We start from the raw sequence: 56,639 nt of genomic DNA, 5'->3' as shown, positions 1-56,639 counted from the left end.
ATGCTGATCGTGCTGGGCCTGATCGACGTGGTGATGATCTCCAACCTGCTGGTGATGGTGATCGTCGGTGGCTACGAGACCTTCGTCTCGCGCCTGCGCCTGGAAGGCCACCCGGACCAGCCGGAATGGCTGAGCCACGTCAACGCCAGCGTGCTGAAGGTGAAGCTGGCAATGGCGATCATCGGCATCTCCTCGATCCACCTGCTGAAGACTTTCATCGCCACCAGCGCGCTGAAGGGACTGCCGCTGTGCAAGCCGGAACAATGGGCAGCAGCAGTGTCGTCGGCTTCGACCAGCTTCTACAACGCTGGTGTCGATACCTGCACGACCATGACCCAGGAAGGCGTGCTGTGGCAGACCATCATCCACTGCGTGTTCATCCTGTCGGCGATCGGTATTGCCTGGACCGACAAGCTGATGTCCAACAGCCACAGCAAGTCGCACGACCACTGATGCGGCAACCGGCAGCGGTCCTTCGCCGCTGCCCCATCCCGGCCCCTGCCCCTTGTACGCGGCGGTGGCCGGGATGCTAGATTGCACCCTCGCCGTTGCCGGCGGTGGCGTCGGGAAACGTCATCGTTCCGCGCCCGGACCACAGGTCCCGGCCATGCGTATCAATGATTTACGTCACGTCGTCTTCTAGAGGGGAGCAGGATGTCGCACGTCTCAACGATCACCGCCGCGCGCCGGTGGCTGCCGGTTGCTTTGGCACTGGCGCTGGCCGCCTGCTCGGGAAAGGAAGAATCTGCAGCACCGGCCCCGGCCGCCGCACCCGCCACCGCTGCACCGGCCGCACCGGTGGTCGCCGCCAAGGTGCAGTCCATGGGCACCGAACAGCTGCGTGAATCGGCCAGCCAGGCACTGCGCGAGAACCGCATGTACGCGCCGGCCGGCGACAACGCCATCGAGTACTACCTCGCCCTGCGCGACAAGACACCGGACGACGCGTCGGTGAAGAGCGCGCTGACCGACCTGCTGCCCTACACCCTGATCGCCGCCGAGCAGCACCTGGGCCGCGAGGACTACACCGAGGCGCAGCGCCTGGTGGCACTGATCGAGAAGGTGGACGCCTCCGCTCCCGCCCTGCCGCGCCTGAAGGAAGGCCTGGCCAAGGGCGTGGAAAATGCGGCCAAGCGCACCGAGACCGAAGCCGAGAAGGCCAGGAAGGACGCCGAAGACCGGACCAAGCAGCAGGCCGAACAGCAGCGCCTGACCGAGCAGCGCGCCAAGGAAGCCGATGCGGCCAAGCAGATTGCCGCGCAGCAGGATGCCGCACGCCGCGACAACGAGCGCCAGGAGGCGGAGCGCCAGGCCGCGGCCCGTCGCGATGCCGAACAGAAACAGCAGCAGGCCGCCGCCCAACAGGCCAGCGCCGCACGCCAGGCAGCCGCCGCGGCAGCTCCCACCCTCCGCCCGGTCAGCACGCCGGCGCCGCGCTATCCGGCCGAGGCACTGCGTTCGGGAACGTCGGGCGAAGTGCTGGTGGAGATCACCGTCGGCACCGACGGCTCAGTGGTCAGCGCCCGCGTGCTGCGCGCGACGTCGGGACGGACCTTCGACCGCGAAGCCCTGAACGCGGTCAAGCGCTGGCGCTTCGAGCCGGTCAACGCGCCGGTCACCACCCGCCGCACCCTGGTGTTCGCACCGGGCGGCTGACCGCAAAAAAGGGGACGGAGGGGATTAAGTCGTTTCTGCCACCTCCATGACGCCAAGGCCCGGTCCGTCCGGGCCTTGTCCGTTTCAGGCAGCGCCATCAATCAGGCGCTGCAACGCCGGATCGCGCGCAGCCAGCACCTGGAACAGGCCTAGCGCATGCAGGCCGGGCAGCAACGCACGCAGGTCGGCTTCGGCAGTGGCGCGGGTGGCATCATCGCTGGTGGGATCCTGCCAGGCACGGACGCTGGCCAGGAAGGCACCGACGCTGCCCTTGCGCACGGTGAGGCCATTTACCTGCACCTCGTTCTGATGGTCCGGAAGAATGTCCTGTGGCTGCATGGGGAAGCGCTCCGTTGAAGTGGGCTCCAGTGTCGGGGCCCGGACGCGACGTTTCTGCCGTATAACTGCCAATTGATATGGCAGATCAGACAACCACCGCATTGATTGACCCGGCGCTGGCCAATGCCGCCGACGGGCCTGCATTGCTGGGGGCGCAGCTGCGCCTGCCGGGTCCGCGCCGCACGGCACGCCACCAGCACGCCCGCGGGCAGCTGCTGGGTGCACATCAGGGCCTGCTGCGGATCGAGGTGGGCGACCTGCACTTGCTGCTGCCGGCGGGTCATGTCGCCTGGATACCACCTTCGCTGCCCCACGCACTGGCCAGTACCAGTGCGTTCGACGGCTGGAGCCTGTACTTCAGCGCGCAGGCCTGCACCGACCTGCCTGCAGCCCCTCGCATCTTCCAGCCGGGGCCGCTGCTGCAGGCCGCGGTGATTCGGGCGCTGCAGTGGCCGCATGTTCCACTGGATGCCACACAGGCACGACTGGCCGGTGTGATCGCCGATGAGATTGCCGCCAGCAAGCCTCTGCCGCTTGCCCTGCCACAACCGCGTGACCGGCGACTGCAGAAACTTGCCGCCGCACTGGCGCGCGCACCGCACGACAACCGCAGCATCGAGGACTGGGCCGCCAGCAGCGGTCTGTCCAGCCGCAGCCTCGCCCGCCATTGGCTGGCCGAGACCGGCCTGTCGCCAAGCCAGTGGCGGCAACGCCTGCGGGTGCTGCTGGCACTGCCACGCCTGCTGTCCGGCGAGCCGGTGATCAGCGTCGCGCTGTCGATGGGCTACGACACACCCAGTGCCTTCATCGCCGTGTTCAAGCGCGAGATGGGGGTGACGCCTGCGCGGTATGGAAAAGGGGACGGAGGGGATTAAGTCGCTTCTGCCCTCCCCCACATCAACTCGCGGCATCGCCTGATGCCCTTCGCGGTCACGGAGGCGGCAGGCTGATGATTCCTTGAACCCCCTGAACTGCCATGCCTCGACAAGCACGCCTGATGTTGGCCGAACAGCCGTATCACGTAACCCAGCGCGGTGTGAACAAGGGGGCGATCTTCGTTGACGATATCGACCGCCAGCTGTTTCTGCACCTTTTGCACAGCGCCTTCCTGAAGCATCAGGTCGCGCTGCATGCCTATGTATTGATGGGCAATCACGTCCATCTATTGGCCACACCCTCCACTCAGGCCGGCTTGGCCAACGCGATGCGGATGCAGGGCAACAACTATGTCCAGGCGTTCAATCAGCGGCATGAGCGCAGCGGACCACTCTGGCAGGGCCGCTTCCATTCTTCGATGGTGGACAGCGACGCCTATCTGCTCAGCGTCTATCGCTACATCGAACTCAATCCGGTTCGTGCAGGCATGACAGGCGCCCCGGAAGATCACCCATGGTCGAGCGTGCATGGAAACCTGCAGCGCCGCGATGATCCGATGCTGACAGAACACCCCGCCTTTCAGGCACTGGCCTCGACCAAGCGACAGCGGACGACGCTCTATGCGCAGTTCCTGCGGGACGTGAACGCGTCCGCCGACCTGCCGGCAATACGCGCGCACAGTGCCGGGCAGCATCCGTTGGGAAATGCAGCTTACCTGCGGATGGTGGAACAGACACTGGGCCGCCCCGTGGTGCTGCGCAAGCGGGGGCGCCCTCAGAAGAAGGGGGCGGAGGGTTAAAAACGACTTAATCCCCTCCGTCCCCTTTTTGCAGTCAGCCCGAGATCGCCAGACGCTCGTTGTGGTAACGGCGCACGGCGGCGAACCACAGCACTGCGGCCAGGCCGAGGCTGGCACCGAGATAGATGGCCCAGACCGACGGCGTGATGGTCTCGTGGCGGATCACCTTCAACAGCATCTGGTTCTGCGACAGGAACGGCACGGCGTACTGCCACAGCTCGCTCTTCAGCGGATAGGCCACCAGCGCGTAGCCGGGCATCATCGGCAACAGCATCAGCCAGGTCATGTGGCTCTGCGCTTCCTTCATGCTCTTGGCCGCGGCCGACAGGAAGGTCAGCAGCGAGGTGCCGATCATCAGCATCGGCAGCATCACCAGCAGCATCTGCAGCATCGAGGCGACGTTCATGTTGAACTGGCGGCCGATGTTGCCGGGCGCGATCTGTGCGCTCACCTTGAACGCCACCAGGGTCAGCAGCAGCGATACGAACCCGACCACGCAGGCAGCAGCGATCTTGCCGCTGACGATCGCGCTGCGCGAGCCGGGCGTGGCCAGCAGCGGTTCCAGTGACTGCCGCTCGCGCTCGCCGGCGGTGGCATCCATCACCAGATAGGCGCCGCCGATGAACGAGGTCAGCGTGAGCAGCACCGGCAGCAGCATCGACAGGATCATGCCGCGCTTGGCTTCGGCACTGGCCAGGTCCTGGCGTGCCACGTCCAGCGGCCGCGCCACCTGCGCGTCGATGCCACGCGCCATCAATCGCAGCGCGCCGACCTGGCCGTTGTAGGTCGCCAGCGCCGCCTCCAGACGCGCACTGGGCACTTCAGCGGCACGGCGCGTACTGTCCTTGATCACCTCCACCAGCGCCGGCTTGCCATCGGCCCAGTCCTTGCCGAAGTCATCGCTGATGCGCAGCGCCACATCGATCTCCTGGCTGCGGATGGCCTCGGCCAGGTCCTTCGGTGCCGGTGCGGTGTTCAGCCCCTGCGCGGCGAGGAAACGCACCAGATTGGGGGCGTTGTCCGCACCGATGGTCGGAATCTGCAGCGGTTGTTCGATCTGGGTGCGTACCCGGCTCTCGGCCAGCTTGCCCATGCCCAGCAGCAGCACCGGGTACAGCAGCGGCCCGAACAGCAGGGTCAGCAGCAGCGTGCGGCGATCACGGGAAAGGTCGCGCAGTTCCTTGCGCATCACCGTCATCAGGGTCGACATCATGCTCATGCGTGCAGGCCCTCTTCGCTGCCGATCAGTTTCACGAACGCGTCTTCCAGGTTGGATTCGCCGGCTTGCGCACGCAGTTCATCGGCGCTGCCGGCAGCCATCACCGTGCCCTTGGCGATGATCACGATGTGGTCGCACAGCGCGGCCACCTCCTGCATGATGTGGCTGGACAGGATCACGCAGCGGCCCTCTTCGCGCAGGCCCAGCAGGAAGCGGCGCAGTGCGCGCGTGGTCATCACGTCCAGGCCGTTGGTCGGCTCATCCAGAATGACGTTGCGCGGGTCGTGCACCAGCGCGCGGGCGATCGCGGTCTTGGTGCGCTGGCCCTGCGAGAAGCCATCGGTCTGGCGGTCGAGGATGTCACCCATGTCCAGGGCATGCGACAGCACTTCGATGCGTTCGCGGATGCGCTCGGCCGACAGGCCATGCAGCTCGCCGAAGTAGGCGATGTTCTCGCGCGCGGTCAGGCGCTTGTAGACGCCACGCGCATCGGGCAGCACGCCAAGGTGGCGGCGTACTTCCACCGGATTGCGTGCGGCATCGACACCATCGACGCTGATGCTGCCCTGGTCCGGGGTCATCAGCGTGTACAGCATGCGCATGGTAGTGGTCTTGCCGGCACCATTGGGGCCCAGCAGGCCGGTGATGCGGCCGTCCTCGGCGCGGAAGCCGACGTTGGAGACCGCCTGGATGCGGCCGGTGCGGGTGTCGAAAGCCTTGTGCAGGTTGTCGGCGACGATCATGGTTCCCATCCGTTGAACGAGGTGAACGCCGGCACGTAGCTCAGCGTGTCCAGGCAGCCGGCATCCAGCGCCTTGGCATCGGTCTTGTCGATGAACTGGCCGAGCAGGCGCGGCATGCAGCCGGCACTCAGCGTGCCGTGGCCCTGGCCGCGGGCGACCAGCGCGCGGCCATTCGGCAGGCCCTTGAGGACCTGTTCGGCATAGCGTGGTGGCGTCACCGGGTCGAGTTCACCGGACAGCAGCAGCGCCGGTACGTCGCTGCGCAGCGGCACGGCATTGGCCGCTGGCGCCGGCTGGTGCGGCCATACCGGGCAGGCCGCGAAGAAGGCACTGGCCACGTCGTTGCCGAACAGTCGCTCCGGGTCCTCGGCCGGCGCCTTGTAACGCGGCGCATCCTCGCTGCAGATCACCGACCACTGCATGCCTCGGTTGATCTGGAAATCCATGCTGCGGTTCGCACCGCGTGCCAGCGACGCCAGCGGTGCATAGCGGCCATGCGCGGCTTCATCGAGCACCAGCGGCAGCAGCGAGGAATACTGCGGCACATAGGAGAAGGCGAACGCCAGGCCGATCACGCTGTCCGGACTCAGCACATCCTGCCGGGTCTGGTTGGTGCCGGGGTCGCGATACTCCACCGAGACCGGCGCACGGCGCAGGGTCTCGACCACGCTGCGCAGCTGCGCGCGGGTGTCGGTCGGGAAGCGTTTGCTGCAGGCGGCATCCTTGCGGCACTGCGCCGACTGCAGGGCGATCGCATCCTCGAACGTCGTGGCGAAGTCGCCGCCCACCACCAGTTCATTGGGCACTACGCCATCGATGACGATGCTGCGGGTGTGCTGCGGATAGGCACCGGCATAGCGCTGGGCCACGCGGGTACCGTAGGAGCCGCCGACCAGGTTGATCCGGTCCACGCCCAAGGCCTGGCGTACCGCATCCAGGTCGGCGATGGCTTCGGTGGTCGTGTAGAAGCGGGCATCGGCACGCCCCTGCAGCGAGGCCGCGCAGCGCTGCGCGTAGTCGCGCAGCGACGCCTCGGTGGGAGCGGCGTCCTCGTCCATCTGCAGGTCCTTGCCGTCCGCGCCGAGGCAGCTGAGCGGGTTGGAGCCGCCGGTACCCCGCTGGTCGACAAGGAAGATGTCGCGCTGCTTGCGCACCTGGCGCAGCGCGGTATCGACGATGACCGCCACTTCGCTGGCCGCCTGGCCGGGACCACCGGCCAGGAAGAACACCGGGTCGGGCTGGCTGGAGCCGCTGCTGCCCGATTCCAGCCAGGCGATGCGCAGGCCAATGCGTCGGCCATCGGGCTGGGCCCGGTCCTCCGGCACCTGCAGGGTGGCGCACTGCGCTTCCACGTTGGCGCTGGCGCCTTCGGTGGACAACGTGCAGGGCTGGAAGTCGATCGTGCCGAAACGGCGGCTGGGTGCATCGCTGGCGCTTTCGGCGCCGGGTGACGGTGACTGGCTGCAACCGGCAAGCATCAGGCTGGCCAACGCCGCGGCCAACGCGAGGTGGTGTCTTTGCATCGTGCTCGTTTCCCCTGGAGGACGTTCCTGGCAACCACGACGGGCTGCCGCGGAAGATGTGACTCAACTTACACGGGCACGGCGTCGTCGGCGATGGGCAGACGCGAAATCTCCGCCGGCGTGGCGCAGGCCAGGCGGTCGCGGCCTGCGGCCTTGGCCCGGTACAGCGCCGCATCCGCCGCTGCCAACAGCGTGGACAGGTCGCCGTGGCCGTCGTCCATGGCCAGGCCAATGCTGGCGGTGACCGTCACCGGCCCGGTACCCAGCCGCGCCGGCTTCTGCTGCAGAGCGGTACGGATCGCGGCGGCCCACGCCATCGCTTCACCCTGCGTGCTGCCGGCCAGCACCAGCACGAACTCCTCGCCACCGTAGCGGCCCAGCAGCGTGTCGTGGCCCTGCAAACCGTGCTGCAGCAGCGCAGCGAAGTGACGCAGTACCTGGTCACCGGCCAGGTGGCCCCAGCGGTCATTGATCTGCTTGAAGTGATCGACGTCGACCAGCAACAGGGCCAGCGGCCGGCCCTGCCGACGCAGCCGCTGCAACTGCGCCTGGCCATCGGCCAGCACCGCGCTGCGGTTGAGCAGCCCGGTCAGGCCATCGGTGCGTGCCGCACGCCGCAGATCGACCAGCATGCGCTCGACCAGCAGCAGTACCATCGCGAAACATCGCGCCAGCTCCAGCATCACCCCGGCAATGTAGGTGACGAACATCGGCGTGCCGGTGCGCATGATGTCCTCACCGGCATCGGGCGCCACCGGCAGGAACAGGCGCACCGCGTACAGTGCCGCCTCGGCCAGGAACACCGCCGCCGCCAGACGGCAGCTGGTGCGCTGCTGCACGGGGGCATGCCGCAGCAGCAGCCAGGCGATCCAGCCATCGACCAGCAGCGTGAACACACTGAACACCTGCAGGCGCACGCCCAGGTCCGGCCAGAGCACCAGGAAGGCGAAGATGCAGGCCATGAACGCGGCTGCCATCAACAACGGCCGCCACAGCGGCAGCGGCTGTTCCAGATGCAGCGCCACGCCGCGCAGCATCAGCACCGCGCAACCGGCCATCGCCGCATTCCCGGCCAGTATGGCCGGCGCCAACGGCAGGTAGGGTCGCAGCGCCAGCAGGGTCACGCCCAGGGTCAGCAGCCACAGGCTGGCGGTCCACAGGCGCAGCACCGGTTGCCCGCGCAGCACCACCAGCAGCAATGAGAACCCCACCGCAATGCCGATGCAGAGCAGGAAGCCAAGCACGGTGATGGTGGGGAAATCCAGGGACATGCGGCGCTCATCGGCCGGGGCGGCGCGCGCATCTTAGCGCCTTGCAGTGCGATCCCCGTGGCACTGCCTGGCCCGATGGCGATGCCGGGTCTGAAAACGGCGAGCATGACGGCCGGTGCGTGCGCAGAATCCGGGGAAAACCAAGGAGACGCCCATGCATGCGTGGTACCTCGGTGGCCTCGACCACCGCCCCTTCCAGCACCTGTTCGAGAAGAGTGACACCGCGCTGGCTGCGCTGGGCATCCAGCGTCGCTGGGCCGGCGAAACAGGAGGACACCCCTGCCGGATCGGCCTGAGCGATCCGCCCAGCGGCAGCGAGCTGCTGCTGTTGTCCCATGTGCACCTGCCGCTGCACTCGCCCTATCACGCCTCGGGCCCGATCTTCGTGCAGCGTGGCGTAACGCGCTGCGTGCTGCCGCCGGGTGAGGTACCCGCCTATGTACAGCGCCGTACGATCTCGTTGCGCGCCTATGACCAGGCTGCATTGATGCTGGCCGCAGAGATCAGCGCGGGCAGTGATGTTGCCGCCCGGCTGGACGCGCTGTTTGCCGACCCTGCCGTGGCCTTCGTGCAACTGCACAACGCGGCCCACGGCTGCTTCTCGTGCCAGGCAGATCGGGTGGGTATGCCGGCGACGTAGCAGGATCTCCACGACGTGATCGATGCCACGCCGAAGACGTGATGGTCAACGCATCCGTTCAGTCCCGCGTGAAGCCTGCGGGAAGGGCTTCACACCCCCAGTCACGGATCGGCGCTTCCGTGGTTCCTCAGTCTGCATCGCGACTCGATACTCGCCGTGGTGCCGCCGAAAGTCCGCCGTGCAGCGCAGCTCCTGCGGTCACCGTTCTCTTTCGACGACCACAAGGAAGCGCCATGTCATTCCGATCCACACCGCTGTTGCTGGCCACCTCGTTCGCCGCTGCGGGCCTGTGCCTGGCCGGCAACGCATTCGCCCACGGCACCATGACCACGCCGGTCAGCCGCGTCTATGCCTGTTTCCAGGGCAATCCGGAGAACCCGACCAACCCGGCCTGCGCCGCCGCGAAAGCGGTGGGCGGTTCGCAGGCGTTCTACGACTGGAACGGCATCAACCAGGCCAACGCCAACGGCAACCACCAGGCCGTGGTGCCCGATGGCAAGCTGTGCAGCGGCAACAACCCGACCTTCCGCGGGCTGGATGTTAACCGCAGCGACTGGCAGACCACACCGATCCAGCCAGACGCCAGCGGCAAGTTCACCTTCGTGTTCAAGGCGACCGCGCCGCACGCCACGCGTGACTGGCGCTTCTTCGTCACCCGCGACGGCTGGCAACCGGGCAGCCCGCTGCGCTGGGCCGATCTGCAGGAGTTCTGCACGCTGGGCAACACGCCGCTGTCGGCCGATGGCACCTACAAGCTGCAGTGCACGCTGCCACAGCGCAGCGGCCAGCATGTGATCTACAACACCTGGCAGCGCTCGGATTCGACCGAAGCGTTCTACACCTGCATGGACGTGCGCTTTGAAGGAGGCGGTGGCAGCACCCCGCCGGTACCGCAATGGCAGGATGCCGGCCCGGTCACCGCACGCGGCGAGCTGCCGGTCGGCACCACCCTGGCGTTGCGCGTGTTCAACGCCAACGGCAATGATGTCGAACGCGTGGAAGCGATCCTGGCCAGCGGCCAGACCGCGGCCGCGCAATGGCCGTTGGCGCTGGCCCGCAAGGTCAATACCAGCGCCCAGCACGCACGCGTGGGCATGCTCAGCAATGGCGTGATCACACCGACGGCCTCGGCCACCGCCAACCGCGTGTACCTGAAGGATGGCAACCGCTTCCAGCTCGACACCAAGGTGCCGGACCCGGGCACGCCGTCACCGGGCGGTGATTTCGACCACGTATACCCCGCCGGCATCGGCAGCTACGTGCCGGGCCAGACCGTGGTGAAGGGCGGCGACGGCAAGCTGTATGCCTGCCGCCCGTTCCCGGAAGGTGCATGGTGCAACGTCAACGCCGAAGCCTATCGGCCGGGTGCCGGCGCGGCTTGGCGTGATGCGTGGATCGCGTACTGAGGCAGTGATGCGGGAGGCGGTGCACAGTGCACCGCCTTTCGCCCGGAAGGCGGCACAGTGAGCACCGTGTTGCAGATCGAACACAGCCGCCATCGATTTCAAACTTGTCCGATGTTGCCGACGGCCCTGCATGTGAAGACTGCGCGAGGTTTCCCACACTTCGCAAAGGAGTTCCTGCATGCACCTGTCCCACCGGGCAGTCCTCGCTCTGTCCATCGTTGCCGGCCTGGCCCTGTCCGGCAGCGCCCTCGCCCACGGCACCATGTCCAAGCCGCTCAGCCGCGTGAAGCAGTGCCACGAAGGCAATCCGGAAAACCCGACCAACCCGGCCTGTGCCGCGGCCAAGGCCATCGGCGGCGCGCAGCCGTTCTATGACTGGAGCGCGATCGCCCACGGCAACGCCAATGGCAACCACCGCGACCTGGTGCGCGATGGCGAGCTGTGCAGCGCCAGCATCCCCAAGTACCGCGGCCTCGATCTGAATCGCAGCGACTGGCCGACCACGCCGGTGCGCGCCGATTCGCGTGGCCGCTACACCTTCGAATTCCTGGCGCCGGCGCCGCACGCCACCCGCGAGTGGAAGTTCTACGTCACCCGTGACGGTTGGCAGCCGGGCAGCCCGCTGCGCTGGGCCGACCTGCAGGAATTCTGCACCCTTGGCAACGTGCCGCTGTCCGAAGGCGGTGTCTACAAGCTGGACTGCCCGCTGCCCAAGCGCAGTGGCCAGCACATCATCTACAACACCTGGCAGCGCTCGGATTCGCAGGAAGCCTTCTACACCTGCATGGACGTGCGCTTCGAAGGTGGCGGTGGCGTGGTTCCGCCGCCGCAGTGGCAGGATGCCGGCGCGGTGACCGCCAATGGCGCACTGGACGTGGACAGCACCGTGACCCTGCGTGTGTTCAATGCCAACGGCAACGACCTGGAGCGCGTGGAAACCAAACTGGGCGCTGGCCAGACCAGCCCGACGCAGTGGCCGCTGGCCCTGGCCCGCAAGGTCAACGCCAGCGCACAGCACGCGCGCGTGGGTGTGATGAAGAACGGCGTGATCACGCCGGTCGCCTCGGCCACCGACAACCGCGTGTACCTGAAGCCGGGCAACCGCTTCCAGCTGGAAACCCAGGTGCCGGGGCCGGGCCCGATCGATCCGGTCGATCCGCCGGGCGGCGACTTCGACTTCGTGTACCCGGCCGGCCTCGGCAGCTACAAGCCGGGCGAGACCGTGGTGAAGGGCACCGACGGCAAGCTGTATGCCTGCCGCCCGTTCCCGGAAGGCGCCTGGTGCAACATCAATGCCGATGCCTATCGTCCGGGCACCGGCTATGCGTGGCGCGACGCCTGGATCGCGTACTGAGGCAGGACACCGGGGGCGGCGTGATGCCGCCTCCGGTTCGTGCGGTTGCCGGCCAGCGGCCGGCACTACCAGGGTCCATGGGGTTGCCGGCCAGCGGCCGGCACTACCCTGACTTACTTGCTGCTGACGTACTTCTCGCGGCGGATCTGCGGGTTGCCCAGCCCCGCGCCCTTCAGCAGTTCGGCACAGGCATCGACCATGTCCGGGTTGCCGCACAGGTAGGCGATGTCGGTGGCCGGGTCCGGGGTGAAGCCGGCCAGCGCCTGCTGTACGTAGCCGTGCTGCACGTCCGGGTGCGGATCAGCCGGCAGTTCGCGCGACAGGCATGGAACATAGCGGAAGTTCGGGTGTTTTTCGGCGAAGCTGTAGAAATCTTCGCTGTACAGCAGCTCGCCCGGGCTGCGCGCGCCCTGCAGCAGCACGATCTGCACGCCGCGCTCGGCCATGGCCGTTTCCAGCAGCGGCAGCATCGAGCGGTACGGGGTAACGCCGGTACCGGTGGCGATCAGCAGGTAGCGGGCGTTGTGATCACCGGGATTCAGGCAGAACCGGCCATAGGGGCCGGACGCACTGATCTGGCCGCCCTGCTCCAGCGCCTCGAACAGGGCCGTGGCGGCGCCGCCGGGGACGAAACTGACCGCGATATCCACCGCCTCGCCCGGGCCCAGCGCGTGGTCGTGGATGGTCGCCAGCGAGTAGCTGCGCTTGGTTTCGGTGCCGTCGGCGTAGCTGAAATGGACCTGGATGAACTGGCCGGGCTGGAAATCCAGCGGCTGTCCATCGTCACGCACGAACTGGTAGTGGCCGACGGTCGGGGCCAGCATGCGGCAGCCGACCAGCTTGAGGGGGAATTGAACAGGCACGACTTTTCGGGACAGTGTGTAGCCGGGGCAAGCCCTCGGGGTCTTCTATAATAGCCCCTCCCCGCCCCTCTCCAGCGCCAGCCCATGGGCGCGAAGGCTTCGAGCTTGGCATCCCAGAACGATACGGCGCCCGCCCTGCGCGTGCGCGACCTGCGCAAGACCTATGACAACGGCACCCAGGCCCTGAAGGGGGTTTCCCTGGAAGTGGCCCCGGGCGACTTCTTCGCCCTGCTCGGCCCCAACGGCGCCGGCAAGTCCACCCTGATCGGCATCATCAGCTCCCTGGTCAACCTCAGCGAGGGCCAGGTGGAAGTGTTCGGCAGCGACCTGGTGCGCAACCGCAGCGCCACCATGCGCCTGATCGGGCTGGTGCCGCAGGAAATCAACTTCAACCTGTTCGAAAAGCCCTTCGACATCCTGGTGAACTACGCCGGTTTCTATGGCGTGCCGCGCGAGGAAGCCGAGCAGCGTGCCGAAGAGGAACTCAAGCGCGCCCACCTGTGGGAAAAGGCACAGGTGATGAGCCGTACGCTGTCCGGTGGCATGAAGCGCCGGCTGATGATCGCCCGCGCGATGATGACCCGCCCGCGCCTGCTGATCCTGGACGAGCCGACCGCCGGCGTGGACATCGAGATCCGCCGCGACATGTGGCGCGTGCTGAAGGAGATCAACGCCGCCGGCACCACGATCATCCTCACCACGCACTACCTGGAAGAAGCCGAGTACCTGTGCCGCCACCTGGCGATCATCAACCATGGCCAGATCGTCGAGCAGGGGCCGATGCGCACCCTGCTGGCCAAGCTGGACGTGGAAGGCTTCCTGCTGGACATCGACGGTGACCTGCCGGCGCAGCTGCCGGTGATCGAGGGCGCGACGCTGACCGCGCCGGACCCGCACACGCTGGACATCGACATGCCGCGCGCAATGGACCTCAACCGCGTGTTCGCCACGCTCAACGAGTCCGGTATCCGCGTGCGTTCGATGCGTACCAAGAGCAACCGCCTGGAGGAGCTGTTCGTGCGCCTCACCGGCAACCTGGAGAAGCCTGCATGAGCACCACCGAGCTGACCGACGGCCAGCGCAACCGCGTCGCACTGATGACCATCGTGCGCCGCGAAGTCGCCCGCATCATGCGCATCTGGGGCCAGACCCTGGTGCCGCCGGCGATCACCATGACCCTGTACTTCCTGATCTTCGGCAACCTGATCGGGTCGCGCGTGGGGGACATGGGCGGCTACACCTACATGCAGTTCATCGTGCCGGGCCTGGTGATGATGAGCGTGATCCAGAACAGCTACGGCAACATCAGCTCCTCGTTCTTCGGCGCCAAGTTCGGCCGCCACGTGGAAGAGCTGCTGGTCAGCCCGATGCCGAACTGGGTGATCCTGTGGGGCTACGTGGCCGGTGCGGTGCTGCGCGGCCTGATGGTGGGCGTGATCGTGCTGATCATCGCGATGTTCTTCACCCCGGTGCGCATCCCGCACCCGCTGGTGATGCTGACCACGGTGATCCTGGGTGCGACGATCTTCTCGCTGGCCGGTTTCATCAACGCGGTGTATGCGAAGAAGTTCGATGACGTGGCGATCGTGCCGACCTTCATCCTGACCCCGCTGACCTACCTGGGTGGCGTGTTCTATTCGGTGAAGCTGCTGCCGGGCTGGGCCGAGGCCGCCACGCACGCGAACCCGATCTTCTACATGGTCAATGCATTCCGCTATGGCCTGCTGGGCAGCAGCGATGTGCCGCTGCCGGTGGCCTACGGGCTGATGATCGGATTCGTGGTGGTGCTGACGGCGCTGGCGCTGTGGTTGCTGCGCCGTGGCGTGGGCATGCGCAGCTGAGGGGTGCCTGCAGGGCCTGCGGCCCTGCACCCGCCGAATCAACGTCAACGTCAACTTCAACGGCAAAAGCTGACGATCCGTGGGATGGCGGAGTGGGTCCGCCTTCGACAGTTTCCGGCGATCTGTCGGAACGGCATGGACCGCTGTTGGTAGGTGTCGACCTTGGTCGACACGGTAGATCCACGCCATGCGTGGATGGAGCGTTCACGGTAAGGCCGATGCTTGGCTCTTTTCGTTTCGGATTACGGCTAGGCTGTAGCGATGAAGATCACTTCCATTGCGTTGGACAAGGCCGTGTCGGATGGTCCGATCGATGCGTTCAGCCATGTCCTGCTGAGCGATTCGCCCATGCTGGATGAGGTGCTGGATTGCCTGGCCTCGCTGCACGTGGCTGATCCCCTTCATCGTTATCTGTGCACGCTCGACGAAGTCGGCCAGTGCCGCTACACCAGCATGCACGCGTCCGACGACGAGCGCATCGCGCTGTACGAGGACGAAGACCCGGCGACGCCTGAAGATGCGTTGGCGGCACGCGAGCGGTTGCTGGCGCACGTCGTCACGCAGCTTGAGCATTCCACGCATCGGCTGCAGTGGACCGCGTTGGCGGGTACGTTGATGTGCAGCGACGAGGACATCGAGGCGCTGGTCGCTGCCAATGCGACACCTGATCTCATCATCGATGACGCGGTCTGCGTGCAGCAGGTGCCCGTGACCCGTGATGACCTGCTGATCGCCGCCCTGCCCAACGGCTACTTCAGCGCGGACTGGGACATCTTCCAGAACCACGCCCTGATCCGGCATCTGCAGGAGCGCTACGACTACCGCCTGTTCGGACTCGGCGCATCGTGGCTCGGTTTCCAGCGCGACCGCGCACCGTCGCCTGCAGAGGCGAGCGCGTTGGTCGCGGACCTGCAGCGCATCTACGCGGCCGGAACGCATGACACGTGGGCACAACTGGCTGCAACGCTGGCCACCCGCACCACACTACTATTGGGCTACACCGAAGACTTCAGCGAACAACTACCCTGAGCACCGCTCTACACGAGCGAGCGCAGCGAGCGACCCGCTTCCGCCTTCGCTTCTGATCTGCTTTCCGTGGTGGCCGCGCCCGGAAACTGTCAGGGGTCGTGTGCGCTGGATTCGCGGGGGTATCCGCGCCATGGATGGCGCGGCTAAGCCCCCATGGACGGGTTCACGGCGTCCCCCGCGAACCCAGCGCACACGGCCCAGCTCATGAAACCAACTGCACGAACCACCACGAGGGGCTCCGCCGTTGGCCGCAATCTCCGGCACAATCGCACTCCTGATTCCCCAGAAAACGGTGAACGTGCAATGCGCATCCTGATCCTCGGCGCCGGCGGTACCGGCGGTTACTTCGGCGGTCGCCTGGCCCAGGCCGGCGTGGACGTGACCTTCCTGGTGCGCCCCGCACGCGCCGCCCAGCTGGACCGCGATGGCCTGGTCATCCGCAGCCCGCTCGGCGACGCCAGCTTCCCGGTGCAGCACGTCACCGCCGATGCGCTCCCGGCATTGGCCGCGCAGAAGCCGTTCGACCTGGTCATCCTCAGCTGCAAGGCCTACGACCTGGACAGCTCGATCGATGCCATCGCTCCGGCCGTGGGCGCGAACACCACCGTGCTGCCGATCCTCAACGGCCTGCATCACTACAACGCGCTGGACCTGCGCTTCGGCCGCGACGCTGTGCTCGGTGGCCTATGCTTCATCAGCGCCACCAAGGCCCCCGACGGCGCCGTGCTGCACCTGGGCAAGCCGGCCAAGCTCACCTTCGGCGAACGCGATGGCGGTGCGATCTCCACGCGCGTGCGTGCCTTCGCCGCCGCCTGTGCGCAGGCCAACCTCGATCACCTGGCCAGCGAGCATATCGGCCAGGAACAGTGGATCAAGTACACCTTCCTGACCGCACTGGCCGCCGCTACCTGCCTGCTGCGTGCGGATATCGGCACCATCGTCGCCACCGATGATGGCGAAGCCATCGTGCGTGGCCTGTACGACGAATGCCTGGCCGTGGCCGAAGCCGCCGGTGAGCCGATTCCCGATGCCGCGCAGGACACCGCCCGCGGCACCCTGACCCAGGCCGGTTCGGCGTTGAAGGCCTCGATGCTGCGTGATCTGGAAGCCGGCCAGCAGGTGGAAGCCGCGCAGATCGTCGGCGACATGCTGGCGCGCGCGCGCAAGGCCGACCAGGAAGCCCTGCTGCTGCAGGTCGCCTACAGCAGCCTGCAGGCCTACCAGGCGCTGCGCGGCGCGTGAGCGCCGCGTTTCAGACCAACGCGCTGCCGGCGCGGGTGCTGATCCTCGGCATGGGCTGGAGCGGGTGCGTGCTGGCTACGCATCTGCGGGCGTTGGGCGTACACGTGGCCGGCACGGTGCGCGACCCGGCGTCGGCACCGCACGATGGCCTGCCGCGCCATCAGCTGCGAGCTGACATACCACCGTCGCCCGCCCTGCTCGATGAGATCGCGCAGGCCGAGGCCGTGCTGTGCAGCGTGCCGCCCGACGCCGAGGGTGACCCGGCACTGCGTCTGCTGCTGCCGGCACTACAGGAAAGTCCGGCACTTCGCTGGGTGGGCTATCTGTCATCCACGTCGGTCTATGCCGATCGGGCCGGCGGCTGGATCAACGAAACCAGCGTGGCCGATGCTACTGAAACGACCGGCATGCAACGCAGACGCGCCGAGGACCAGTGGCGTGCGCTGGCGGAGCAGCGCGGTATCGCCTCGGCGGTATTCCGCCTGCCCGGCCTGTACGGGCCGGGACGCAATGCGCTGCTGCAGTTGTCACAGGGCCGCGCACGCCACGTAGTGCGTCCTGGGCTGGTGTTCAACCGACTGCACGTGGATGACCTGGCAACGGTCGTTATCGCATCGATGCAGCGGCCGTGCGTGGATGGGCTGTATCTGCCAGCCGATGACGAGCCGGCACCATCGCAGGAGGTACTGGCCTTCGCCGCGCAGCTGGGCGGCTTTGCGATGCCACCTGCCATGCCCTGGGACGATCCGGCGCTGAGCCCGACACTGCGGCGCTTCTACGAGAGCAGCAAGCGCATCGACAGCACCGGTACGCGCGAGGCGCTGGGCTGGGAGCCGCGCTTCCCCAGCTACCGTGAGGGCCTGCGCGACCTGCTCCGGTAGTGGCGGGGGCGGGGCGGGCCCCCCCCGGGGGGGGGGGGGGGGGGGGGGGGGGGCGGCCCCCGCGCGCCCAGCCCGAAAGCACACCCGCGCGGGGGGGCCCCGGCCGCGGCCGGCCCCCGGCGCTTGGTTGGGGGCCCCCCCCGCGCCCCCCCCCCGCGCCCGCCACTACCTGATCAACCCGCGTCGGGCAGGCGGAAGAACGCACGCGTCGCGGCAGTTGCATTCGCGGCGGTCACCGCCACGTCTTCACCACGGTCACGCGCCAGTTCTTCCACGATGTGCGAGAGGAACATCGGTTCGTTGCGGCGGTCCTTCGGCATCGGCTTCAGCGTGCGCGGCAGCAGGTACGGTGCGTCGGTCTCGATCATCAGGCGGTTGGCCGGAATGTTCTTCACCAGCTCGCGCAGGTGCGCGCCACGGCGTTCGTCGCACAGCCAGCCGGTGATGCCGATGTACCAGTCCTGGTCCAGGTAGTCGAACAGCTCGTCGCGCTCACCGGTGAAGCAATGCACCACTGCCGGGCCGATGCGGCCCTCGAAGTTCTTCATCTGTGCCATGAAATCGGCATGCGCGTCGCGCTGGTGCAGGAACAGCGGCTTGCCATTGTCTGCGGCCAGCTGCAGCTGGCGCTCGAACGCGCGGTGCTGGGCCGGGCGCGGCGAGAAGTCACGGAAGTAGTCCAGCCCGCACTCGCCCACCGCCACCACTTCCGGGTGGGCATGCAGCGCGCGCATCTCGGCGTCGCATTCCTCGGTGTATTCCACCGCATGGTGCGGGTGCACGCCGGCGGTCGCATACAGGAAGCCCGGGTGCTGCTGCGCCAGCTGCACGGCCAGCGGCGAGTGCTCGCGGCTGGCGCCGGTAATGACCATCTGCACCACGCCGGCCTGGCGCGCGCGGTCCAGCACGGCATCGCGGTCGCGGTCGAAGGAGTCGTGGGTCAGGTTGGCGCCGATATCGATCAGGTGCATGGTCATCGCGGGGGAAAAGTGCCCGCGCATTGTACCTGCGGCTGCCGTGGCCCTTTATCCTTTGCACATGAACGCCCCGCTCTTCCCGATTTCCCCGCTGTTGCCGCAGATCCAGCAGCACCTGGCCACGCAGCCGAGGCTGGTGCTGGAGGCCCCGCCCGGCGCCGGCAAGACCACCCAGGTGCCGCTGACGCTGCTCGATGCACCGTGGCTGCAGGGGCGGAAGATCATCCTGCTGGAACCGCGCCGGGTCGCCGCACGCAGCGCCGCGCTGTTCATGGCGCGGCAGCTGGGCGAAGAGGTGGGCGGCACCGTCGGCTACCGCATCCGCTTCGAGAACAAGGTTTCGGCACGCACCCGCATTGAAGTCGTCACCGAAGGCATCCTGACCCGCATGCTGCAGGACGACCCGATGCTGGAAGCCGTCGGTGCGATCCTGTTCGACGAATTCCACGAGCGCCATCTCAGCGGTGATCTCGGCCTGGCACTAGCGCTGGACGTGCAGACACAGCTGCGCGATGACCTGCGCCTGGTGGTGATGTCGGCAACGCTGGATGGCGAACGGCTGGCACGCTTCCTCGATGCGCCGCGGCTGAGCAGCGAAGGCCGCAGCTACCCGGTGACGGTCAGCCATTTCCCGGCGCGCCGCGATGAGGCGCTGGAACTGCAGGTTCGCCGCGCGGTGCAGCAGGCCTTGGCTGAACATCCCGGTGACCTGCTGGTGTTCCTGCCCGGCCAACGCGAGATCGCGCGGGTGCAGGCCGGGCTGCAGGAATCGCTGGATGCCGGCGTGGAAGTGCTGGCTCTGCACGGTGAGCTGCCAGTGGAACAGCAGGCGCGGGTATTGCAGGCGTCCAGTGATGGCCGCCGCCGCGTGGTGCTGGCCACCAACGTCGCCGAGTCCTCGGTGACGCTACCCGGCGTGCGCGTGGTGATCGACAGCGGCCAGGCACGCGAGCCGCGCTACGACCCCAACAGCGGCTTCACCCGGCTGGACGTGGTGGCCATCGCGCAGGCATCGGCCGACCAGCGCGCGGGCCGCGCCGGCCGTGTCGCCGAGGGCGTGGCATGGCGGCTGTGGCCGCAGTCGCAGCGGCTGGAGCCGCAGCGCCGCGCCGAAATCGATCAGGTCGAGCTGGCCGGACTGGCGCTGGAACTGGCCGCCTGGGGCAGCAGCGACCTGCGCTTCCTCGATCCGCCACCGGCCGGCCCGATGGGTGCCGCCCGCGAACTGCTGCAGCGGCTCGGCGCGCTGTCCAGCAGCGGTGCGATCACCGCACTTGGCCGCCGTGTGCTGGCGCTGGGCACGCATCCGCGGATGGCGGCGATGCTGCTGGCCGCGCCCGATGCCCGCGCACAGGCGCTGGCCGCCGATCTGGCCGCCCTGCTGGAGGCGCGCGATCCGTTGCGCCAGGGCGGTGATGCGCTGGCCGCGCGTTGGCGTGCGCTGGCGGCATTCCGCAATGGCCGCGCACCGGGCGACGCCAACCGCAGCGGCCTGGCCGCGATCGATGCCGCCGCCAAGCAGTGGCGTCGCCGCCTGCGCTGCGAGGCCGTACCACCGGCCAGCATCGAAGCGCACGAGCTGGGTGACCTGCTCGCACATGCCTTCCCCGACCGCATCGGTGTCCAGCATCCCAGCGATCCGCTGCGCTACCTGCTGGCCAACGGTCGCAGCGCACGCCTGCACGAGCTGAGCGACCTGCGTGGCGAGCCGTGGCTGGTAGCCAGTGAACTGCGCTTCGAGGCACGCGACGCGCTGCTGCTGCGTGCCGCACCGGTGGACGAGGGCCAGCTGCGCAAGGCGTGGCCGGAGCGCTTCGTGACCGAGGACGTAGTGCGCTGGGACAGCGAGCGTCGCGCCCTGGTGGCACTGCGCGAGACCCGTTTCGACCGCATCGTGCTGGACAGCCGCTCGGCCGGCCGGGTCGATCCGCAGCACGCCGCACAGGCCCTGACCGACGCGGTGGCCGAGCTCGGCCTGCAGGCGCTGCCGTGGACCGAAGGCCTGCGCCAGTGGCAGGCACGGGTGGAATCGCTGCGGCGCTGGATGCCGGAGCTGGACCTGCCCGACTGCAGCGACGACGCCCTGCTGGCCACGCGTGCGCAATGGCTGCAGCCCGCGTTCGCCGGCAAGAGCCGCCTGGATGCGCTGGACGAGGCCAGTTTCGGCGAAGCGCTGAAGTCGCCCCTGGAGTGGTCACAGCGTCAGCTGGTCGAGCGTCATGCACCGACCCGCATCACCGTGCCCTCCGGGCTGGAGCGGCCGATCACCTACGCGCTGGACAGCGAGAGCGGCGAACCGCTGCCCCCGGTGCTGGCGGTGAAACTGCAGGAACTGTTCGGCCTGGCCGACACGCCGCGCATCGCCGACGGCCGCGTGCCGCTCACCCTGCACCTGCTCTCGCCCGGTGGCCGCCCGCTGCAGGTCACCCAGGACCTGCGCAACTTCTGGGAAAACACCTACGCGGAAGTGAAAAAGGAAATGAAGGGCCGTTACCCGCGGCATCCGTGGCCGGATGATCCGTGGACGGCCACGGCCACGCACCGGGCCAAGCCGCGTGGCACCTGAAGGCGGGGGTCGGATCCCTTTGCAACGCAAAGGGCCCTGACCCCGGGCGTGGGGGTTGGGGTCAGAGCCCTTTCCCAAGGGAAAGGGATCCGACCCCACCCTGCCTGATCCTGAATGGCTGCGGTAAAGTCACACCACGTGCCACCCCGGCTGACATACCGTTTACGGGCAACACGCGACACTGGACTTCGACCCGAGGCAAAGGACCCCCGCATGAGCAAGCTGACCGTAATCACCGACCGCGCTCTGGAGCGCGCCCTGGAGCTGGCCCACACCGCCGGCGATGGCCTGAAGAGCGCCGGTGGCAGCCTGCGCAATGCGGACTGGATCAAGACCGGCGCCGCCATCGGCGCAGTGAAGACCGGCGGCAAGGCCGCGACCAAGTTCGTGCGCCGCAATCCGGCGGTGGCCGTGGCCGCTGCCGCGGTGGGTGTCGGCCTGCTCGGCTATGCGCTGTACCGCAAGCAGCAGAAGAAGAAGGCCACCAATGGCCACGTGGTGAATGGGCAGGCACAGCGCATCAACGCACGTGACCGCCGCAACGACACCGTGGTGGACGAGCACAGCGATATCGGCAGCGACGCCTGAGCCTGCCGGGGTCGGATCCTTTCCACGGGAAGGGCGCTGACCCCAAGGCACTACCTGAGGGCCGGACACCGGAAGGTATCCGGCCCTTTCTGCATCAACCGATCTGCCGCCACTGCCCCGGCTGCAGGTCGTCCAGCCGGTAAGGCCCCATCGACACGCGGACCAGCCGCAGCGTCGGCAGGTTCACCGCTGCAGTCATCCGCCGCACCTGCCGGTTGCGGCCTTCCCGGATCGTGATCGCCAACCAGCTGTCAGGCACGGTCTTGCGGAAGCGCACCGGCGGATCGCGTGTCCACAGCGACGGCGCCGGATCGAGGCGCTCGATCTTCGCCGGCAGGGTCGGCCCGTCATTGAGCACCACGCCGTCGCGCAGCTGCTGCAGCTGTTCGTCGCTGGGCATGCCTTCCACCTGCACCCAGTAGGTCTTGTCAGCCTTGTGCTTCGGGTCGGTCAGCTTGTGCGCCAGCGTACCGTTGTCGGTCAGCAGCAGCAGGCCTTCGCTGTCATGGTCCAGGCGACCGGCGGCATACACGCGCGGCGGCAGGCCGAACCCGGCCAGGGTCGGCCGCGGCGGCACGCTGCGGTCGGTGAACTGGCAGAGCACGTTGAAGGGCTTGTTGAAGGCGATCAGCATTGCGGGCACGGCAGGCGGCGGGTGGGGCATTGTCCCATGCCGCGTGCGGCGGCTCGAAAGGTGCCGGTCAAGTCGGTCGGCATAGCCCATGCCCGGCTGCGCTTTCCTGCGACCACGAACACGAAGGGCTCAGCCGAATACCTTCCACTGCAGCAGGAACGACCCCAGCACCAACACGAAACCGCATGCCGTGACGACATTGGCCCGGCGACGCAGCGCCGCGGGTGGCGGACAGGTCATGCGGGCGCGTTCGTCCAGCACCCCGCCAAAGAACAGCACCGCAAAACCCGTCGCTCCCAGCAGGTCGTAAGCATGCCCACCGTGGTACACAAAGTCATACAGCCTCGGCAGCACCAGCACCGCGATGACGATATACAGCACCTTCTTCAACGGTCCATGTCCTTGAATTCGATTGGACTCCGGCGCATGGCCGGACCTGGGGCCAGCCATACGTTGCGCTGCGCGCGGTGAGCGTGGTTGCGGCTGCGCTTTCCTGCCGCCCCAATCTCGGCCGGCTCAGCCGAAAACCTTCCATTCCAGCAGGAACGAGCCCAGCACCAGTGCGATGCCGCACGCGGCGATGACATTGGCCCGCCGCCGCAGGCCTGCGGCCGGCGGGTCGGCCTTGCGCGAACGTTCCTCCAGAAGGGCACCCGCGAACAGCACGGCAAACCCTACCGTCGCCATCAGATCGTGGGCATGACCACCGTAGAACACAAAATCGATCAACCGCCCCAGCACCAGCACCGCGACAGCGATGTAAAAGACCTTCTTCAACAATTCATGTCCTTGCATACGATCGAATTCCGGCGCATGGCCGGTCTTGGGACCAGCCATGCGCCGCGCTACGCGCGATGAGCCGAGCATGGGCTCGGCTCTACAGAGTCAACATGCGCCAGCCCGGCACCACCCCTTACGGCTTGATGAAGCGCAGGGTCATGCGGTCGCTTTCGCCGATCGCCTGGTACTTCGCATCATCGGCCTTGTCGTGCTGGTTGGTCGGTGGCAGCGTCCACACGCCGTTCGGGTGGTCCTTGGTATCGCGCGGGTTGGCATTGACCTCGCTGCGCGCGTCCAACTTGAAGCCGGCGGCTTCGGCCATCGCGATCACCTGCTGCTGGCCGACATAGCCGGTGTCATCGTCGTCGGCCACGTCGGCCTTGGCGCGATGCTCGACCACGCCCAGCACGCCGCCCGGCTTGAGCACGTTGAAGAAGCCCTGGAACATGCCCTGCGCCTGGCCGGCCTTGCGCCAGTTGTGCACGTTGCGGAAGGTCAGCACCACGTCGGCTGAACTGGCTGGGCCGAACACCGGCTTGGCCGGATCGTAGGCGACCACGGCGGTCTTGCCGAACTGTGCCGGTGCACCGGCGTACTTCTTTTCCAGGCTGTCGCGGCTGCGCTGCTGGTAGTCACGGCCGCGGCCCTCGGGCACCGCCATCGGGTCGACCACGGCGGCAACATAGTGGCCCTTGTCCTGCAGCAGCGGCGCCAGGATCTCCGAGTACCAGCCGTTGCCGGGGGTGATCTCGATGACGGTCTTTTCCGGCGTCACCTTGAAGAACGACAGCGTCTGCGCCGGATGACGGAAGCCATCGCGCTTGACGTTGTTGGCATCACGGGTCGACGCCTTCACCGCCGCATCGATGGCCGGTGACACCTGGATCTTCGCCGGTGCCACCGTGGCCGGTGCGGCGAACGCGGGAACAGCGGCAAGCAGGGCCGAAGCAAGCAGCAGGCGGCAACCACGCAGGGACGAAGCAGGCATCATCGGAGCGACTCCAGCGGAAGATGCGGCGAGACTAGCAGCCGCGGCGTCCCAGGTGTTCACAAAACGTTAGCTGCGTGCGTATCGCGGAACACTGTTTTGTGGTCACCGCCGCAGCACGGTCACACAACGCGTTTTATTCTGGAGCACTTCCCCCAAGGAGTCCGTGCCCATGACGGCAACCCGCGAACTGGGCCGTTCCGGCCTGCATGTACGTCCGCTCGCCTTCGGTGGCAACGTGTTCGGCTGGAGCGCCGATGAGAAGGCCAGCTTCGCCCTGCTCGATGCCTTCGTCGATGCCGGCTTCAACCTGGTCGACACCGCCGATGTGTATTCGGCCTGGGTGCCGGGCAATGCCGGCGGCGAATCGGAAACGCTGATCGGCAAGTGGTTCGCCCGCAGCGGCAAGCGCGACAAGGTGGTGCTGGCAACCAAGGTGGCCAAGTGGGCCGAACGCCCCGGCCTGACCCCGGACAACATCAATGCTGCGGTGGAAGATTCGCTGCGCCGCCTGCAGACCGACGTGATCGATCTGTACCAGGCCCATGAAGACGATGAATCCACGCCGCTGGAAGCGACGCTGGCCGCGTTCGGGCGCCTGATCGAAGCCGGCAAGGTGCGTGCGGTCGGTGCGTCCAACTACAGCGCCACGCGCCTGGCCGATGCGCTGAAGGTATCCACCGACTACAAGCTGCCGCGTTACGAAACCCTGCAGCCCGAGTACAACCTGTACGACCGCGCCGGCTACGAGAAGGAGCTGGAACCGCTGGTGCAGCGCGAACAGATCGGCGTGATCGGCTACTACGCCCTGGCCAGCGGCTTCCTCAGCGGCAAATACCGCACGCCGGCCGATGCGGCCAAGAGCCCGGCACGTGGCGAGAACGTGGTGAAGCGCTATCTGAATCCGCGTGGCCTGCGCATCCTGCAGGCGCTGGATGACGTGGCCAGCAAGCACAGCGCCAGTGCCGCGCAGATCGCACTGGCGTGGCAGATCGCACGGCCGTCGATCACCGCGCCGATCGTCAGCGCCACCAGCGTCGAGCAGCTGCACGATCTGTTGGCCGCAGCCAACGTGTCGCTGAGCGTGCAGGATGTCGCGCAACTCGACGCCGCCAGCACGGAAGCATGAGACCCGGTAGTGCCGGCCGCTGGCCGGCATTGCACAGTCCGGTAGTGCCGGCCGCTGGCCGGCATTGCGCGGTAAAGAAGAAAATAATTGAACAAAATGGTTGCGCACGAATAAATCGTGGTTTATCGTGCGCACCTCGTTTCAACAACCACTGGAAACTTCCCTTGAACGCGCATTCCGTCGCCATCGCCAAACTGCTGCCATGCCTGCGCATGGACGTGCTGGCGCGTGCGTTCGGCAAGGAAGACCAGCTGACAGCGGCCTGATACCCGCCCTGCGGAGATCGGCCACCCCGATCTCCGAGGCTTGACGACGCCCTCGGAACGCAAGCCCCGGGGGCGTTTTCGTTTGCGTCGGCACAAGGACCCGCGATGCCAGAACTGCACCCCGCGCGGCAACCCGCCGCTCACTGACACAGGTTTTTTCCGCTCCGCCGAAGGATTTACTTCGCGCGAGTGGCGACGCCTGGACATTATCTGCATCGCATCAAAACATTATCGCTCGCGATAATGTCGATGGCCTGCACCCTCGATTCTCCAACGGTCCCGTTTCCACCACGGGCTGGTGCGCGCGGCGTTGCCGTGGCGTATGCCGGAGGTCGCGGACATGCCATCGCCTGGATCGCCTGCTGGAAGCAGGCATCGGTTCGCCGGTACGCGGTTCGATTCCGCGCGGTCCCCAACTGGATAGCTCAGCTTGGTCAGAGCAACGGATCCGTAATCCGTCTGTCGTGGGTTCGATTCCCACTCCAAACCACATGACCTGTCACGTCATGACTTGAAGCAACACCCGGGGCGCAAGCCCCAGCGGCCATCGCCGCCGTCCACGGACAACGCCTTCGGGCAGGAACGTGGAAGGCAACGGACCGCACGCCGGGCCCCGGCCCGCCGCCACTGCCAGCCACGTTCCGCACCGGTGCTGCCTGCCGGGAACGACGATGGCAGCCGTGCCGGTGCACCGAAGGCTCCGCGCGCGGACCGTCCGCCGATGGCCGCCCTCTTCCGCTGCCTGCACGTGGTGTGCAGGCGGCCTCGCCACGACCTGATCGACCCGGGTCATGGCGATTCATTCCCATCGGGTCGAACCACCAGAGCCATACAAGGAGAGACTCCCATGTTCTGGACCATCAAGGTCGTGATCGGCGACGGCGAGCGCGGCCTGGTGTATCGCAACCGTCGTTTCCAGCAGATCCTGCTGCCGGGCGTGCACCGCCTGTCGCCGTTCGGCGGCCGCCCGCACGTGGACATCCACACCGCATCGAAGGGCGCGGCCTATACCGGCAGCGACCAGGACAGCCTGATCGAAGCGCTGGGCACCGAGCTGGACACGCACTTCGTGCTGGCCAACGTCGGCGCCAGCGAGGTCGGCCTGTTGCTGCGCAACGGCCGCATCGATGAAGTGCTGCCGCCGGGCAGCCGCCGACTGTACTGGCGGGGTTCGGTCGACACCCAGGTGCGCGTGATGGCGCTGGGTGACGAGCCGCGCATTCCGGCGGACGTGCAGCAGCGCCTGGGCCAGTTGGGCGTGCTGCCGCGTGTGGCAGTGATCAGCACCGTGCCGAGCGAGTCGGTCGGCCTGCTGTTCATCGATGGCACGCTACGACAGACGCTGGACGCCGGCCTGCACGCGTTCTGGAACTTCAATGGCAACGTGTCGGTGGAGCGCGTGGAGCTGCGTGCGCGTTCGCTGGACGTGTCCGGCCAGGAACTGCTCAGCCGCGACAAGGTGACCTTGCGGGTGAACCTGGCCGCGACCGTGCAGGTGGTCGACCCGGTGCGTGCACACCGCACGCTCAGCAATGCCGACGAGTTCGTCTACCGGCAGCTGCAGTTCGGCCTGCGCCAGGCGATTGCCGCGCGCACCCTGGACGAGCTGCTGGCTGACAAGGCGGCACTGGACGGCGAGATCGCCGCCCATGTGCAGGCGGCGATCGAGGGCCACGGCGTGCGGCTGCTCGGCGTGGGCATCAAGGACGTGATCCTGCCGGGTGAGATGAAGGAGATCCTCAACGGTGTGGTGCTGGCCGAGAAGCAGGCCCAGGCCAGCGTGATCCGCCGTCGCGAGGAGGCCAACGCCACGCGTTCGCAGCTCAACACCGCAAAGCTGATCGAGGACAACCCGGTGCTGATGCGCTTGAAGGAGCTGGAGGCACTGGAGAAGGTCACCGAGAAGATCGACAAGCTCACCGTGTTCGGCGGCCTGGATGGCGTGCTGAAGCAGCTGGTGACGATCAGGTAGGGGTCGCGGCGGCGCAGGGACGCGCCGCCGGCCCATCAAGGACAAACACGAAGACATGGACACTCAACACAACTATCAATGGCTGCACGCCGAGGGCACCACGCCGATCAAGGGCTGGGTCAACGGTGTGCCGCTGGAAGCGCAGGCGCATGAGCAGCTGCGCAACATCGCCGCGATCCCATTCGTTGGGCCGTGGGTGGCAGTGATGCCGGACGTGCACCTGGGCAAGGGCGCGACCGTGGGCTCGGTGATCCCGACCCGCGGTGCGATCATCCCGGCCGCGGTCGGCGTCGACATCGGCTGCGGCATGGCGGCGGTGCGTACCACGCTGCGTGCCAACGACCTGCCCGATGACCTGCGGCAGCTGCGCAACAGCATCGAGCGCAGCATCCCGGTCGGCAACGGCCGTGGCGGCGAGCACCACCGCATGCCCGACAGCATCCACACCCGGCTGGTGCAGTCCGGGCTGGCCGCCGGCCTGGAGAACATCAAGGACAAGCACCGCAGGATCCGCACCGACAAGCTCGACCGCCAGCTGGGTACGCTGGGCGGCGGCAACCACTTCATCGAACTGTGCCTGGACGAGACGGACACTGTGTGGGTGATGCTGCACAGCGGATCGCGCGGCACCGGCAACCGGATCGGCACCTACTTCATCGAGAAGGCGCGCGAGGAACTGGCCCGGCGCGTGCTCGGCTTCCACCTGCCGGACAAGGACCTGGCGTTCTTCATGGAAGGCGAGCCGCTGTTCGATGACTACGTCGAAGCAGTGTCGTGGGCGCAGGACTACGCCCGGCAGAACCGCGAGGCAATGATGTCGCGGGTGCTGGCCGAGATGCGCCATCGCCTGCCGAAGTTCCAGCTGGCAACGATGGCGGTGAACTGCCATCACAACTACGTGCAGAAGGAGACGCACCACGACCAGGAGCTGCTGGTGACGCGCAAGGGTGCGGTCAGTGCGCGCGAGGGCGAGCTGGGCATCATTCCCGGCAGCATGGGCACGCGCAGCTACATCGTGCGTGGCAAGGGCAACGCGGACAGCTTCCACAGCTGTAGCCACGGTGCCGGCCGGGTAATGAGCCGTGGCGCTGCGCGGCAGCAGATCACGCTGGCCCAGCACCGCGAGGCCACCGCGCATGTGGAATGCCGCAAGGACAACGGCGTGCTGGATGAATCGCCGGCCGCGTACAAGTCGATCGACGACGTGATGGCGGCGCAGCTCGACCTGGTCGACGTGGTGCACACGCTGCGCCAGGTGCTGTGCGTGAAGGGATGATGGAACGGTGCCGGCCTCGGCCGGCACCTGCTCGACGGGCACGGGCGAATGGATGCCCGGGATCCGTAGAGTCGAGCTTGCTCGACTGCTCTTCCACGCCATGCGTGGATGAAACGGCGCCGACCAAGGTCGGCATCTACCAGAGCAGCACGTCGCGTCGGGGGTCAGCGCGGCACGCTGTCCTCGGCCACCAGCGCATGATGCACGCCGATCCCCGCACGCACGCCCTCGGCGGTGGCCAGGGTGATATTGCCGACCGTGGTCGCATCGCCAGCGGCGTACACGTTCGGCACCGAGGTCTGCTTCATCATGTCGACCTCGATCAGCACCCCCAGCGGGCTCTCGACCAATGTGCACCCCAGCTGCTGCACCAGCGGCGTGGCCATCGCCTGGGTAGCCGGCACGAACAGCGCCCGCTGTGCGATACGGCGGCCGTCGGCCAGCTCCACTTCCAGCCAGGTCGGCTGGTCGCCCTGCACACCCAGCACGGGTGACGTCTCGATGTGCACGCCGCGCTGCTGCATGGCGGCGCGTTCCTCATCGGTGATCTCCAGACCCATGCTGAAGAAGGTGACATTGCCCCAGTCAGCGAACAGCGGCGCCTTGCTGGCCGACATCGGATGGCCGCCAAGCAGGCCGATGGCACCACCACCAACTTCGTAGCCGTGGCAGTAGGGGCAGTGCAGCACGGTGCTTCCCCAGCGCTCGGCCAGTCCGGGCAGTTCCGGCAGCTGGTCGGCGATGCCGCTGGCCAGCAGCAGCTTGCGCGCGGCCAGCACCTGGCCATCGGCGGTACGCACTTCCACGCCTTCGGCGGTGGTGCGGGCGTGCTCCACTTCGGCATGCACCCAACGCACCGTGGGGTAGTCCAGCAGCTGCTGACGCGCGGTCTTCAGCAGCTCGGCGCCACTGATGCCATCCAGCCCCAGCACCCCGTGCGAATGACTGGCGAAGCGATTGCGCGGTGAACCGGCATCGATGACGGTGACCGGGCGACGGGCACGGGCCAGGATCAGGCCGGCGGCAATGCCGGCGTAGCTGCCGCCGACGATGAGCACATCAGGATTCATGGTGACCTTCCAGGGAACGGTGATGGGCAAGATGGCGGGCGAAGTCGGCGCCGAGCTGGTCCAGTGTGGTCGCCTGCAGGCGCTGCTCAAGCAGCCGCTGCGCCTCGCGCGCGCCTTCGAGCAGGGCGCTGTTGACCAGCTGCTGGATCGGGCAGCCACCGCCGGAATCGCGAGCGCCGACCTGGACCAGCGGCGGTGCTCCCACCGCCAGATAGATGTCATGCAGGGTGATCGCCGCGGCATCGCGTGCCAGCACGCTGCCGCCGCCGTGACCACGGGTGCTGCGCACCAGGCCGGCCTTGTGCAGCTGTGCCAGCAGACGACGGATCACCACCGGATGGGTCGGCAGGCACGACGCCAGCTGTTCGGACGTGCGCGGGGCGGCATGGCCGACCAGATGCGCCATCACGTGCAGGGCGTCGGAGAGGGGGTTCGCGGATTTCATGTAACGACAATAGTTACATTTAATTCCTCTGTCGAGGGTCTGCTTTCGTTCCATATGGACACATCTGTCCTATGAAATAGTTTCTTCACATCACTAAACGAAACGCGAATGTGATGCGCATCTCACTTCAGGGCGTGCGCAGCGGGTCGATACCGCATTGCCCCTTCCCGAGAGTTCTTCCCCATGAATGCGTCTGTCCGTGCTCCGCGCCTGCAGTCCAAGCTGCTCGGCGCGGTTTCTGTTGGTCTGGCTGTGGTCCTGCTGTGCGCTCTGGCCGGCCTGGCCTCCGCCTGGTTGAAGTTGTCCACCGAGGTTCCACCCGAAGTCGCGCACAGCCGCGATGCCGAACGCCTGCAGCGCGAGTTCCGCGGCCAGGTGCAGGAATGGAAGAACGTGCTGCTGCGCGGCCACGACGACGCGTTGCGCCAACGCCACCTGGACGCCTTCGACAGCGAGGGTCGTCTGGTCGAGCAGCTGGCCAAGGGCCTGGTCAGCAGCCCGGATGCACGCACGCGCGAACTGGCGCAGGCGTTCATCGGCCTGCACGCGCAGCTGCAGCAGGACTATCACGCGGCGCTGCAGGCATTCGCCGAGGCCAGCTACGATCCCGCCGTCGGCGACAATCTCGTGCGCGGCAAGGACCGCCCGGTGGCAACCGCGCTGGATGCGTTGAGTACGCACGCCACGCAGGTGGCCGAAGCGGCGGTAGCGGTCCGTTCGCAGCAGGCGCGGCAGACGCTGCTGCTGTGCGCGGCGCTGACCGTGCTGGCCGCCGTGCTGCTGCTGATGGGCCTGGGCTGGTGGCTGCGGCGTGCGGTGGTGCAGCCGGTGCTGGCAGTGGAAGCCGCTGCGCGTGCAGTGGCCGCCGGTGATCTGCAGCATGTTGTGCAGGTGCGCAGCCGCGATGAGATCGGTCGGCTCGCGCAGGCCATGCAGGCCGTGCAGTCCACGCTGCGCGGTGTGCTCGATGCACAGGCCACGATGGCACAGGCGCATGAAGCCGGCACCATCAGCCACCGCATGGATGCCAGTGCCTTCCCCGGCGCATTCGGCACGATGGTGGCCGATAGCAACGCGCTGGTCGATGCGCACATCCAGGTGAAGCTGCGCGCGATTGCGATCATGGGCCGTTACGCCATCGGTGACCTCAGCCAGGACATGGAACGCCTGCCCGGCGAGAAGGCAGTGATCACCGACGCACTGGATACCGCCAAGGTCAATCTCGGCATGATCAATGGCGAGATCCGCCGCCTGGCCGAAGCCGCCGCCAGGGGTGACTTCAGCCAGCGTGGCGACAGCGCGCGCTTCGAGCATGACTTCCGCGCGATGGTCGACGGCTTGAACCGATTGATGCAGACGACCGAACTGAACCTCGGCGAGGTCTCCAGCATGCTGCGCGCGATTGCCGATGGCCGCCTCGGCGCGCGCATGCATGGCGATTTCCAGGGCGTGTTCGCGCGCATCGCCGGCGATGCCAACACCACCGCCGCGCAGCTGGCGACCATCGTCACCGACATCAAGCACGCCTCCGGCAACATCCACACTGCGGCTGCAGAGATCGCCGCCGGCAACAATGATCTGTCGCGCCGTACCGAGCAGCAGGCGGCCAATCTGGAAGAAACCGCCGCGTCGATGGAAGAACTGACCTCCACCGTGCGCCAGAACGCCGAGCACGCACGCCAGGCCAACCAGCTGGCGATCGGCGCGCACACGGTCGCCTCGCAGGGCGGCAACGTGGTCGGCCAGGTGGTGACGACGATGAGCGCGATCGAAACCTCGTCGCGGCAGATCGCCGAGATCATCAGCGTGATCGATGGCATCGCGTTCCAGACCAACATCCTGGCGCTGAACGCGGCAGTGGAAGCCGCGCGTGCCGGCGAGCAGGGCCGCGGCTTCGCGGTGGTCGCCAGTGAAGTACGCACGCTGGCGCAGCGCTCGGCGGCGGCCGCGAAGGAGATCAAGGCGTTGATCGAAGCGTCGGTTGAGCAGGTCGGGCACGGTGCACAGCGCGTGCGCGAGGCCGGTGACACCATGGCCGAGATCGTGGCGTCGGTGCAGCGCGTGACCGACATCATGGCCGAGATTTCCGCGGCCTCGCAGGAGCAGAGCGCGGGTATCGAGCAGGTCAGCCAGACCGTGATCCAGATGGATGGCACCACCCAGCAGAACGCCGCGCTGGTGGAGGAAGCCAGTGCCGCCGCACGCAGCCTGGAACAACAGGCGAACCGGTTGATCGATGCGGTGGATGTGTTCGATCTGTCGACCACGGCGGCAGCGAAGGACGCGTTGGCGCGTGCGGCCTGAGTGATCCGGTTGCCGGCCAGCGGGCGGTACCACCCGTGCGATGTGCCGGCCGCTGGCCGGCAGCGTCCGCCGCCACATGGGTAGCGCCCGACCGTTGGTCGGGCGACGGCAGGATCAGTGCGGACCAACGGTCCGCACCCACCAGAGCAGCCGCGCCCACCCGCGCATGCGGTAGTGCCGGCCGCTGGCCGGCAGCGTCCGCCCCAGTATGGGTAGCGCCCGACCGTTGGGCGGGCGACGGCAGGATCAGTGCGGACCAACGGTCCGCACCCACCAGAGCAGCCGCGCCCACCGGCGCCTGCGGTAGTGCCGGCCGCTGGCCGGCAACCTCAGCGCACGTAGTCGCTCTGCGCCATCGCGTCGGCCAGGTAATCCACGAACGAGCTGATCCGCGACGATACGGCGGTGTTGCGGTAGTACACCGCATGGATCGGCTGGTACACATCCAGCGTCTGCGCCGCCAGCACCTGCACCAGGGTGCCGGCGCTGCGGTCGCGATCGGTGACGAAGTCGGACAGGCAGGTGATGCCCACGCCCTCCACCGCCAGCCGGCGCAACGTCTCGCCACTGGACACGGCGATATCCGGCCGCACCAGCAGCAGCCCATCCGACTCTCCGGGCAGCGGCCAACGGTTGAGTGATTCCGGCTCGTTGAAGCTGAGCAGCGTGTGCTGGCCCAGCGCGGCGACGCTGGCCGGTTCGCCGTGCCTGGCCAGGTAGTCCGGGCTGGCCACCAGCCGCAGCTGGCAGCGGCCCAGCAGCCGCGCATGCAGGGTGGAGTCGGCCAGCGGGCCGATCCGGATCGCCAGATCGGTGCGCCGTTCGAGCAGGTCGATGTAGCGGTCGGAACTGTTCAACTCCAGCTGCACTTCCGGGTAACGCGCGCGATAGCCGGCCACCAGCGGCGCGACCACGTGCAGCACGAACGGCATCGCCGCATCCACGCGCAGGCGCCCCGCCGGGCGTTCGCGGCGCGCCGCCATCTGTTCCTCGGCCGATTCCACCGCATCGATGATCGCGCGCGCATGGCGCAGGAACGCCTCGCCCTCGGCAGTCAGGTGCAGGCGGCGGGTGGTGCGGGTCAGCAGGGTGATCCCCAGCTTGTCCTCCAGCCGCCCCAGCGCGCGGCTCACACCCGAGGGCGTCTGCCCCAGCTGCTCGGCGGCAGCACTGATCGAACCGCTGTCGATCACCGAAAGGAACGCCTGCATTTCATCGAGAGTGGTCTTCATGTCCCTATTATTGACTGCACGGCAATAGTGATTGGCGTGAAGACCGGTTTTTCGGCAAAGGTCGGCGGCGCAGACTGCGCAGCCTCTTCCTCCTGCTGGACCCTGTCATGATCCGTGGCATTCCCCTCGCCCTGCTGGCGTTGACCCTCGGTGCCTTTGCCATCGGCACCACCGAATTCGTCATCGTCGGCCTGATCCCGACCATCGCCGGCGACCTGCAGGTCAGCCTGCCCTCGGCCGGCCTGCTGGTCTCGCTGTACGCGCTGGGTGTGGCCATCGGTGCGCCGGTGCTGACCGCGCTGACCGGACGCGTACCGCGCAAGCAACTGCTGGTGGCGCTGATGGTGTTGTTCACGCTCGGCAATGTCGTCGCCTGGATGGCACCCGGGTATACCTCGCTGATCATCGCCCGCATCCTCACCGGCCTGGCGCACGGCGTGTTCTTCTCGATCGGCGCGATCATCGCCACCGCCGTGGTGCCGAAGGAGAAGGCGGCCAGCGCGATCGCCATCATGTTCACCGGCCTGACCGTGGCGCTGGTGACCGGCGTGCCGCTGGGTACCTTCATCGGCCAGCATCTGGGCTGGCGCGCGACCTTCCTGGCGGTGGCCGGCCTCGGCGTGGTCGCCCTGATCGGCGCGCTGCTGTTCGTACCGCGCAACCTGCCGCAGAGTGCGCCGGCGAGCCTCCGCCAGCAGCTTGCCGTGCTCGGCCAGCCACGCCTGCTGCTGGTCTATGCGATGACCGCGCTGGGCTACGGTGGCACCTTCCTGGCCTTCACCTATCTGGCGCCGATCCTGCAGGATGTCACCGGCCTGCCGGCCAACGCCGTGAGCCTGGTGCTGCTGGTGTACGGCGTGTCGGTGGCGATCGGCAACCTGTGGGGCGGGCGCATGGCCGACCGCTTGGGTCCGGTGCCCGCGCTGAAGCGCATCTTCGGACTGCTGGCATTGGTGCTGTTCGTGCTCACGTTCACGGCCTACAACACCTGGTTGATGCTGCTGACGGTGCTGGCGCTGGGTGCGGTGGCATTCGGCAACGTGCCCGGCCTGCAGGTCTACGTGGTCAAGCAGGCGCAGCGCTATGCACCGCAGGCCACCGACGTGGCATCGGGCCTGAACATTGCCGCGTTCAACGTCGGCATCGCCATGGGCGCCTCGCTGGGTGGCCTGGTGGTGGAGCACATCGGCCTGATGCATACCCCATGGCTGGGCGCGCTGGTGGTCGTACTGGCCTACGCGCTGACCGTGCTCAGTGGCCGCCTCGACCGCCGCGATGGCGTCGACCACCGCGCCGACGGCATTGCCGCCACCGCGCATTGATCCATGCAATGCACCGTTGCCGGCATGCATACGGTGCCTGTCCTACCCTCTTCCCTCTGCTACTCCCTTCCCCCCGTTGGAGCTTCCCATGACTGTCCCCGCTTTCGGTCTCGGCACCTTCCGCCTCAAAGACCAGACCGTGATCGACTCGGTGCGCAATGCGCTGGAGGTCGGCTACCGCGCCATCGATACCGCGCAGATCTACGGCAATGAAGCCGAAGTCGGCCAGGCCATCGCCGAGTCGGGCGTGCCGCGTGATGATCTGTACTTGACCACCAAGGTGTGGATCACCGAGTTCAAGCGCGATGCGCTGCTGGCCAGCCTGCGTACCAGCCTCGAGAAACTGCGCACCGACCGCGTCGACCTGGCGCTGATCCACTGGCCGTCACCGAATGACAAGGTCGACGTGCCGATGGAGGAATACCTGCCGGCACTGGCCGAGGCCAAGGCGCAGGGGCTGACCCGCGAGATCGGCATCTCCAACTTCACCATCGCGCAGACCCGCAAGGCGATCGAGATCCTCGGCGCCGAAGCCATCGCCACCAACCAGATCGAGATCCACCCGTACCTGCAGAACCGCCTGCTGGTGAAGTTCCTGCAGGACAACGGCATCCACATCACCGCCTACATGAGCCTGGCCTATGGCGAAGTGCTGAAGGACCCGGTGATCCAGGCCATTGCCGGCCGCCACCAGGCCACCCCGGCGCAGGTTGCGCTGGCGTGGGCGCTGCAGCAGGGCTTCTCGGTCATTCCGTCGTCGACCAAGCGCGAAAACCTGGCAGCCAACCTGGAAGCAGCGGCCGTACGCCTGACCGACGAAGACATGGCGCAGATCGCCAAGCTGGATCGCGGCCATCGCCTCGCGAATCCGGAAGGTATTGCCCCGGCCTGGGATTGAACCCAACCGCGATTACGGATCGGAATCGTAGGTGCCGACCTTGGTCGGCACTGGCCTCTGGTCAGTCGATGACACATCGTGCCGACCAAGGTCGGCACCTACCAAAGGCAGAGCTATCCCTCGCCTTGCAGCAACCACCCACGCATGGCCGCACTGACCTCGTCCGGCTTTTCCATCGGTGCCAGGTGCCCGCAATCGGGCACCACCACCAGCTGCGAGTGCGGCACCAGGGCGTGCATCTCCTCGCTTACCGCCAGCGGCGTGATGCGGTCGTTCGCACCGCAGACGATCAGCAGCGGATCGCGGTAGCCGGCCAGCACGTCATGGCCGTCGCGGCGCTCCAGCGCGCTCTGGCGCAGGAACACTTCGGCGCCCAACCGCGCGGTCATGTCGCGCACACGCTGCACCAGCACGTAGTCATCCAGCCGAGAAGCATCGATGTAGCTGCGCATCAGCACGTCACCGAAGCCGTGGAATTTTCCCGGCAAGCGCACGCTGGCACGTTGGCTGCGGCGCTGCTCGGCACGTTCCGGCGAATCGGCATGGATCGAGGTATCGATCAGCGCCAGCTGCAGCACACGTTCCGGCGCGATGCGCAGGATCTGCTGGGCGACGAAACCGCCCAGCGAGAAACCGGCCAGCGCAAAGCGCTCCGGCGCCTGCGCCAGCACGTCCTCGGCTACGCCCTGCAGGGTTTCGCCGCGGGTCTGGTCGCCCACCGTGCATTCGGCGATGTCGGCCAGGTCAGCCAGCTGTGCGCGCCACAGCTCGGCATCGTTGAGCAGGCCGGGCAGCAGCAACAGGGGGATACGGTCGGTCATGGGGGTATTGTCGCGCCGGTGCGGTGGCGGCGCCATGCCAGCGACCGCGCATGACATCAAGATGGCTGGCGGCCTCATGCAGAAACAGAATCCGAGGCCGGCGGTAGAGGGCACGGGCCAGAATCACGCGCTGTTTCTGACCGCCTGAAAGCGAGTTACCCATGTCTCCGATAAGACCGTGATAAGCCATCGGCAGCCCCGCGATATCGTCGTGCACGGCTGCCATCCGAGCAGTTTCCTCGATGCGCTGTTCATCGAAGCCGCTATCGAAGCCGCTGATGTTGTCGGCAATGCTTCCGGCAAACAACTGGTCATCCGGGATCGCATCAAGCTCGCTGACCCGGGCGAAAAGCCGCATCGAATCAATCTCGTGCAGCGCCAACTACATGCGCGAATCGCTCAATGCGCATCACTGCTGCAGCAGGCGGGTCCATCTCGTAAAGGAAAATCTCGCGCCGGGTCTGCTTGCACTTGCCCAGACCCTGCGTATCGCCAAATGTCAGCTGCATGGATGGCTTCTCAACGTGTGCCTCTATTGTCTCTCAGGCTGCCGGCCAGCGGACGGTACTACCGAAATAGTTGTTCAGAACGTCCGTAGATGCAGGCCATGAGGACGACAAATCTCGCACAGCTATCAGTCATCGATGGACTAGAAACAAACCAATCTATAGATACAGAGCGCTAGTCATCCCTCTCGATCTGCACATCTACCTTATCCCGAAAAATAACTGAAATGAAAGACAAGAGCAGAGCTGGAAGTGCCAAAAGCAGTACGAACGACAAAGGCGCACCGAACGACCATAGAGCGGCAGAAAATACGGCAGCCGAAATCCCAAGCAGCAGGAACGAGCACTTAATTTTCCCTATTAACAGGTAACTTGCCGTCGAACACAGCAGCGAAAATGCGGAAACAAAAACTCCGACCTCCTGAGGAACCTGCAAAGGCTCAGCACCCCGAAGAGCCGCCACCAGCATCAGCGCTGAGGCAGACGCCATTGCTACCAGGGAAATAAAATACAACCTGCCATGCCGCCCATCAAATCCATCAGTAATCTTCATATCGACCCTCAAATGATCGCAGGGCGAAAGCGCCGCGATCCAGCTAATGATTTATCAGAGCTAGGGATGTTCTGACCAGCTCCCTGCGAACTGTGCAGCAGTGCCCGCCACGGATTTCGGCGTTGGGGGACATTATTAGGTCGCATAGTGGAATACATCATACGACTGACATTTGGGGATGCGCAGGGCCTGGGCAAGCCCAAGCAGACCCGGCGCGAGATTCTCCTTTACGAGATGCACCCACCTGCTGCAGCAGTGAAATGCATTTGAGCGATCCGGGCGTGTAGCAAGCGCTGCACGAGATTGATTCGATGCGGCTGTTCGACCGGCTCATCAGTCGTTCTCAGGTCAAGATACCCTGCATGACTCGCGCGGACTCCATGCCAAGCGTCGAGAAGGGTCATGACGATTGCTCTGGTCCATCAGCTGCCGCATTGAAACCAGTACGGACTTGGCGTCCTTGCGGGAATCAGCCGCAGGAGCAGCTCAAGCGGCATCCTTGCAAAGTGATCATTTCGACGCGTGCTCTTCCCGAATCCGCTCGCGCCTGACGTCGGCACGCCTGGCTATCACAATGACAACCGCTCCTATGAACAAGAACGGCAAGATCCGACCGCCTGCAGTTGCGGCCACCATAGCTAGGCAGCACACGCAGCTGGCGAAGGTCTTTTCGCTGATACCTTGGATCCTCACAGATTTCCTCATGCCTGCAACATCGGGAAACATCTTCTTTCAGTAAGGTCACGAAGGGTCGCTGCCACGCAGTGGCGCAATGGTAGCGTTGCTTCTTCGCTGAGTTGAAGAGCGAAATGCGTCAATAGCCGCTTCTTTCCTTCTGGTGATTCAGTCACTCCTACGCAAGAGACACAGCTGGCACCCGGTACGCCGACATGAGGGGACCATTCGGACGTCACTGGCGCAGGGTACAAGCCATCGTTGTAGTCTGTATTCAATCGTCAGAACGACTGACAGCAGCGCAATCATCAGCATGAGCTTGCTTTACGACGCCACCGATGTGATGACCGGGCTGACCGAGGTGCTGTGCTATGGCACGGCGGTGGTGGTGGAGCCCCTCCGCTAACCTGGCCGTAGAGTCGAGCTTGCTCGACTGCTTCCCGATGACGACAGTCGAGCAAGCTCGACTCTACAAGTCCGGTGCCGGCACCTCGACCTGCTGCACCGGCAGGGTCACCATCATCACCGTCGGGTCATCCGGATCCAGCCTGGTCTTGAAGCCCAGGCTCTGGCACATCGCCAGCATGGTGCTGTTCTCGCGCAGCACCTGGCCTTCGACCACGTCCAGGCCCAGCCACTTGGCGTACTCGATCATGATCGCCATCAACCGCCAGCCGATGCCGTGGCCCTTCAGGTCCGAACGGATCAGGATGCCGTACTCGCCACGGTGGTAATCGGCATCGGCGTGCAGGCGTACCGCGCCCAGCATTTCGCCGCTGCGCGGTTCGATCGCCACCAGCGCGATCGAGCGTGCGTAATCGAGCTGGGTCAGGCGCGCGATGAACTCGTGGCTGAAGTGCTTCACGGACTGGAAGAAACGCAGGCGCAGATCCTCGTCACTGACGCGGGCGAAGAACGCACGGAACAGTGCGTCGTCCTCCGGCCGCACCGGGCGCACGAAGGCACGGCCGCCATCGGACAGCTCGATGGTGCGCTCCCACTCCTTCGGGTACGGGAACACCGAGAAACGCGGATGGCCGCGGCCCTTGTGCAGGATGCGCGACGGCGCCACCGCTACGCGGGCATCGAGGGCGAGGATGCCCTTGCCGTCGACCAGCAGCGGGTTGATGTCCAGCGTGCGCACCTCGGGGATATCGGCAGCCAGTTGTGCCAGCTTCACCAGCGCCAGCGCCAGTGCGCGCTCGTCAGCCGCCGGCACGTCACCGTAAGCCTTGAGGATGCGCGAGGCGCGGGTCTGGCCGATCAGCTCGTGGGCCAGGCGCAGGTCCAGCGGCGGCAGCGCCAGCGCCTTGTCATTGATCACTTCGACGGCAGTGCCGCCGCGACCGACCACGATCACCGGACCGAACGTCGCGTCATCGGCGATGCCGACGATCAGTTCGCGCGCCTTCGGGCGGACGATGGTCGGCTGTACCAGCAGGCCATCGATGCGTGCATCCGGCCGCAGCTGGCGTGCGCGCGACAGGATCGCGTTGGCCGCGCTCTGCACCGCCGGCAGCGTGGACAGGTTCAGGCGCACGCCATCCACTTCCGACTTGTGCGGAATGTCCGGCGAGAGAATCTTCAGTGCGACCGTGGCACCGCGCTCCAGCAGCGGCTGCGCCAGGTCCATCGCCTCGTGCGCATCGCGCGCATGCATCACCGGCGCGGACGGAATGCCATAGGCCTTGAGCAGTTCATGCGTGGCCAGCGGGTCCAGCCACTGCTGGCCGTTGGCCAGGGCGGCATCGACCAGTGCGCGCGCGGCGGCCGTGTCGACACTGAAATCCTGCGGCAGGCTGGGCGGCGTTTCCATCAACGCGTTCTGCGCTTCGCGGTAGCGCACCAGATGCTGGAAGCCACGTACGGCTTCGGCCTCGGTCGGGTAGGTCGGGACGCGTGCCGCGTTGAGCGTGGCCGTGGCCTGGTCGTCGTTGCCCAGCCACACCGCGAATACCGGCTTGTCGCGGTGATGGCGCGGGCGCAGGCCGAGCGTGCGGGTGAGCGCCTGCGCCGCGTCCGCCGATGACGTGAATGCGGTCGGTACGTTGACGACCATCACCGCATCATTCTCGTTGTCGGCCAGCAGCGCTTCGATGGCCGCGGCATAGCGGTCACCATCGGCATCGACCACGATGTCCACCGGATTGCTGCGCGACCAGCCCTGCGGCAGCACCGCGTCGAGTTTCTCGATGGTGCTGTCGGACAGGTTGGCCAGCGTGCCACGCAATGCGATCAGCTGGTCCACCGCAAGGCGCCCCACGCCACCACCGTTGCTGAGGATGGCCAGGCGGCGACCGGGGAACGTCCCCAACCGACCCAGCGATTCGGCGGCAGTGAACAGCTCGTCCAGCGCCCCCACGCGCAGCAGGCCGGCGCGGTTGAAGGCAGCACCGTACACATCATCGGCGCGGGCCAGGGCCTGCACATGGGTATCGCGGCTGCCCGGCTGCACGCGCTCGGCACGGCCGGACTTCACCACCACCACCGGCTTGGCACGCGCGGCGGCACGCGCGGCCGACATGAACTTGCGCGCATCCTTGATCTGCTCGACGTAGAGCAGGATGGCGCGGGTACGGTAGTCGGTGGCGAAGTAATCGAGCAGGTCGCCGAAGTCGACGTCCATCGTGTCGCCCAGCGAGACCACGGCGGAGAAGCCGACCGAGCGCGCCACACCCCATTCCACCAGCGCCGCCGCAATCGCCGAGGATTCGGAGATCAGCGCGAGGTCACCGGCCTGCGGGAAGTGCGCGGCGATGCTGGCATTGAGCCGCGCATGCGGTGCGATCACACCCAGGCAGTGCGGGCCCAGGATGCGCAGGCCATGCTTGCGCGCCACCGTTTCCACCTGTTCCGACAACGAGCCCGGGCCTTCGCCCAGGTGCGCGGTGAGGATGATCGCGGCCTGCACGCCGCGTTCGGCGGCGGTACGCACTACCTGCGGCACGATCGCCGCCGGTGCGGTGATGACGACCAGGTCCGGTACCCAGTCCAGATCCTTCAACCGCTTGATCGTGCGGATGCCATCGATCTCGGCATGCCGCGGGTTGATCCAGGCCACCTTGCCGGGGAAGCCAGTGCCACGCAGGTTGCGCATCACCGCGCGCCCGGCCGAACGCTCACGTGGACTGCCGCCGATCACCGCGACCGACTGCGGACGGAACACGGACTGCAGGTGGTAGGTACTCATGCGCCTACGGTACCCAAAAAAGGGGACGGAGGGGATTAAGTCGTTTGTGCCTCATGTGCCTTGAACGACTTAATCCCCTCCGTCCCCTTTTTGTTCTGCATGCCGACCAAGGTCGGCACCTGCCGGAGCACGGTGGTTCCGGCCTACAGCAGCGTGCCGTGCAGGATCATCGCGGCGATGCTGAAGTAGATCACCAGGCCGGTCACGTCCACCAGGGTGGCCACGAACGGGGCCGAAGCGCTGGCCGGGTCGAAGCCGAGCCGTTTCAGGATGAAGGGCAGCATCGAACCGGACAGCGAACCGAAGGTGACGATGCCGACCAATGCCGCGCCGATGGTGATCGCCAGCAGGATCCAGTGTTCGCCGTAGTCGTGCAGGCCGCCCAGCTGCCAGATCACGATGCGCACGATGGCCAGGCAGCCAAGGATCGCGCCCAGCACCATGCCGGTGGGCACTTCGCGCAGGGCCACCTTCCACCAGTCACGCAGGCGCAGTTCGCGCAGTGCCAGGCTGCGGATCAGCAGCGAGGTAGCCTGCGAGCCGGAGTTGCCGCCCGAACTCATGATCAGCGGAATGAACAGGGTCAGTACCACCGCGCGTGCCAATTCGTCCTCGTAGTGCTGCATCGCGCTGGCAGTCAGCATCTCACCCAGGAACAGCACGCTCAACCAACCGGCGCGCTTGCGCAGCATCTCGAAGAAGCCGATCTGCATGTACGGCTTGTCCAGTGCCTCCATGCCGCCGAACTTGTGCGCGTCTTCGGTGGACTCCTCGATCAGCGCATCGAGCACGTCGTCGACGGTGACGATGCCAAGCATCTGCTGCTGCGCGTCGACCACCGGGATCGCCAGCAGGTCGTGGCGGCGGATCAGCCGTGCCACTTCTTCCTGGTCCATCAGCGCATCCACGGTCACCGGCGGATTGACCTGGGCCACATCCAGGATCGATTCCTCGGGCAGGCCGGTGATCAGCCGGCGCATGGTCACTACCTGCTGCAGCTGCTGGCTGGCTGGGTCCAGCACGTAGATCGCGTACACCGTCTCGCGGGTGCGCTCGACCTGGCGGATGTGCTGCAGGGTCTGCGCCACCGTCCAGCTGGCAGGCACCGCCACGTACTCGGTGGTCATCAGCGCACCGGCAGTGTTCGGTGGGTAGCTGAGCAGCTTCTGGATGGCCTGGCGGGCGTCGGTGCCCAGCAGCGGGATCAGCCGCGCGCGTTCTTCCTCATCCAGCTCGTGGACGATGTCGGTGGCGCGGTCATCGGCCATCAGGCCCAGCAGCGCCGCAGCCCGCGCCGGCGGCAGCGCGGCCACCAGTTCGCCACTGCGGTGCAGCTCCGGCGCTTCGAGCATCTTCACTGCACGCGGCAACGGCAGCGCCGCCAGCGTTTCCGCGGCGCGGGTCAGTTCCAGCGTATTGAGGAATTCCACCGCGTCGGCGGTGTTGTAGTTCGCCAGCGGTGCGGCCAGTGCGGCGGCATCGGCCACCGGGCGCAGCAATTGCTTCTGGTTCATCGGTTTTGCCTTGTGGGGGTGCGACCTCGCGCAACGCCAACGCAGGCAAACCGTCCCGATGTCAGGCGGTGGCCATCGCTGGCGTCGAACGAGGTCGACTTCTACTGTCGCTGGACATGGGTTGGGGACTCCGGGATGCGTGTGCTGGCGGACGCGCCGCCAGCGGCGGGCAGTCTGGACCCGTGGGCCATTGCAGGTCAACCCGGCAGCCTTGCGCAGGGCGCCTGCCCGGCAGGTTGTTCTCGTGCATACACAGGTCGGCGCGCATAATGACGCGGTGGCACTCGCCTCCCCTTCCCCCACCCGAACGGACGCACCGCGGGCTTCTCCGATGACCAGGTATTCCCATGCATAGCGGTGGTCTGGAACTGGCCCTGGTGCTGCTGCTGGCGGCGGTCATCGCCGTGCCGGTGTTCAAGAAGTTCGGCTTCGGCGCGGTGCTGGGCTATCTGGCGGCCGGTGTGGTGCTGGGCCCGGACGGGCTGGGCTTTGTGCAGGACGCCGACCGCATCCTCGGCGCCGCCGAGATCGGCGTGGTGATGCTGCTGTTCGTGATCGGTCTGGAACTGTCGCCGGCCCGCCTGAAGGTGATGCGGCGCTCGGTGTTTGGTGCCGGTGCGGCACAGGTGGCGCTGTCCGGGCTGGTGCTGGGTGGCCTGCTGCTGCTCGACCATTTCCAATGGAAGAGCGCACTGGTGGTGGGCGTGGCACTGGCGCTGTCGTCCACCGCGGTCGGCCTGCAGCTGCTGTCAGAACACAAGGCGATCAACAGCGACCATGGCCGGCTCGGGTTCGCCATCCTGCTGTTCCAGGACCTGATCGCGATTCCGCTGCTGGCGGCCATCCCGCTGCTGGGCGGGGTAAAGAACGAGACCCTGCGCTGGGAAGACGCCGCCGTGGCCCTCGGCGCGCTGGCGGTGGTGATCCTGTGCGGGCGACCGGTGCTGCGCAAGGTGTTCGGCATCATCGCGCGTACCCGCAGCCCGGAAGTATTCACCGCGACCGCACTGCTGGTGGTGCTGGGCACCGCCTGGTTCATGCAGGAGGCCGGCCTCAGCCCCAGCCTGGGCGCGTTCCTGGCCGGCGTGCTGCTGTCCGATTCGGAGTTCCGGCACGAACTGGAAGCGCAGATCGAGCCGTTCAAGGGGCTGCTGCTGGGCCTGTTCTTCATTGCGGTGGGCATGGGCATCGACCTCGACCGCATCGCTGCCGAGCCGTGGCTGATCGCCGCCGGCGTGGCGATCCTGCTGGTGGTCAAATTCAGCCTGCTGTACGTGATCGGGCGCATCGCAAAGCTCAGTTCACGGCACTCGCTGCTACTGGGCAGCGTGCTGTGGCTGGGCGGCGAGTTCGCCTTCGTGGTGTTCAACGAAGCGCAGCGCGCGCACCTGCTGGGCAACGCCAACCATGACCGCCTGGTGGCGATCGTCGGCCTGTCGATGGCGATCACGCCACTGCTGATGATCGCGCTGCTCAAGCTGCTCGGCCAGGAGAAGGCAACGCCGCGCGAGGCAGCCGAGGCCGACAAGGTGGCGCCGGACAACCGGCCGAAGGTGCTGATTGCCGGCATGGGCCGCTTCGGCCAGGTCATCGCGCGCCTGCTGACCGCGCAGAAGGTGCCCTTCGTGGCACTGGAAGCGAACCCCGATACCGTGGCCGACCTGCGCCGCTTCGGCAACCAGCTGTACTACGGCGACCCGACCCGGCCGGAGATGCTGCGCGCGGCCGGCGGCGAGCACATCGATGTGTTCGTGATCACCGTGGACGACCCGGAGACCAACCTGCGTGCAGTGCGCATGGTGCGCCGGCTGTACCCGGACGCGAAGGTGCTGGCACGTGCACGCAACCGCCAGCATGCGTGGCGCCTGATGGACATGTCGGCCGAGCCGTTCCGCGAAGTGTTCGGCACCAGCCTGGAAATGAGCGGGCGCGTGCTGACTGCATTGGGTGTTGCACCTGAAGTGGCCGAACGCCACGTGCAGCGCTTCCGTGAGCACGACGAGCAGCTGCTGCGCGACCAGTACCTGGTGTACGACGACGAGGCTGCAGTGATCCAGACCTCGCGCGATGCACGCAACGACCTGATGCACCTGTTCGAGGCCGACGCGGAAAGCGACGGCAAGTAGGCGTGCCGACCAACGGTCGGCACCCACCACAGATTGCGGTAGTGCCGGCCGCTGGCCGGCAGCCTCGGGATCCCGGAGGTTTCATGAGGTTGCCGGCCAGCGGCCGGCACTACCCACTGCGGATTCCGGCAGTAGATCCACGCCATGCGTGGATGCTTTGGATTCCGGACACGATCATCCACGCATGGCGTGGATCTACTGGGTCCCGATCAGCCGTTGTCGCGCAGGAACCGCGCCATCGACGAAACGCCCGGCACGCGCGGTTCGAACTCGCCGGCCACGTCGATGAAGCCGCGCATCACCGCGATCTCGCGCGGGCTGCGGTTGAGGCTGTCGCGCACTTCCGGGTCGGCACCGGCGCGCAGCAGGCGCTGCACCAGCAACGGCAGGCCATGCAGCGCCGCCAGGTGCAGTGGACCGAAGCCGCGCGGATCACGCACCTCAAGGCTCACGTCTTCGTCCAGCAGGCGTTCCACCGCGGCCATCACTACCTGTTCGTCGCAGGCGGTACCCGGCTCGGCACGCGCACCCAGCAGCAGCAGCAGCGGCGTGACCGAACCGGCGGCGGCCTGGTCCGGTTCGGCACCGGCCAGCAGCAGGGTGTCGAGCAGGGCCAGCAGGCGCGAGCGGTCGCGGGCACTGAAACCGTACAGCGCGGCACAGTGCAGCGGGCCCAGCTGCTGCGCGTCACCGGCATGCACGTCGGCACCGGCGGTGAGCAGGCGCGCGACGATGTCCGGCAGGCCCAGCGCCGAGGCCAGCATCAGCACGGTCACGCCGCCCGGCAGGCGGTGTTCCAGCTTGGCACCGGCGTCGAGCAGGGCCGAAACGATGTCCACCTGGCGCATGCTGACCGCCGCCGACAGCGGCGTCGCGCCACTGGCAGCGGCGTGCTGCGGATCGGCGCCGCGTGCCAGCAGCAGGTCGGTTACTGCCAGATGGCCACCACCGGCCGCACGCAGCAGCGCGGTGCAGCCCTGTGCGTCGACTGCGTCGACGGCAAATCCCAGATCGATCAGGCGGCGCACCGCATCGACGTCACCGGCCATCGCAGCGGCCGGCAGATCGGCCTCGCGCAGGGTGCGGCGCGGCAACGGCCACACCCGCCAGTCGAGCCAGTCGGCCAGGTCACGGCGACCGATCGACAGCGCCACGCCCAGCGGCGTCTGGCCGTCGGCGGCACGTGCTTCCGGCGAGGCACCGTGCTGCACCAGCAGCTTCAGCGCGCCTTCGCGGGCCAATGCGGTGGCCAGATGCAATGCGGTCATGCCATGGCTGTCGCGCGCTTCACGATCGACACCGGCCTTGAGCAGGGCCTGCTGCAGGCGCAGCCAGCCCAGGCGCACTGCCAGCGACAACGGCGGGTCACCCGCCGGCGAGGCCGCGAACGGATCGGCACCACGTTCCAGCAGTTCCAGCGCCAGCTGCTCCAGGCCGCGGGCGGCCTGATCGTGCTGTGCGCAGGCGGCAAGGAAGCGCGCCAGGCCACCGCGTCCGGCCGGTGACAGGCCACGCTGCAGCATCACCTGCAGCGCAGGCACTGCATCGATGCCGCGCGACAGCAGCGCGAACATCGGCGTGTCGGAGCAGGCGTCACGCACGTAGGGATCGGCGCCGTGGCCCAGCAGCCAGTCGACCGCACGCGGCTCCAGTGCCAGTTCCGGATCGAGCAGCAGGCCACCCAGTTCTTCCGGTTGGCACAGCTTGGCCAGCGCGGCCATGCCATCGGTGTTGCCGAAGCCCAGCGCTTCGCGCAGCAGGGTCAGCGGCGGACGGTCCGGCAGCAGGCCACTGGCGCTGGCGGCTTCGCCGCGCTCGGCCAGGCCATCACTGACGGCGGCCGGCAACGGATAGGACGGGTCCAGCAGGGCCACAATCGCCCAGCGACCGGCTTCGGCGGCGTAGTCCACCGCACGGCGGCCAACCGGATCGGTGGCATCGGCGGCGATGCCCAGCTCGACCAGGCGCTTGATCAGCAATGGCGAGACATCCTCGGCCATCGCCGCCAGCTGCACCGCATTGCGGCCTTCGCCGTCCACCGCAACCAGATCCGGCTTGTGCGGCAGCAGATGCTCGACCACGGCAGCGCGACCGGCACGGGCCGCTTCCAGCCACGGCGTACGGCCCAGCGCATCGCGCGCTTCCAGATTGGCACCGGCACCCAGCAGCACGCCGATGATCTCGACGTGGCCAGCCAGTGCGGCCTCATGCAGCGCGCTGCGGCGCTGGCGATCACGCGCGTCAGCCCGCGCCTTGTGCTTGAGCAGCAGCTGCACGCCGGCCGGATCGTCGTCTTCGGTGGCGGCCGCGGCCAGCAACACCGGGGTGCCTTCGGCCGGTTCGCTGCGCGCACCGCGTTCGAGCAGGAAGCGGGCCAGGCGCCAGTTGCCGACCTGGCAGGCCACGGCCAGCGGCGACCAGCCCTCGTTGTTCAGCGCGTCGACTTCGGCGGCGGCATCGCGCAGCAGCGCGGCCACGCCCGGGTCGGAACTGCGCGCCGCATGGTGCAGCGGGGTGTTGCCATCGCTGTCGATGGCACGCGAATCGGCACCGTTGGCGAGCAGGGTCATCACCGCTTCGGGGCGGCCGTGCCAGCTGTCGCGGGTGGCGGCCAGCAGCGGGGTCATGCCCCGGTGCGGCGCATTCACATCGACGCCGCGGGCGATCAGTTCGCGCAGCAGGCGCAGGTCCGGCAGCACCGCCGCCAGCACCGCCAGGCTGCGCTGGTCGCGCCAGTTCGGGTCCGGTAGCGCGTACGGATCGGCACCGGCCTGCAGCAGCTGCAGGCCCCGGTCGATGCGGCCATGGCGGGCGGCTTCATACAGGGCCGGGGTCAGCTCCTGCGGCGCCATCGCCTCCAGCGGCGCGGTTTCGGCCGCAGCGGCGAACATCGGTTCGTGCTCGTTGCCGGCGCTGGCCAACGGGCTCGCGCGCAGCGACACCAAGGGTGCCGGCGCCACCCGCTGCAGCAGCAGGTGCAGCACGGGAGACAGCAGCACCACCGCCAGCGCGGCGGGCCAGCGCGCGCCTTCCGGCAACAGGCCCGGCCAGGCCGGCAGCACCACCAGCGCGGCCAGCGCGATCACCAGCGCGGCGACACCGAGACCGCGCCAGGCGGTCAGGTCGCGTCCGGCCAGCGCCTGCCAATGCTGGGCGAGATTGCCATCCAGGCGTTCGACATCGTTCCACAGCGGCCAGGTGCGCCAGGCCGCCAGCAGGCCGGCACTGACCAGCACGCTCAGGCCCAGCACCGCGGCCAGGCTGCCGCTGTCACGCAGCGCCGCCAGCGGCCAGGCCAGCAGCAGCGCCAGCAACAGCGGCGCTGCCGTCCACAACGCCAGCAGCGCCGGCAGGTCCTGGCGCGCGACGATCTTCAGCGGCAGCAGCGCGCGGCTGCGACGCCACCACGACACACCCAGCGCGAACGCCGGCTGCGCCAGTGCCGCAAGGATGGCGCCTGGAACGCCGCCCACAGCGGCGCCAAGCGCCAGCACGGCGCCTACGGCGAAGGCGATCGACAGGGCGCGCGGACGGGACGTGTCAGTCATAGTGGCGCGGCATCAGGCTGGCCACCGATGGCGGCACCTGCAGGTAGAACCCGCGCTCGCTCATTTCGCTGCGGACCTTGTCCGGATCGGCCTGGGCCAGGCGGCGCTGGGCATCCAGGGCCACGTCCAGGACGAAGGCGAGCGTCCCCAGCGAGGTGAGCAGCGGCGCAGGCAGCGCGCTGAAATCATCGCGACGGGGAACGTAGACGTAGGTGTCCGGCTTGAGTTGGCTTTTATAGACGTAGGCGTGCATGTCCGCGGGACGATAACCCGGGAAGAGCCATGATTGTGTCGGAAAGCCGACACCGGGGAAAGCCGTCAGCCGACGATGGCGGCGTGATCGGCGGCGTTTCCCCGGCGGGATTCAGCAATGTGGCGGCGGCGTTCAGCCAACGCCGCCGCCACACGGGCGCTTACTTGACCTTGGCGTAGGTGCCCTTCAGCGCGACACCGGCGAGGATCGCACCGGCATAGCATTCGTAGTTGGTGCTGCTCTTGAACTCGTTCTTCTTGTAGTAGCTGACGATGTCGACCACGGCGTTGGCGCCGCGCGACTTGGCACCGTCCTGCAGCGCGCGCAGCGCCGACAGCGCGACCCAGCGGCAGGCCTCGGCATCGCTCTTGTTGGCGGCGTTGGTCTTCTTGTTGGTCACGTCTTCGCCCAGGCGCTGCTGCACGCTGACCGGCTGACCGGCCAGGTAGAAGCGGACGCTGCCGTCGATGCCGGCGTCCTTGGCAGCCTGCGAGCTGATCAGTTCCTGCAGGGACTGCTCCACGCGGGTATCGCGGGCGGAAGCGGTGGAGGCCAGGGCCAGCAGTGCGGTGGCCGTGGCGATCATCAGGGTGCGGCGCATCGGAACATCTCCTTGTCGAGGGTGCGGGTAGGTTGCGGGAACAGCGGCGGTGGGGCGGTGGATCACTCGCGCCAGCGGCGGAACACCAGCGAGGTGTTGATGCCACCGAAGGCGAAGTTGTTGCTCATCACGTACTCGGCCTGCAGTTCACGGCCCTGCCCGGTGATGAAGTCGAGCTGGCCGCAGCGTGGATCGACCTCGACCAGGTTCAGGGTGGGCGCGAACCAGCCGGCGCGCATCATCTCGATGCTCATCCAGGCCTCGAACGCACCACAGGCGCCCAGCATGTGGCCGACGTAGCTCTTCAGCGAGCTGATCGGCATGCGGCTGCCGAACACCTGCGCGGTGGCCTGGGTCTCGGCGATGTCACCGTGGTCGGTGGCGGTGCCGTGGGCGTTGACGTAGTCGATCTGCGCCGCGTCCAGCCCGGCATCCTCCAGCGCCAGGCGCATGGCCTGGGCCATGGTGTCGGCACTGGGCTGGGTGACGTGCTGGCCATCGCTGTTGGTGCCGTAGCCGACCACCTCGGCAAGGATGGTGGCGCCACGTGCCTGCGCGTGCTCCAGGTCTTCCAGGATCAGCGTACAGGCACCCTCGCCCAGCACCAGGCCATCGCGGCCGGCATCGAACGGGCGCGGCGTGGTCTGCGGCGCATCATTGCGCACGCTGGTGGCGAACAGGGTGTCGAACACTGCCGCGGCAGTGGCATCGAGCTGCTCGGCACCGCCAGCCACCATCACCGTCTGCTTGCCGCTGCGGATCGCTTCGTAGGCCGCGCCCACGCCCTGGCTGCCCGAGGTGCAGGCACTGGAGGTGGTGTAGACGCGCCCGGACAAACCAAAGAACACACCGATGTTGACCGGCGCGGTGTGGCTCATCATCTTCAGGTAGGTGGTGGCACTGATGCCGTCGGTGGTGAACTCGTTGAGCATGCGGCCGAATTCACCGGTGGCCTCGTGGCTGCCCGAGGACGAACCGTAGGCCACGCCGGTACGGCCACTGCGCAGCACCGGGTGCTCGTGCAGGCCAGCCTCGCGCAGTGCCACCTCGGTGGCGCGCACCGACATGATCGCGACCTTGCCCATCGAGCGGGTGGTCTTGCGGTTGTAGTTCGGCGGCAGCTCGAAGTCCTGCGCCGGCGCGGCCAGCTTGGTGTTCAGGCCGGCATAGACATCCCATTCGGGCATCGTGCGCACGGCATTGCGGCAGCTGCGCAGGTGCGCTTCGATGGTCGGCCAGTCGTGGCCGAGCGGACTGATGGCAGCGGCACCGGTGACCACCACGCGACGATCGGCAGCCATCAGAGCATGCCTCCGTTCACCGAGATCACCTGGCGGGTGATGTAGCCGGCCGGCTCGGACAGCAGGAACGCCACCGTGGCCGCCACTTCGTCGGGACGACCGACGCGGCCGGCGGGAATCAGCTTGAGCGCGTGTTCGATCACTTCATCGTTGAGCATTTCGGTCTCGATCAGGCCCGGGGCCACGCAGTTGACGGTGATCTGGCGGCTGGCCAGTTCCAGTGCCAGCGCCTTGGTGGCACCGATGATGCCGGCCTTGGCGGCACTGTAGTTGACCTGGCCGCGGTTGCCGGCCAGCCCGGACACCGACGACAGGGTGACGATGCGGCCCGGCTTGCGCCGCCGCACCATCGGCATGATCAGCGGATGCAGCACGTTGTAGAAGCCATCCAGGTTGGTGTGGATGACCTGGTCCCAATCCTCCGCCGACAGCGCCGGGAAGGCGCCATCACGGGCGATGCCGGCATTGCAGACCACGCCGTAGTACGCGCCGTGCGCGTCGACATCGGCCTCCAGCGCGGCGCGTGCGGCCTCGCGGTCGGCTACGTCGAACGCCAGCACGCGGGCCTGCTGGCCCATGGCCTGGATCTCGGCCACCACGGCCTGTGCCTCTTCCAGGCGGCTGCGGCAATGCACCACCACGTCGAAGCCATCGCGCGCGATGCGCAGCGCGATGGCCCGGCCGATGCCCCGGCTGGCGCCGGTCACCAGCACGCTTCGATTCCCTGTCATGCCTGTCCACTCTCCAGATAGGCCATCGCGTCGGCCGGTTCGAACACCGACACGTTGGCTGTCGCCCATTCGTCCTCGCCCGCCAGGATGCGGCAGGCGAACATCCCCAATCCATTGTCACCCAACAGCTCGCAGCGCGCCTGTACGCGCAGCCGCGAACCGCTGGGGAAGCTGCTGCGCGCGCTGCTGTAGCGGCGGCTGCCGAGCAGGAAGCCCAGCTGCGGCGGCTTGCCGGCCGCACGCGCGCGGCAGCCGGCCCAGGCCGCGATGGCCTGCGCCATGTATTCGATGCCGACCCACGCCGGCACTTCGCCGTTCTCCACGAACAGGCCGGATTCGGGCACCACCAGTTCAGCCTCGAGGGTGTCCTGGTCCCACTGCGTGATGCGCTCCAGCAGGCACATGTCCTGGCGGTGCGGCACCACGTCCTCGATCGCGTACAGCGTGTTCATCGACGCTCCAGTGCCAGCACGGCATTGCTGCCGCCGAAGGCGAACGAATTGCTCAGCACCCGCCGCGGCGCCTGCGCCAGGCAGGAGCCCGGCGCGACCAGCGGCAGCACCGGCAGTGCGGGGTCGGGCACGCCGTCCCACCAGTGCGGCGGCAGCTGCTGCTGTGGGTTCTCGGCCAGCAGGATCCAGCACAGCGCCGCCTCGATCGCGCCCGAGGCACCCAGCGTATGGCCGGTCAGCGGCTTGGTCGAACTGGCCGGCACGCCGTTGCCCAGCACCTGCGAGACCGCCAGGCTTTCCATCGCATCGTTGTGCCCGGTGGCGGTGCCATGCAGGTTCACGTAATCCACTTCGTCGGCGCCCCAGCCGGCGCGCAGCAGCGCCTGCTGCAGGGCGTCGATGGCCCCCATCCCCTGCGGATCGGGGGCGGACATGTGATGGGCATCGGCCGATTCGCCCCACCCGGCCAGGCACACCGGACCCGGCTCGCGGGTAAGCAGGAACAGCGCGGCGCCCTCGCCGATGTTGATGCCGGAGCGGTGCTGCGAGAACGGATTGCAGCGCAGGGCCGACACCGATTCCAACGCGCTGAAGCCGGCCACGGTGAAGCGGCACAGCGAATCGGCACCGCCGGCAATCACCGCATCGACGATGCCGGCGCGCAGCATGCGCGCGGCCGACATCAGCGCCTTGGCGCTGGACGAGCAGGCGGTGGACAGGGTCCATGCCGGCCCCTGTGCACCACTGCGCTGGCGCACGAACTGCGCGGCGGTGCCCATTTCCTGCTGGGCGTAATCGAAGCCCTGCGGCCACTGGCCCTGTTCGGCGTGGGTGCGCAGGGCCTGCTCGGATTCACCAATGCCCGAGGTGCTGGTGCCCAGCACCACCGCCACACGCTCGGCACCATGGCGGGCGATCGCGGCGGCCACCGCTGGTGCGATCTGCGCCAGTGCCACGTCCAGCAGGGCGTTGTTGCGCCCGCGCAGGGCCACCGGCAGGTCCTCCAGCGCCGGCAGCGGCGTGCGCACCTCTCCCAGCGCCAGGGTGCGCCCCGGCAGCAGGCTGTCGTTGTCGCTGAGCCCGCCCGGCACATCGGCGAACATCGCCGACGCGACCGCGGCGCGGCCATCGCCGAGCGCGCAGACCACGCCCAGGTCGTTCAGGTAGATCGGTGCACTCATCGGTCCTGCCCGGCCATGTCGATCGATTCGATGCGCAGCGCATAGCCTTCGGCGCGGTTGTCCAGCTGCACGCTGCCATCGTCCAGGCGCTGCAGCTGCAGCCACACCGTGCCGTCGCGCGACAGGCTGCGCTGCCGGCCGTCATCGCTGACCTGCCAACCTGCCGGCAACGCGGCGGCAATGGCCGCGGTCGGCCACAGCGCGAACTGCAGGTCATCCAGCACGCGCTCGGCACGCACCTGCGGCGGCAGCCACGGTGCGCGCTGCTGGGTCAGCTGCTGGCCGTCCCACTGCAGGCGCACGCCGGTCTGGCCCATCGCCTGCACCGCCAGCTGCACCTGCTGCGCATCGGCTTCCAGCAGAGCATCCAGATCGCGCTCATGCGTACCGAAACGGAAATGCAGCTGCTGCTGCAATGCCAGCGGCGCCGGCAGGCTGGCCGGCGACAGGCGCAGCGGCGGCAGTTCCACCAATGGCTTGGGCATGCGGCCGGCACAGGCGGCCAGCAGCAGGCACAGCAGCACGGCCGCGGTACGGGCGATCAGGCGCTGCACAGCTGCTCCAGCACGCGCATGCGGCGGCCGCTTTCGTCGGCCACATACGGGTTGTTGGTGTCCCAGGCGTAGCCGGCCAGGATGGAACTGATCATGTCGCGCACTTCGGGCTGCTGCTGCGGGTGGTAGATGATCTTCTGGAAGCCGCCCTCGTACCAGCTTTCAACGAAGCGGCGGAAGGTCTTCACGCCGGCACGCAGCGGGATCGAGAATTCAGCTTCCCAGTCGACGGTTTCGCCGGCATAGCGGCGCGCCAGGCATTCGCTGGCCAGCTGCGCGGACTTGAAGGCGATGGTGACGCCGGAGGAGAACACCGGGTCAAGGAACTCGCCGGCATTGCCCAGCAGGGCGTAGCCCGGGCCCCACAACGAGCTGACATTGGCCGAGTAACCGGTGATGCGGCGCACCGGCAGCACCGCCCATTCGGCGTTGGCCAGCAGCCGGGTCAGGTTCGGGTCCTCGCCAACGATGGCCTGCAGCTTCTGCAGGTCGTCGCCTTCGTAGCGTTCGAAGAACGACGGCTCGGCGACCACGCCCAGCGAGCAGCAGCCGTTGGAGAACGGGATCGTCCAGTACCAGACGTCGATGTGCTCGGGATGGGTGGTGATCAGGATCTTGTTGCGATCGAAGTCCGCTTCGGCCGGAATGTTGTCGCGCACGTGGCAGAAGATCGCGCCGCGCACCGGGAAGTTGGACGGCGATTCCAGCTGCAGCAGGCGCGGCAGCAGGCGTGCGAAACCGGATGCATCGAGGATGAAATCGGCTTCGATGCGGTACTCGCTGCCGTCCGGACGACGCACGGTCACCGCCGGCTGCTCGCCCGGCTCGACCGCAAGCACTTCATCGCCGAAGCGCAGCGTGGTGCCCATGCGTTCGGCGCCGCGCGCCAGCACGTTGTCGAAGTCGGCGCGCTGCACCTGGTAGGTGGTGCCCCAGCCTGGCGAGAACTTCTTCCTGAAGTCGAACGCGGTGCGCGCCTCGCCATGCACGAAGGCGGCGCCGTTCTTGTGCTGGAAGCCCGCTTCGACCACGTCCTGCAGCAGGCCTGCCGCTTCGATGTACTCCATGCTCTGCGGCAGCAGGCTTTCACCGATCGAGAAGCGCGGGAACTGCTGGCGCTCCAGCATCAGCACCTGGCGGCCCTGCTGGCGCAGCATCGCCGCAGCCACGGAGCCGGCCGGGCCGGCACCGATGATCAGGATTTCAGTACGTTCGACAGCATCCACAGCAGTATTCATCGGTGCATCCTTGTTGCTCGATCAGGTGGAAAGAAGGAAGTCGGAAAACAGGCTCAGGCCGGGGGCAGATCGTGCGGCGGCGGCCGGAACAGCGGCGAGATCAGCCAGACCAGGCCGATGCCGAACAGCAGGGTCAGGCCGAACGCGCGCAGCGCCGGGGTCTGCGACAGGCCCAGCAGGCCGAACGACAGCCAGGTGCTGGCCGCACCCACGCACACTGCCAGCCAGGCGCTGGCATCGCCACGGTGCTCGATCAGGAAGATGCCGTAGTCGATGCCCATGCCCAGCAGCAGCATCAGTGCCAGCACGTTGAACAGCTGCAGCGGCTGGCCGAACAGACCCAGCAGGCCCAGGGTCAAGGCACCGGCAATCAGGGTCGGCGCGAACACGCGCCAGGCCTGGCGGCGGTAGCGCAGCCACAGCGCGCCGAACACCAGCACGATGCCGACCAGCAGCAGCCCACCCATCAGCTTGCGGTAGTGGCCCAGCAGCGTGGAGAAGTCGGCAGTACGGTCTACCCAGCGCACACCCGGCAGGCCTTCGGCCGCACCCTGGAGGGTGGCCAGCGCATCGGCGCGCGACAGGTCATCGACCATCACCACGCTGATCATCTGCCCACCGACCTCGCCCACCCACAGATGACGGAACGGCTGCGAAGCCGGCGAGGCCAGGAAGGCTTCGGCGCTGAGTGGTGCGGCCGCGAACTGCGGTCGCTGCAGCGGCTCGCCCACGGCCTCGGACACGGCCGACAGCACGCCGGGTTCCACCCTCGCGGTCAGCGCGGCATCGACCTGCTGGCGCGACGGCGACGGCAGCCAATCGCTGATCGCGCGATAGCCACCAATGCGCTTGTCGTTGGCCAATACACGCAGGCGTTCGGTCAGCGCTTCTTCGCGCTGCAGCAGCTGCGCGGCATCGGCACCCTGCACCAGGTAGAACTGCGCCGGGCTGGGCATGCCCAGCAACTGGCTCAGGCGGATCTGCTGCGCCATCAATGCCGGCGGCGACGACTGCAGGCTGCGCAGGTCGTCGTTGCTCTGCAGGCGCGCGATGCCGATGGCAGACAGTGCCAGCGTGATCACCACGAACATCGTCACCGCGCGGCGGCCATGCAGGCGCGGGAAACGCTCCAGCGTGTTGCCCAGCCACTGCGAGAAGCGGGTCTGGCGGATCTCGCCACCATCCAGCCACGGGAACCAGAAGATCACCGTGAGGAAGGCGGCAGCCAGGCCAACCACCGAGAACAGCGCCATCTGGCGCAGGCCC

49 protein-coding genes, 1 tRNA gene and 3 pseudogenes (2 of these 53 only partly in view) are annotated in these 56,639 nt (G+C 67.3%); 23 read left to right on the top strand and 30 right to left on the bottom strand.

Annotated elements, in window-relative coordinates; translation table 11 throughout:
• Both V3B64_RS13660 and V3B64_RS13655 read left to right on the top strand, forming a co-directional pair.
• Window positions 1-453, top strand: partial view of a TIGR00645 family protein gene (locus V3B64_RS13660; RefSeq protein WP_032129129.1) — the 3' portion only. The gene continues 177 nt to the left of window position 1, outside the view; 453 of the gene's 630 nt are visible here — the last part of the coding sequence; its start codon lies off the left edge, out of view; the stop codon is at window positions 451-453.
• Between the two features lie 201 nt (window positions 454-654).
• On the top strand, window positions 655-1,656 hold the full coding sequence (locus V3B64_RS13655; protein WP_049400878.1) for an energy transducer TonB: 1,002 nt from the start codon (window positions 655-657) through the stop codon (window positions 1,654-1,656).
• Window positions 1,657-1,740: 84 nt separating this feature from the next.
• Here the strand turns inward: V3B64_RS13655 and V3B64_RS13650 are convergent, their stop codons facing one another.
• Window positions 1,741-1,995 (bottom strand): hypothetical protein, encoded by a 255-nt coding sequence (locus V3B64_RS13650; RefSeq protein WP_049462828.1) that lies wholly within the window; start codon window positions 1,993-1,995, stop codon window positions 1,741-1,743.
• Between the two features lie 77 nt (window positions 1,996-2,072).
• Between V3B64_RS13650 and V3B64_RS13645 the strand changes: the two genes are divergently transcribed.
• Window positions 2,073-2,870, top strand: a complete 798-nt coding sequence (locus V3B64_RS13645; protein WP_329914277.1) for a helix-turn-helix transcriptional regulator — start codon at window positions 2,073-2,075, stop codon at window positions 2,868-2,870.
• A gap of 101 nt (window positions 2,871-2,971) precedes the next feature.
• Window positions 2,972-3,670 (top strand): transposase, encoded by a 699-nt coding sequence (locus V3B64_RS13640; RefSeq protein ID WP_071228553.1) that lies wholly within the window; start codon window positions 2,972-2,974, stop codon window positions 3,668-3,670.
• A gap of 34 nt (window positions 3,671-3,704) precedes the next feature.
• Here the strand turns inward: V3B64_RS13640 and V3B64_RS13635 are convergent, their stop codons facing one another.
• The 4 genes from V3B64_RS13635 to V3B64_RS13620 all read right to left on the bottom strand — a co-directional run bounded on the left by V3B64_RS13635 (window position 3,705) and on the right by V3B64_RS13620 (window position 8,426).
• Complete coding sequence (locus V3B64_RS13635; protein WP_329914276.1) at window positions 3,705-4,889, bottom strand: ABC transporter permease; 1,185 nt, start codon at window positions 4,887-4,889, stop codon at window positions 3,705-3,707.
• Window positions 4,886-5,632, bottom strand: coding sequence for an ATP-binding cassette domain-containing protein (locus tag V3B64_RS13630; RefSeq protein WP_012512433.1), 747 nt, complete (start codon window positions 5,630-5,632; stop codon window positions 4,886-4,888). Before V3B64_RS13630 ends, V3B64_RS13635 begins: the two co-directional genes overlap by 4 nt.
• The gene (locus V3B64_RS13625; protein WP_197615696.1) at window positions 5,629-7,155 is read right to left on the bottom strand and encodes an alpha/beta hydrolase; all 1,527 of its coding nucleotides are present in this window, start codon (window positions 7,153-7,155) and stop codon (window positions 5,629-5,631) included. Before V3B64_RS13625 ends, V3B64_RS13630 begins: the two co-directional genes overlap by 4 nt.
• Before the next feature lie 68 nt (window positions 7,156-7,223).
• A complete protein-coding gene (locus tag V3B64_RS13620; RefSeq protein ID WP_164080910.1) occupies window positions 7,224-8,426 on the bottom strand; it encodes a GGDEF domain-containing protein in 1,203 nt (400 codons plus the stop codon).
• Window positions 8,427-8,580: 154 nt separating this feature from the next.
• Between V3B64_RS13620 and V3B64_RS13615 the strand changes: the two genes are divergently transcribed.
• From V3B64_RS13615 to V3B64_RS13605, 3 genes are all read left to right on the top strand, one after another.
• Window positions 8,581-9,066, top strand: coding sequence for a DUF1203 domain-containing protein (locus V3B64_RS13615; protein ID WP_121504158.1), 486 nt, complete (start codon window positions 8,581-8,583; stop codon window positions 9,064-9,066).
• 233 nt (window positions 9,067-9,299) lie between these two features.
• Entirely contained in the window at window positions 9,300-10,472 is a 1,173-nt protein-coding gene (locus tag V3B64_RS13610) for a lytic polysaccharide monooxygenase (RefSeq protein WP_121504157.1), read from the top strand.
• A 178-nt stretch (window positions 10,473-10,650) separates the two neighbouring features.
• Window positions 10,651-11,826: a lytic polysaccharide monooxygenase gene (locus V3B64_RS13605; RefSeq protein ID WP_121504156.1), complete on the top strand. Its 1,176-nt coding sequence runs from the start codon at window positions 10,651-10,653 to the stop codon at window positions 11,824-11,826.
• 113 nt (window positions 11,827-11,939) lie between these two features.
• Here V3B64_RS13605 and V3B64_RS13600 read toward each other — a convergent pair whose 3' ends face one another.
• Window positions 11,940-12,689: a ferredoxin--NADP reductase gene (locus V3B64_RS13600; protein ID WP_121504155.1), complete on the bottom strand. Its 750-nt coding sequence runs from the start codon at window positions 12,687-12,689 to the stop codon at window positions 11,940-11,942.
• Window positions 12,690-12,773: 84 nt separating this feature from the next.
• Between V3B64_RS13600 and V3B64_RS13595 the strand changes: the two genes are divergently transcribed.
• From V3B64_RS13595 to V3B64_RS13575, 5 genes are all read left to right on the top strand, one after another.
• On the top strand, window positions 12,774-13,742 hold the full coding sequence (locus tag V3B64_RS13595) for an ABC transporter ATP-binding protein (protein WP_049400895.1): 969 nt from the start codon (window positions 12,774-12,776) through the stop codon (window positions 13,740-13,742).
• On the top strand, window positions 13,739-14,530 hold the full coding sequence (locus V3B64_RS13590) for an ABC transporter permease (protein ID WP_010482250.1): 792 nt from the start codon (window positions 13,739-13,741) through the stop codon (window positions 14,528-14,530). Before V3B64_RS13595 ends, V3B64_RS13590 begins: the two co-directional genes overlap by 4 nt.
• A gap of 261 nt (window positions 14,531-14,791) precedes the next feature.
• Window positions 14,792-15,559: a hypothetical protein gene (locus tag V3B64_RS13585; RefSeq protein WP_121504154.1), complete on the top strand. Its 768-nt coding sequence runs from the start codon at window positions 14,792-14,794 to the stop codon at window positions 15,557-15,559.
• A gap of 303 nt (window positions 15,560-15,862) precedes the next feature.
• Window positions 15,863-16,801: a 2-dehydropantoate 2-reductase gene (gene panE / locus V3B64_RS13580; RefSeq protein WP_121504153.1), complete on the top strand. Its 939-nt coding sequence runs from the start codon at window positions 15,863-15,865 to the stop codon at window positions 16,799-16,801.
• 50 nt (window positions 16,802-16,851) lie between these two features.
• Window positions 16,852-17,682 (top strand): epimerase, encoded by an 831-nt coding sequence (locus V3B64_RS13575; protein WP_183080215.1) that lies wholly within the window; start codon window positions 16,852-16,854, stop codon window positions 17,680-17,682.
• A 173-nt stretch (window positions 17,683-17,855) separates the two neighbouring features.
• Here the strand turns inward: V3B64_RS13575 and V3B64_RS13570 are convergent, their stop codons facing one another.
• Window positions 17,856-18,653: a TatD family hydrolase gene (locus V3B64_RS13570; protein ID WP_071228618.1), complete on the bottom strand. Its 798-nt coding sequence runs from the start codon at window positions 18,651-18,653 to the stop codon at window positions 17,856-17,858.
• A 67-nt stretch (window positions 18,654-18,720) separates the two neighbouring features.
• Here V3B64_RS13570 and hrpB point away from each other — a divergent pair, with 67 nt between their 5' ends.
• Window positions 18,721-21,225: an ATP-dependent helicase HrpB gene (gene hrpB, locus V3B64_RS13565; protein ID WP_121504151.1), complete on the top strand. Its 2,505-nt coding sequence runs from the start codon at window positions 18,721-18,723 to the stop codon at window positions 21,223-21,225.
• A gap of 213 nt (window positions 21,226-21,438) precedes the next feature.
• Window positions 21,439-21,813 carry a hypothetical protein gene (locus tag V3B64_RS13560; RefSeq protein WP_110714091.1) on the top strand — a complete coding sequence of 125 codons (375 nt, stop codon included), beginning with the start codon at window positions 21,439-21,441 and terminating at the stop codon, window positions 21,811-21,813.
• Window positions 21,814-21,907: 94 nt separating this feature from the next.
• On the opposite strand, the gene V3B64_RS13555 is transcribed toward V3B64_RS13560, so the two are convergent.
• From V3B64_RS13555 to V3B64_RS13540, 4 genes are all read right to left on the bottom strand, one after another.
• Complete coding sequence (locus V3B64_RS13555) at window positions 21,908-22,447, bottom strand: pseudouridine synthase (RefSeq protein WP_049447048.1); 540 nt, start codon at window positions 22,445-22,447, stop codon at window positions 21,908-21,910.
• Window positions 22,448-22,576: 129 nt separating this feature from the next.
• The gene (locus V3B64_RS13550) at window positions 22,577-22,828 is read right to left on the bottom strand and encodes a hypothetical protein (protein WP_223224685.1); all 252 of its coding nucleotides are present in this window, start codon (window positions 22,826-22,828) and stop codon (window positions 22,577-22,579) included.
• Window positions 22,829-22,963: 135 nt separating this feature from the next.
• On the bottom strand, window positions 22,964-23,284 hold the full coding sequence (locus V3B64_RS13545) for a hypothetical protein (RefSeq protein ID WP_236494396.1): 321 nt from the start codon (window positions 23,282-23,284) through the stop codon (window positions 22,964-22,966).
• A gap of 76 nt (window positions 23,285-23,360) precedes the next feature.
• On the bottom strand, window positions 23,361-24,218 hold the full coding sequence (locus V3B64_RS13540; protein ID WP_049398658.1) for a class I SAM-dependent methyltransferase: 858 nt from the start codon (window positions 24,216-24,218) through the stop codon (window positions 23,361-23,363).
• Between the two features lie 169 nt (window positions 24,219-24,387).
• On the opposite strand from V3B64_RS13540, the gene V3B64_RS13535 reads away from it, so the two are divergent.
• From V3B64_RS13535 to V3B64_RS13520, 4 genes are all read left to right on the top strand, one after another.
• Window positions 24,388-25,344 (top strand): aldo/keto reductase, encoded by a 957-nt coding sequence (locus V3B64_RS13535; RefSeq protein WP_121504150.1) that lies wholly within the window; start codon window positions 24,388-24,390, stop codon window positions 25,342-25,344.
• A 682-nt stretch (window positions 25,345-26,026) separates the two neighbouring features.
• A tRNA-Thr gene (locus tag V3B64_RS13530) sits at window positions 26,027-26,100 on the top strand.
• Between the two features lie 357 nt (window positions 26,101-26,457).
• A complete protein-coding gene (locus V3B64_RS13525; RefSeq protein ID WP_329914275.1) occupies window positions 26,458-27,582 on the top strand; it encodes a slipin family protein in 1,125 nt (374 codons plus the stop codon).
• 55 nt (window positions 27,583-27,637) lie between these two features.
• Entirely contained in the window at window positions 27,638-28,858 is a 1,221-nt protein-coding gene (locus tag V3B64_RS13520; protein ID WP_121504149.1) for an RtcB family protein, read from the top strand.
• 164 nt (window positions 28,859-29,022) lie between these two features.
• On the opposite strand, the gene V3B64_RS13515 is transcribed toward V3B64_RS13520, so the two are convergent.
• Entirely contained in the window at window positions 29,023-29,928 is a 906-nt protein-coding gene (locus tag V3B64_RS13515; RefSeq protein ID WP_049398662.1) for an NAD(P)/FAD-dependent oxidoreductase, read from the bottom strand.
• Window positions 29,918-30,373, bottom strand: coding sequence for an Rrf2 family transcriptional regulator (locus V3B64_RS13510; RefSeq protein WP_121504148.1), 456 nt, complete (start codon window positions 30,371-30,373; stop codon window positions 29,918-29,920). The genes V3B64_RS13515 and V3B64_RS13510 overlap by 11 nt, the downstream gene beginning before the upstream one ends.
• A gap of 183 nt (window positions 30,374-30,556) precedes the next feature.
• Here V3B64_RS13510 and V3B64_RS13505 point away from each other — a divergent pair, with 183 nt between their 5' ends.
• Window positions 30,557-32,677, top strand: coding sequence for a methyl-accepting chemotaxis protein (locus tag V3B64_RS13505; protein ID WP_121504147.1), 2,121 nt, complete (start codon window positions 30,557-30,559; stop codon window positions 32,675-32,677).
• A 329-nt stretch (window positions 32,678-33,006) separates the two neighbouring features.
• On the opposite strand, the gene V3B64_RS13500 is transcribed toward V3B64_RS13505, so the two are convergent.
• Window positions 33,007-33,909, bottom strand: a complete 903-nt coding sequence (locus V3B64_RS13500; protein WP_121504146.1) for a LysR family transcriptional regulator — start codon at window positions 33,907-33,909, stop codon at window positions 33,007-33,009.
• Between the two features lie 107 nt (window positions 33,910-34,016).
• On the opposite strand from V3B64_RS13500, the gene V3B64_RS13495 reads away from it, so the two are divergent.
• Entirely contained in the window at window positions 34,017-35,231 is a 1,215-nt protein-coding gene (locus V3B64_RS13495; RefSeq protein ID WP_049424175.1) for an MFS transporter, read from the top strand.
• Window positions 35,232-35,319: 88 nt separating this feature from the next.
• Window positions 35,320-36,129, top strand: coding sequence for a 2,5-didehydrogluconate reductase DkgB (gene dkgB / locus V3B64_RS13490; protein WP_032129158.1), 810 nt, complete (start codon window positions 35,320-35,322; stop codon window positions 36,127-36,129).
• 113 nt (window positions 36,130-36,242) lie between these two features.
• On the opposite strand, the gene V3B64_RS13485 is transcribed toward dkgB, so the two are convergent.
• From V3B64_RS13485 to V3B64_RS13470, 4 genes and pseudogenes are all read right to left on the bottom strand, one after another.
• The gene (locus V3B64_RS13485; RefSeq protein WP_121504145.1) at window positions 36,243-36,950 is read right to left on the bottom strand and encodes an alpha/beta hydrolase; all 708 of its coding nucleotides are present in this window, start codon (window positions 36,948-36,950) and stop codon (window positions 36,243-36,245) included.
• A gap of 52 nt (window positions 36,951-37,002) precedes the next feature.
• A pseudogene (locus V3B64_RS13480) lies at window positions 37,003-37,272 on the bottom strand (ATP-binding cassette domain-containing protein); the annotation flags it as partial.
• A pseudogene (locus V3B64_RS13475) lies at window positions 37,261-37,459 on the bottom strand (IS5/IS1182 family transposase); the annotation flags it as partial. The pseudogenes V3B64_RS13480 and V3B64_RS13475, both read right to left, overlap by 12 nt.
• A gap of 172 nt (window positions 37,460-37,631) precedes the next feature.
• The gene (locus tag V3B64_RS13470) at window positions 37,632-38,009 is read right to left on the bottom strand and encodes a hypothetical protein (RefSeq protein ID WP_121504144.1); all 378 of its coding nucleotides are present in this window, start codon (window positions 38,007-38,009) and stop codon (window positions 37,632-37,634) included.
• 970 nt (window positions 38,010-38,979) lie between these two features.
• On the opposite strand from V3B64_RS13470, the pseudogene V3B64_RS13465 reads away from it, so the two are divergent.
• Window positions 38,980-39,090, top strand: a pseudogene (locus V3B64_RS13465) (YbjQ family protein); the annotation flags it as partial.
• Window positions 39,091-39,153: 63 nt separating this feature from the next.
• On the opposite strand, the gene V3B64_RS13460 reads toward V3B64_RS13465, so the two are convergent.
• Complete coding sequence (locus V3B64_RS13460) at window positions 39,154-41,874, bottom strand: bifunctional acetate--CoA ligase family protein/GNAT family N-acetyltransferase (RefSeq protein WP_154264788.1); 2,721 nt, start codon at window positions 41,872-41,874, stop codon at window positions 39,154-39,156.
• A 143-nt stretch (window positions 41,875-42,017) separates the two neighbouring features.
• On the bottom strand, window positions 42,018-43,388 hold the full coding sequence (gene mgtE, locus V3B64_RS13455) for a magnesium transporter (RefSeq protein WP_125893373.1): 1,371 nt from the start codon (window positions 43,386-43,388) through the stop codon (window positions 42,018-42,020).
• A 347-nt stretch (window positions 43,389-43,735) separates the two neighbouring features.
• Between mgtE and V3B64_RS13450 the strand changes: the two genes are divergently transcribed.
• Entirely contained in the window at window positions 43,736-45,514 is a 1,779-nt protein-coding gene (locus V3B64_RS13450; protein WP_164080052.1) for a monovalent cation:proton antiporter-2 (CPA2) family protein, read from the top strand.
• 209 nt (window positions 45,515-45,723) lie between these two features.
• Here the strand turns inward: V3B64_RS13450 and V3B64_RS13445 are convergent, their stop codons facing one another.
• From V3B64_RS13445 to V3B64_RS13400, 10 genes are all read right to left on the bottom strand, one after another.
• Window positions 45,724-49,062, bottom strand: coding sequence for an ankyrin repeat domain-containing protein (locus tag V3B64_RS13445; protein ID WP_121504139.1), 3,339 nt, complete (start codon window positions 49,060-49,062; stop codon window positions 45,724-45,726).
• On the bottom strand, window positions 49,055-49,315 hold the full coding sequence (locus V3B64_RS13440; protein WP_107431495.1) for a YcgL domain-containing protein: 261 nt from the start codon (window positions 49,313-49,315) through the stop codon (window positions 49,055-49,057). Before V3B64_RS13440 ends, V3B64_RS13445 begins: the two co-directional genes overlap by 8 nt.
• A gap of 160 nt (window positions 49,316-49,475) precedes the next feature.
• On the bottom strand, window positions 49,476-49,916 hold the full coding sequence (locus V3B64_RS13435) for a hypothetical protein (RefSeq protein ID WP_049398675.1): 441 nt from the start codon (window positions 49,914-49,916) through the stop codon (window positions 49,476-49,478).
• Between the two features lie 62 nt (window positions 49,917-49,978).
• Complete coding sequence (locus tag V3B64_RS13430) at window positions 49,979-51,217, bottom strand: beta-ketoacyl-ACP synthase (RefSeq protein ID WP_329914274.1); 1,239 nt, start codon at window positions 51,215-51,217, stop codon at window positions 49,979-49,981.
• The gene (locus V3B64_RS13425) at window positions 51,217-51,948 is read right to left on the bottom strand and encodes a 3-ketoacyl-ACP reductase FabG2 (protein WP_329914273.1); all 732 of its coding nucleotides are present in this window, start codon (window positions 51,946-51,948) and stop codon (window positions 51,217-51,219) included. Before V3B64_RS13425 ends, V3B64_RS13430 begins: the two co-directional genes overlap by 1 nt.
• Complete coding sequence (locus V3B64_RS13420) at window positions 51,945-52,400, bottom strand: dehydratase (RefSeq protein ID WP_032129169.1); 456 nt, start codon at window positions 52,398-52,400, stop codon at window positions 51,945-51,947. The genes V3B64_RS13425 and V3B64_RS13420 overlap by 4 nt, the downstream gene beginning before the upstream one ends.
• Complete coding sequence (locus tag V3B64_RS13415; protein ID WP_049424190.1) at window positions 52,397-53,581, bottom strand: beta-ketoacyl-[acyl-carrier-protein] synthase family protein; 1,185 nt, start codon at window positions 53,579-53,581, stop codon at window positions 52,397-52,399. The genes V3B64_RS13420 and V3B64_RS13415 overlap by 4 nt, the downstream gene beginning before the upstream one ends.
• On the bottom strand, window positions 53,578-54,135 hold the full coding sequence (locus V3B64_RS13410) for a DUF3261 domain-containing protein (protein ID WP_107433485.1): 558 nt from the start codon (window positions 54,133-54,135) through the stop codon (window positions 53,578-53,580). The genes V3B64_RS13415 and V3B64_RS13410 overlap by 4 nt, the downstream gene beginning before the upstream one ends.
• Window positions 54,123-55,373, bottom strand: a complete 1,251-nt coding sequence (locus tag V3B64_RS13405; RefSeq protein ID WP_032129172.1) for an NAD(P)/FAD-dependent oxidoreductase — start codon at window positions 55,371-55,373, stop codon at window positions 54,123-54,125. The genes V3B64_RS13410 and V3B64_RS13405 overlap by 13 nt, the downstream gene beginning before the upstream one ends.
• A 53-nt stretch (window positions 55,374-55,426) precedes the next feature.
• A protein-coding gene (locus V3B64_RS13400) for an MMPL family transporter (protein WP_329914272.1) crosses the window boundary here: on the bottom strand, window positions 55,427-56,639 show its 3' portion. Its footprint extends 1,163 nt past the window's final position; only the last 1,213 of its 2,376 coding nucleotides appear in the window; the start codon falls outside the window, past its right edge; the stop codon is at window positions 55,427-55,429.

Origin of the sequence: Stenotrophomonas sp. SMYL86 (genome assembly GCF_036320025.1) — a bacterium.
GTDB lineage: Bacteria > Pseudomonadota > Gammaproteobacteria > Xanthomonadales > Xanthomonadaceae > Stenotrophomonas > Stenotrophomonas maltophilia_A.
This window is presented reverse-complemented; position numbering and strand designations above follow the sequence as displayed.

Bases quoted from the DNA above. Each gene is read 5' to 3' on its own strand.
- V3B64_RS13485 (WP_121504145.1), bottom strand. From the start codon at position 36,950: ATGACCGACCGTATCCCCCTGTTGCTGCTGCCCGGCCTGCTCAACGAT.
- V3B64_RS13655 (WP_049400878.1), top strand. From the start codon at position 655: ATGTCGCACGTCTCAACGATCACCGCCGCGCGCCGGTGGCTGCCGGTT.
- V3B64_RS13605 (WP_121504156.1), top strand. From the start codon at position 10,651: ATGCACCTGTCCCACCGGGCAGTCCTCGCTCTGTCCATCGTTGCCGGC.
- V3B64_RS13500 (WP_121504146.1), bottom strand. From the start codon at position 33,909: ATGAAGACCACTCTCGATGAAATGCAGGCGTTCCTTTCGGTGATCGAC.
- V3B64_RS13635 (WP_329914276.1), bottom strand. From the start codon at position 4,889: ATGAGCATGATGTCGACCCTGATGACGGTGATGCGCAAGGAACTGCGC.
- V3B64_RS13420 (WP_032129169.1), bottom strand. From the start codon at position 52,400: ATGAACACGCTGTACGCGATCGAGGACGTGGTGCCGCACCGCCAGGAC.
- mgtE (WP_125893373.1), bottom strand. From the start codon at position 43,388: ATGAACCAGAAGCAATTGCTGCGCCCGGTGGCCGATGCCGCCGCACTG.
- V3B64_RS13470 (WP_121504144.1), bottom strand. From the start codon at position 38,009: ATGAAGATTACTGATGGATTTGATGGGCGGCATGGCAGGTTGTATTTT.
- V3B64_RS13460 (WP_154264788.1), bottom strand. From the start codon at position 41,874: ATGAGTACCTACCACCTGCAGTCCGTGTTCCGTCCGCAGTCGGTCGCG.
- V3B64_RS13540 (WP_049398658.1), bottom strand. From the start codon at position 24,218: ATGATGCCTGCTTCGTCCCTGCGTGGTTGCCGCCTGCTGCTTGCTTCG.
- V3B64_RS13620 (WP_164080910.1), bottom strand. From the start codon at position 8,426: ATGTCCCTGGATTTCCCCACCATCACCGTGCTTGGCTTCCTGCTCTGC.
- V3B64_RS13525 (WP_329914275.1), top strand. From the start codon at position 26,458: ATGTTCTGGACCATCAAGGTCGTGATCGGCGACGGCGAGCGCGGCCTG.
- V3B64_RS13575 (WP_183080215.1), top strand. From the start codon at position 16,852: ATGGGCTGGAGCGGGTGCGTGCTGGCTACGCATCTGCGGGCGTTGGGC.
- V3B64_RS13590 (WP_010482250.1), top strand. From the start codon at position 13,739: ATGAGCACCACCGAGCTGACCGACGGCCAGCGCAACCGCGTCGCACTG.
- V3B64_RS13555 (WP_049447048.1), bottom strand. From the start codon at position 22,447: ATGCTGATCGCCTTCAACAAGCCCTTCAACGTGCTCTGCCAGTTCACC.
- V3B64_RS13585 (WP_121504154.1), top strand. From the start codon at position 14,792: ATGAAGATCACTTCCATTGCGTTGGACAAGGCCGTGTCGGATGGTCCG.
- V3B64_RS13505 (WP_121504147.1), top strand. From the start codon at position 30,557: ATGAATGCGTCTGTCCGTGCTCCGCGCCTGCAGTCCAAGCTGCTCGGC.
- V3B64_RS13570 (WP_071228618.1), bottom strand. From the start codon at position 18,653: ATGCACCTGATCGATATCGGCGCCAACCTGACCCACGACTCCTTCGAC.
- V3B64_RS13535 (WP_121504150.1), top strand. From the start codon at position 24,388: ATGACGGCAACCCGCGAACTGGGCCGTTCCGGCCTGCATGTACGTCCG.
- V3B64_RS13595 (WP_049400895.1), top strand. From the start codon at position 12,774: ATGGGCGCGAAGGCTTCGAGCTTGGCATCCCAGAACGATACGGCGCCC.
- V3B64_RS13630 (WP_012512433.1), bottom strand. From the start codon at position 5,632: ATGATCGTCGCCGACAACCTGCACAAGGCTTTCGACACCCGCACCGGC.
- panE (WP_121504153.1), top strand. From the start codon at position 15,863: ATGCGCATCCTGATCCTCGGCGCCGGCGGTACCGGCGGTTACTTCGGC.
- V3B64_RS13510 (WP_121504148.1), bottom strand. From the start codon at position 30,373: ATGAAATCCGCGAACCCCCTCTCCGACGCCCTGCACGTGATGGCGCAT.
- V3B64_RS13450 (WP_164080052.1), top strand. From the start codon at position 43,736: ATGCATAGCGGTGGTCTGGAACTGGCCCTGGTGCTGCTGCTGGCGGCG.
- V3B64_RS13405 (WP_032129172.1), bottom strand. From the start codon at position 55,373: ATGAATACTGCTGTGGATGCTGTCGAACGTACTGAAATCCTGATCATC.
- V3B64_RS13445 (WP_121504139.1), bottom strand. From the start codon at position 49,062: ATGACTGACACGTCCCGTCCGCGCGCCCTGTCGATCGCCTTCGCCGTA.
- V3B64_RS13425 (WP_329914273.1), bottom strand. From the start codon at position 51,948: ATGACAGGGAATCGAAGCGTGCTGGTGACCGGCGCCAGCCGGGGCATC.
- V3B64_RS13440 (WP_107431495.1), bottom strand. From the start codon at position 49,315: ATGCACGCCTACGTCTATAAAAGCCAACTCAAGCCGGACACCTACGTC.
- V3B64_RS13495 (WP_049424175.1), top strand. From the start codon at position 34,017: ATGATCCGTGGCATTCCCCTCGCCCTGCTGGCGTTGACCCTCGGTGCC.
- V3B64_RS13515 (WP_049398662.1), bottom strand. From the start codon at position 29,928: ATGAATCCTGATGTGCTCATCGTCGGCGGCAGCTACGCCGGCATTGCC.
- V3B64_RS13650 (WP_049462828.1), bottom strand. From the start codon at position 1,995: ATGCAGCCACAGGACATTCTTCCGGACCATCAGAACGAGGTGCAGGTA.
- V3B64_RS13625 (WP_197615696.1), bottom strand. From the start codon at position 7,155: ATGCAAAGACACCACCTCGCGTTGGCCGCGGCGTTGGCCAGCCTGATG.
- V3B64_RS13645 (WP_329914277.1), top strand. From the start codon at position 2,073: ATGGCAGATCAGACAACCACCGCATTGATTGACCCGGCGCTGGCCAAT.
- dkgB (WP_032129158.1), top strand. From the start codon at position 35,320: ATGACTGTCCCCGCTTTCGGTCTCGGCACCTTCCGCCTCAAAGACCAG.
- V3B64_RS13545 (WP_236494396.1), bottom strand. From the start codon at position 23,284: ATGGCTGGTCCCAAGACCGGCCATGCGCCGGAATTCGATCGTATGCAA.
- V3B64_RS13430 (WP_329914274.1), bottom strand. From the start codon at position 51,217: ATGGCTGCCGATCGTCGCGTGGTGGTCACCGGTGCCGCTGCCATCAGT.
- hrpB (WP_121504151.1), top strand. From the start codon at position 18,721: ATGAACGCCCCGCTCTTCCCGATTTCCCCGCTGTTGCCGCAGATCCAG.
- V3B64_RS13640 (WP_071228553.1), top strand. From the start codon at position 2,972: ATGCCTCGACAAGCACGCCTGATGTTGGCCGAACAGCCGTATCACGTA.
- V3B64_RS13520 (WP_121504149.1), top strand. From the start codon at position 27,638: ATGGACACTCAACACAACTATCAATGGCTGCACGCCGAGGGCACCACG.
- V3B64_RS13560 (WP_110714091.1), top strand. From the start codon at position 21,439: ATGAGCAAGCTGACCGTAATCACCGACCGCGCTCTGGAGCGCGCCCTG.
- V3B64_RS13415 (WP_049424190.1), bottom strand. From the start codon at position 53,581: ATGAGTGCACCGATCTACCTGAACGACCTGGGCGTGGTCTGCGCGCTC.
- V3B64_RS13610 (WP_121504157.1), top strand. From the start codon at position 9,300: ATGTCATTCCGATCCACACCGCTGTTGCTGGCCACCTCGTTCGCCGCT.
- V3B64_RS13435 (WP_049398675.1), bottom strand. From the start codon at position 49,916: ATGCGCCGCACCCTGATGATCGCCACGGCCACCGCACTGCTGGCCCTG.
- V3B64_RS13615 (WP_121504158.1), top strand. From the start codon at position 8,581: ATGCATGCGTGGTACCTCGGTGGCCTCGACCACCGCCCCTTCCAGCAC.